Source organism: Actinophytocola oryzae, assembly GCF_004364325.1.
GTDB lineage: Bacteria > Actinomycetota > Actinomycetes > Mycobacteriales > Pseudonocardiaceae > Actinophytocola > Actinophytocola oryzae.
Genome location: NZ_SOCP01000026.1, coordinates 114,650 through 155,588 on the forward strand (window position 1 = coordinate 114,650; position 40,939 = coordinate 155,588).

37 protein-coding genes and 1 tRNA gene (1 of these 38 only partly in view) are annotated in these 40,939 nt (G+C 69.8%); 16 read left to right on the forward strand and 22 right to left on the reverse strand.

Features of this window, described 5'->3' with window-relative positions; all coding sequences use genetic code 11:
• From CLV71_RS43640 to CLV71_RS43650, 3 genes are all read right to left on the reverse strand, one after another.
• Nucleotides 1-412: the 5' end (the start) of a hypothetical protein gene (locus CLV71_RS43640; RefSeq protein WP_133908853.1), read on the reverse strand. The gene continues 1,727 nt to the left of window position 1, outside the view; only the first 412 of its 2,139 coding nucleotides appear in the window; the start codon lies at nt 410-412; the stop codon falls past the left edge of the window.
• Nucleotides 413-1,851: 1,439 nt separating this feature from the next.
• Complete coding sequence (locus CLV71_RS50840) at nt 1,852-2,085, reverse strand: DUF6228 family protein (RefSeq protein ID WP_424923960.1); 234 nt, start codon at nt 2,083-2,085, stop codon at nt 1,852-1,854.
• A gap of 106 nt (nt 2,086-2,191) precedes the next feature.
• On the reverse strand, nt 2,192-2,710 hold the full coding sequence (locus CLV71_RS43650) for a VanZ family protein (protein ID WP_133908854.1): 519 nt from the start codon (nt 2,708-2,710) through the stop codon (nt 2,192-2,194).
• 215 nt (nt 2,711-2,925) lie between these two features.
• Here CLV71_RS43650 and CLV71_RS43655 point away from each other — a divergent pair, with 215 nt between their 5' ends.
• The 3 genes from CLV71_RS43655 (at nt 2,926) to CLV71_RS43665 (ending at nt 4,624) form a co-directional block, all read left to right on the forward strand.
• On the forward strand, nt 2,926-3,411 hold the full coding sequence (locus CLV71_RS43655; RefSeq protein WP_133908855.1) for a hypothetical protein: 486 nt from the start codon (nt 2,926-2,928) through the stop codon (nt 3,409-3,411).
• Nucleotides 3,412-3,476: 65 nt separating this feature from the next.
• Nucleotides 3,477-4,226: an SDR family NAD(P)-dependent oxidoreductase gene (locus CLV71_RS43660; protein ID WP_133908856.1), complete on the forward strand. Its 750-nt coding sequence runs from the start codon at nt 3,477-3,479 to the stop codon at nt 4,224-4,226.
• The gene (locus CLV71_RS43665) at nt 4,223-4,624 is read left to right on the forward strand and encodes an acyl-CoA thioesterase (RefSeq protein ID WP_133908857.1); all 402 of its coding nucleotides are present in this window, start codon (nt 4,223-4,225) and stop codon (nt 4,622-4,624) included. Before CLV71_RS43660 ends, CLV71_RS43665 begins: the two co-directional genes overlap by 4 nt.
• Here CLV71_RS43665 and CLV71_RS43670 read toward each other — a convergent pair.
• Entirely contained in the window at nt 4,607-5,143 is a 537-nt protein-coding gene (locus CLV71_RS43670; RefSeq protein WP_166664497.1) for a GNAT family N-acetyltransferase, read from the reverse strand. The genes CLV71_RS43665 and CLV71_RS43670 overlap by 18 nt on opposite strands.
• 112 nt (nt 5,144-5,255) lie before the next feature.
• On the opposite strand from CLV71_RS43670, the gene CLV71_RS48965 reads away from it, so the two are divergent.
• On the forward strand, nt 5,256-6,083 hold the full coding sequence (locus CLV71_RS48965; protein WP_208298015.1) for a hypothetical protein: 828 nt from the start codon (nt 5,256-5,258) through the stop codon (nt 6,081-6,083).
• An 88-nt stretch (nt 6,084-6,171) separates the two neighbouring features.
• Here the strand turns inward: CLV71_RS48965 and CLV71_RS43680 are convergent, their stop codons facing one another.
• The gene (locus tag CLV71_RS43680; RefSeq protein WP_133908859.1) at nt 6,172-6,972 is read right to left on the reverse strand and encodes an Fpg/Nei family DNA glycosylase; all 801 of its coding nucleotides are present in this window, start codon (nt 6,970-6,972) and stop codon (nt 6,172-6,174) included.
• Nucleotides 6,972-7,442 (reverse strand): ribose-5-phosphate isomerase, encoded by a 471-nt coding sequence (locus CLV71_RS43685; protein ID WP_208298016.1) that lies wholly within the window; start codon nt 7,440-7,442, stop codon nt 6,972-6,974. The genes CLV71_RS43680 and CLV71_RS43685 overlap by 1 nt, the downstream gene beginning before the upstream one ends.
• A 27-nt stretch (nt 7,443-7,469) precedes the next feature.
• Between CLV71_RS43685 and CLV71_RS43690 the strand changes: the two genes are divergently transcribed.
• On the forward strand, nt 7,470-8,243 hold the full coding sequence (locus tag CLV71_RS43690; protein WP_243867375.1) for a 2-phosphosulfolactate phosphatase: 774 nt from the start codon (nt 7,470-7,472) through the stop codon (nt 8,241-8,243).
• Nucleotides 8,244-8,358: 115 nt separating this feature from the next.
• Nucleotides 8,359-9,057: an MBL fold metallo-hydrolase gene (locus CLV71_RS43695; protein WP_133908862.1), complete on the forward strand. Its 699-nt coding sequence runs from the start codon at nt 8,359-8,361 to the stop codon at nt 9,055-9,057.
• Here CLV71_RS43695 and CLV71_RS43700 read toward each other — a convergent pair.
• Both CLV71_RS43700 and CLV71_RS43705 read right to left on the reverse strand, forming a co-directional pair.
• Nucleotides 9,054-10,475 carry an aldehyde dehydrogenase family protein gene (locus CLV71_RS43700; protein ID WP_133908863.1) on the reverse strand — a complete coding sequence of 474 codons (1,422 nt, stop codon included), beginning with the start codon at nt 10,473-10,475 and terminating at the stop codon, nt 9,054-9,056. The genes CLV71_RS43695 and CLV71_RS43700 overlap by 4 nt on opposite strands.
• A 63-nt stretch (nt 10,476-10,538) precedes the next feature.
• Nucleotides 10,539-11,153, reverse strand: a complete 615-nt coding sequence (locus tag CLV71_RS43705) for a DsbA family oxidoreductase (RefSeq protein ID WP_133908864.1) — start codon at nt 11,151-11,153, stop codon at nt 10,539-10,541.
• Nucleotides 11,154-11,269: 116 nt separating this feature from the next.
• Between CLV71_RS43705 and pepN the strand changes: the two genes are divergently transcribed.
• On the forward strand, nt 11,270-13,831 hold the full coding sequence (gene pepN / locus CLV71_RS43710; protein ID WP_133908865.1) for an aminopeptidase N: 2,562 nt from the start codon (nt 11,270-11,272) through the stop codon (nt 13,829-13,831).
• A gap of 59 nt (nt 13,832-13,890) precedes the next feature.
• Here the strand turns inward: pepN and CLV71_RS43715 are convergent, their stop codons facing one another.
• Both CLV71_RS43715 and ctaJ read right to left on the reverse strand, forming a co-directional pair.
• Complete coding sequence (locus CLV71_RS43715; protein ID WP_133908866.1) at nt 13,891-14,388, reverse strand: DUF5130 family protein; 498 nt, start codon at nt 14,386-14,388, stop codon at nt 13,891-13,893.
• Nucleotides 14,375-14,617 (reverse strand): aa3-type cytochrome oxidase subunit CtaJ, encoded by a 243-nt coding sequence (ctaJ, locus tag CLV71_RS43720; RefSeq protein WP_133908867.1) that lies wholly within the window; start codon nt 14,615-14,617, stop codon nt 14,375-14,377. The genes CLV71_RS43715 and ctaJ overlap by 14 nt, the downstream gene beginning before the upstream one ends.
• Nucleotides 14,618-14,908: 291 nt before the next feature.
• Between ctaJ and CLV71_RS43725 the strand changes: the two genes are divergently transcribed.
• Complete coding sequence (locus CLV71_RS43725) at nt 14,909-15,187, forward strand: hypothetical protein (RefSeq protein ID WP_133908868.1); 279 nt, start codon at nt 14,909-14,911, stop codon at nt 15,185-15,187.
• Between the two features lie 19 nt (nt 15,188-15,206).
• Here the strand turns inward: CLV71_RS43725 and CLV71_RS43730 are convergent, their stop codons facing one another.
• Nucleotides 15,207-15,845: an HNH endonuclease gene (locus CLV71_RS43730; protein ID WP_208298017.1), complete on the reverse strand. Its 639-nt coding sequence runs from the start codon at nt 15,843-15,845 to the stop codon at nt 15,207-15,209.
• Between the two features lie 133 nt (nt 15,846-15,978).
• Entirely contained in the window at nt 15,979-16,428 is a 450-nt protein-coding gene (locus CLV71_RS43735) for a hypothetical protein (protein ID WP_208298018.1), read from the reverse strand.
• A 115-nt stretch (nt 16,429-16,543) separates the two neighbouring features.
• Here CLV71_RS43735 and CLV71_RS43740 point away from each other — a divergent pair, with 115 nt between their 5' ends.
• From CLV71_RS43740 to CLV71_RS43750, 3 genes are read left to right on the forward strand one after another with little or no spacing between them, the layout of a single operon-like run.
• Nucleotides 16,544-17,509, forward strand: coding sequence for a mechanosensitive ion channel family protein (locus tag CLV71_RS43740; protein WP_243867382.1), 966 nt, complete (start codon nt 16,544-16,546; stop codon nt 17,507-17,509).
• Nucleotides 17,510-17,516: 7 nt separating this feature from the next.
• Entirely contained in the window at nt 17,517-17,918 is a 402-nt protein-coding gene (locus CLV71_RS43745) for a globin (protein WP_133908895.1), read from the forward strand.
• A gap of 54 nt (nt 17,919-17,972) precedes the next feature.
• A complete protein-coding gene (locus CLV71_RS43750; protein WP_133908871.1) occupies nt 17,973-19,532 on the forward strand; it encodes a glycoside hydrolase family 13 protein in 1,560 nt (519 codons plus the stop codon).
• Here CLV71_RS43750 and CLV71_RS43755 read toward each other — a convergent pair.
• The 7 genes from CLV71_RS43755 to ssb all read right to left on the reverse strand — a co-directional run bounded on the left by CLV71_RS43755 (nt 19,529) and on the right by ssb (nt 32,899).
• Nucleotides 19,529-19,840: a hypothetical protein gene (locus tag CLV71_RS43755; RefSeq protein ID WP_133908872.1), complete on the reverse strand. Its 312-nt coding sequence runs from the start codon at nt 19,838-19,840 to the stop codon at nt 19,529-19,531. The two genes, CLV71_RS43750 and CLV71_RS43755, sit on opposite strands and share 4 nt — an antisense overlap.
• Nucleotides 19,841-19,947: 107 nt before the next feature.
• Nucleotides 19,948-20,580: a DUF8010 domain-containing protein gene (locus CLV71_RS43760; protein WP_133908873.1), complete on the reverse strand. Its 633-nt coding sequence runs from the start codon at nt 20,578-20,580 to the stop codon at nt 19,948-19,950.
• Nucleotides 20,573-20,956, reverse strand: a complete 384-nt coding sequence (locus CLV71_RS43765) for an acyl-CoA thioesterase (protein ID WP_243867377.1) — start codon at nt 20,954-20,956, stop codon at nt 20,573-20,575. The genes CLV71_RS43760 and CLV71_RS43765 overlap by 8 nt, the downstream gene beginning before the upstream one ends.
• A gap of 41 nt (nt 20,957-20,997) precedes the next feature.
• Nucleotides 20,998-25,974, reverse strand: a complete 4,977-nt coding sequence (locus CLV71_RS43770) for an NAD-glutamate dehydrogenase (RefSeq protein ID WP_133908875.1) — start codon at nt 25,972-25,974, stop codon at nt 20,998-21,000.
• Between the two features lie 96 nt (nt 25,975-26,070).
• Nucleotides 26,071-30,462: a hypothetical protein gene (locus CLV71_RS50320; protein ID WP_133908876.1), complete on the reverse strand. Its 4,392-nt coding sequence runs from the start codon at nt 30,460-30,462 to the stop codon at nt 26,071-26,073.
• A 96-nt stretch (nt 30,463-30,558) separates the two neighbouring features.
• Nucleotides 30,559-32,235, reverse strand: a complete 1,677-nt coding sequence (ettA, locus tag CLV71_RS43780; protein ID WP_133908877.1) for an energy-dependent translational throttle protein EttA — start codon at nt 32,233-32,235, stop codon at nt 30,559-30,561.
• 181 nt (nt 32,236-32,416) lie between these two features.
• Nucleotides 32,417-32,899, reverse strand: coding sequence for a single-stranded DNA-binding protein (ssb, locus tag CLV71_RS43785; protein WP_133908878.1), 483 nt, complete (start codon nt 32,897-32,899; stop codon nt 32,417-32,419).
• 223 nt (nt 32,900-33,122) lie between these two features.
• On the opposite strand from ssb, the gene CLV71_RS43790 reads away from it, so the two are divergent.
• Genes CLV71_RS43790 through CLV71_RS43800 form a run of 3 tightly spaced genes read left to right on the forward strand, consistent with a single transcriptional unit; the run spans nt 33,123 to nt 35,517 of the window.
• Nucleotides 33,123-33,761, forward strand: coding sequence for a TetR/AcrR family transcriptional regulator (locus tag CLV71_RS43790; protein WP_133908879.1), 639 nt, complete (start codon nt 33,123-33,125; stop codon nt 33,759-33,761).
• Nucleotides 33,758-34,696: an ATP-binding cassette domain-containing protein gene (locus tag CLV71_RS43795; RefSeq protein WP_133908880.1), complete on the forward strand. Its 939-nt coding sequence runs from the start codon at nt 33,758-33,760 to the stop codon at nt 34,694-34,696. Before CLV71_RS43790 ends, CLV71_RS43795 begins: the two co-directional genes overlap by 4 nt.
• Before the next feature lie 11 nt (nt 34,697-34,707).
• On the forward strand, nt 34,708-35,517 hold the full coding sequence (locus tag CLV71_RS43800) for an ABC transporter permease (RefSeq protein WP_133908881.1): 810 nt from the start codon (nt 34,708-34,710) through the stop codon (nt 35,515-35,517).
• On the opposite strand, the gene CLV71_RS43805 is transcribed toward CLV71_RS43800, so the two are convergent.
• On the reverse strand, nt 35,514-37,481 hold the full coding sequence (locus tag CLV71_RS43805) for a bifunctional copper resistance protein CopD/cytochrome c oxidase assembly protein (RefSeq protein WP_133908882.1): 1,968 nt from the start codon (nt 37,479-37,481) through the stop codon (nt 35,514-35,516). The two genes, CLV71_RS43800 and CLV71_RS43805, sit on opposite strands and share 4 nt — an antisense overlap.
• A 13-nt stretch (nt 37,482-37,494) precedes the next feature.
• Nucleotides 37,495-38,703 carry an MFS transporter gene (locus CLV71_RS43810; RefSeq protein ID WP_243867378.1) on the reverse strand — a complete coding sequence of 403 codons (1,209 nt, stop codon included), beginning with the start codon at nt 38,701-38,703 and terminating at the stop codon, nt 37,495-37,497.
• 96 nt (nt 38,704-38,799) lie between these two features.
• Here CLV71_RS43810 and CLV71_RS43815 point away from each other — a divergent pair, with 96 nt between their 5' ends.
• Both CLV71_RS43815 and CLV71_RS43820 read left to right on the forward strand, forming a co-directional pair.
• Complete coding sequence (locus tag CLV71_RS43815) at nt 38,800-39,879, forward strand: LacI family DNA-binding transcriptional regulator (protein ID WP_133908884.1); 1,080 nt, start codon at nt 38,800-38,802, stop codon at nt 39,877-39,879.
• Between the two features lie 87 nt (nt 39,880-39,966).
• Nucleotides 39,967-40,039: transfer RNA gene (locus CLV71_RS43820), tRNA-Arg, on the forward strand.
• A gap of 317 nt (nt 40,040-40,356) precedes the next feature.
• On the opposite strand, the gene CLV71_RS43825 is transcribed toward CLV71_RS43820, so the two are convergent.
• Nucleotides 40,357-40,737, reverse strand: a complete 381-nt coding sequence (locus CLV71_RS43825) for a VOC family protein (protein WP_166664498.1) — start codon at nt 40,735-40,737, stop codon at nt 40,357-40,359.
• Between the last annotated feature and the right edge of the window lie 202 nt (nt 40,738-40,939).

Consider the following 40,939-nt stretch of genomic DNA (forward strand, 5'->3'; position numbering starts at 1 on the left):
CGAAGTTAGTCGTTCCAGCCTTAAGGTGAGCTTCATCAAGAGCATCTACGATAACTCCCGTGCTACCTCTGGAGACCTCCGGCAGGAAGGGCGAATCAAAACCAAATGCATCTTGGATCAAGCCAGTTAGGGAATATGAGCCAACCTGCGCCTTTGCGGCGTCAACTAGTGGCCACTTCACTCTTTCTGCGAGCGCCAAAGCAGCAGCAGACTTGCCGACGGCGCCCGCCGCCTCGATGACAACTACGCTAGCGTCGACTTCTCCTTCCCATCCTCGTAGACGGGGCCAAACATACCCCTCGGGCGCACGAGGGGAGACACTGATGGCCTTGACTTCCTCGTCTGTCTTCGTAGGTTGCGCAGAAGCCGCCGACAGGACGCTAGCAAGGTCTTCCAACGTGTCAATCAACACAACTCCACTTTCTCAAGGGGCGCTACGAGCTCCGACTGATTGTCTAGCTGACCGTCATTGAGTTCACAGTCTGTCGAATTTAGCTCTATGGGATCAAGACGCGCCGCCGTCGGCGGCGCGGTTGGCCGGTCGCGTTGGTGACGTGGCCCGCATCCATCGCGGCACGGGCGGCTTCCGCTCCGCTCACGCCGCCCGGCCTGCGCGGCGCAGCCCATGCACTCGCGACGGGAGCGCCACCGGCGCCACCGGCGGCGCCGGTGATCGTTGCTCATACCGAACTCATCGTCGGTTTTAGCCCGAGTGTGTCGGTCTTATGTGGAGCTTTAGGCCCCCAGGCCAGGATTCACCCGTTTGTGTGACGGCACGAGGCCAGACCGGGACGTTTCCGCAGCAAAAGTGGACATAAACGTGACATGGATGGCGCCTCTAGAACGCATAACCAGGTGAACCGATCCTTGCTGCGCACGTACGGCTCGGGCATGGGGAAGTGAAGCCGTCGGCGTGTCGTCTGCACGGCCCTCGGATCGATCCTCAACGGCTGGTTGGCTGCCAGCTGGTCCCTGTAGTCGCCACCTGGCACCACTTCCCTGGGAAGCCGGTCGGCGGGCCTCTCGACGTGTGGCTCATCGACGGCGGGGGCGCTGCCACCCACATCACCATTCCCGCGGATTGGTGCCTGCTCGATGACGAGGGTGCGCCCGTCGACGGATACGACATGGGCGAGCATGGATTCGTCTCGGTCAGTCCGGTTGGGGACGCCACTCCTTTCGCCCGGCGCCTAGGGAGTACCAACCTCGCCGTTCGGGAGGAGCACGATCCGTAGACCGGGCGTGTGGCCACTCGAACTCGACTTCGCCGATGGCGGTATTCGCTGTGGTGGGTGGGGCGGAGACTCCCAGCTCTCCGACATCAGTCACGGTGGGCCGCCCCCTCAGCAGCCCCTGAGCGTCTAACACCGGGACACCGGCATCAAGGACGCATGCGCGCCGCTGACGCGGTGGCTTCGCCATCCTTGACACCGGCGTCCCGGCGCTAGAGATGGCCAGGGCGAGGGGTACGGCGGGGTGTAGGCGCCGAGGTAGGGTCCATTGCGCCTGGTCACGTCGCTCAGCGCGTGGTGAATTTCGTGCCCCCCGCGTGCCCCTTCTCATGGTCAATAGGGGTCAAATCAGGGGTCCCAGCGGCTAGGACCTTTGCGTTTGCGCTGGTCAGAGGGTTGCGACGTCGGGCCGGAGATCTCGTGCTGATCTTCCAAGCTGGCCATGCAGGTCAATTCTCATTACCCGCTTCAGGAGCGAAAGCCCAGGTCACACTGCATGCAGGAAGCGATACCTGGCCGCGGCCAGGGGTGCGCATCTGTTCTCCCGCCTCGATTCGTACTCTGGCCGAGGCGCTCCATTGGCCTCGCCAGCTGTGTGGGGATTAGCGCAGCGTCCAGGTCAGATCCGTGTAGCCGCCTTTGGCGTGTACTGCTCCACGCTGAGGTCGCGGGACCAGGTCTGCCACGTGCGCACGTTCTCCCACCCGGCGAAGTCTGCCGCCAGTTGGTCCAGGAATGTGCTCAGGTGCTCCCCGGCCACTCCTACCCTGAGGCCGTGGGCTGTCGCTGCAACGTCTCTTCGTCGCCGGTCAGTGTCAGCTGGACGCAGATCTGCACCGAGCCGTCCGTCCATGGGTCCACTCGGTTCCACCGTCTCACTTGTGGACCGTTCGGTTCGCCTATCATCAGCGCGATGTTTCGCTCAGGGAATCGTCGTGTGCCCAGTCCACTGGTGGAGCCTAATGGTCGTTTAGCGGTTTACTGGTCAGCTCCCTCTGCCTTCGCTTGGTTACTGTGATTGTGGCGCTCGCCAGGAGGACGGCGATGACCGCGCCCGCCGTGTTCATCGCCCAGTCGTTTGTGTCGCAGGATCTTCCTATGGCGGGGATCAGGCCCTGTACGACCTCTATCCCTGCGGACAGGAATGTTCCTGACGCCAACACCAGCAGTGGTTTTCGGGTTGCCAGTGTTGCGAAGTAGACCAGCGGCAAGAACAGTGCGACGTTGGCTAGTAGCTCTACCGCACGTGGCGATGGCATCGAGAACTGGACCACGCAGAACACGAAGCTTCGGCCCGCCGTCGGGTTCAATGTCATCACGACGACCGGCAGCAGCGACAGGCCCGCCAGCGTCCACAGGATCTGGTGGCTGTAGCGGGCGCGCACCAGCAGGTAGCCCGCGATGACACAGATGACGGCGATCAGCGCCATCACCACCGGCATCAGCGCCGGGTGCTCCAGCATGAAGGTCGCGATCATTGGAAGGTTGATCCTACCTGCCCGCAGGCAGGCATCCGAGGTTCCTCACCGCGTGGAGTTCGGCGAGTTCACCAAAGGTGCTTGTGCGCCTGGGGCTTCGCCTTGCATCTTCTTCGACTCGTTTTGATCCTTCTGGGGTCGGTGTTACATCTTTGTTCTCGAAGATGGTCCTGGACGAGTGATACGCGCTCTCGTCTACAAGCGACACCTTCACCATGAACCAGCTACCGCAAGAATTTCAGCAGTCGTTCTATCCGGAGGCTGCGCCTTCCAGGAGTCGGCGTTGGCCGTGGGTCGTCGCTATTGTTGTTGCTGTTGGGGCTGTCGTCGGGGTCACTCTTGCTTTGACCCAGCAGCGCGGCGACACGACGCCTGGGACGGTCTTCGGGGTTGCTGCCCCGCCGGTCGACAAGGGCACCGAGCTTCGGCGGGTGTTCACGGAATGTCACAGTGGTGACCTCGATGACGACGACCACACCCTCGTCATCGACAGCCTGGGCGAGGAGCCTGGGTCTGGGTCAGTTGACCTGGCCGGGCTTGCCTGTCTTCTCGACGGGCTGGACACACCCCAGTCCGTTGTCGCGAAGATGAACAACACCCGCGCCCTGGACGGGATGGTGTCCGCGTCCTGGGGTGAGTTCGACGCTTCCTGGACCTACCACCCCGACAACGGGCTTGACGTGATCATCACGCAGAGTTGACCGAAGCACTGCGTTCCGCGAGGTGGGGCGCGGTTCGGCCTGCCTGTGCCGACTACCATCCGGGCATGGAACTTCGTGGACGGCGTGTGCTCGTTACTGGGGCTACCGGGCCGCTGGGCCAGGCCGTTGTGCGGCGGTTGGCTGATGAGGGGTGCCAACTCGTGGTTACCGGCCGGCGGGGCGACGTGCTGGATGTTCTCGCTCGGGACGTCTCGGGGCACGCGATCGTTGCCGACCTGGCTGTGCGGAGTGACATCGATCGGCTTGTCGGCGAGTGTGGGGACGTTGACGTGTTCGTCGCCGGGGCTGGGGTCGCCGGGGTTGGGGAGTTGACCGATCACTCGCTCGAGCAGCTCGATCGGGTGATCGAGGTCAATCTTCGGGCGCCTCTTGCTCTTGCTCGGATGCTTGGGGAGCGGATGGTCGCTCGTGGAGGCGGGCATGTTGTGTTCGTCTCATCCCTTGTCGGCAAGAGTGCTGCTGCCGGTGCTCCCCTTGCCGACGCCACCCGGTTCGGGGTTCGTGGGTTTGCTCTTGGGCTTCGGCAGGACTGGGTTGGGCTTGGGGTTGGTGTCTCCTGTGTGAACACCGGCCCCATTGGTGAGCCTGACCTGGGTAGGGACGGGGTTGCCCTGCCTGCTGGGTTTCGGCCTCGTGTGCCTGCTGACGTTGCTGCCGCGGTCGTCAAGGCTGTGCGCAACGATCGGGCCGAAGTGGACGTTGCCGATCCCGTCATGCGGGCCGGGGTCGTGTTCGGGCAGGTTGCGCCTCAGGTGGCCGCTCGGCTCGCCCGGTTGGCCGGGGGTGAGCGGTGAGCGTCTTCGTCCATCGGTTACGGGTTCGGTACAGCGAGTGTGACCAGCAGGGAGTCGTGTTCAACGGGCACTATCTCTTCTACTACGACGTCGCCCTCAACGAGCTCTGGCGCGATCGGATCGGCGCCTACCACGAGATGGTTCAGCGTGGGGTTGACGTCGTCGTCGCCGAGGCCACCATTCGGTACCGTGCCGCCGCTCGGTTCGACGACGAGCTTGACATCGCCATGGCTGTCAAGCATCTCGGGACCACCAGCCTCGTCGTCACGCCCTCGTTCCGGGTCGGGGACCGGCTCATCGCTGACGGGGAGATCCGGCACGTCTTCGTGGATCCTGCCACGCTCGTCCCCAAGGCCATGCCGGACGACATCCGGGCTGGACTATCTGGTAGCGCGTAGGTACTCGACCTCCAGTACCGGTCTGCCGTCGCCGAAGTCGTGTTCTCGTCTTCGCTCCGTCTGTTCGAAGCCGAAGGACTCGTAGAAGTGTCTTGCTCGGTTGGCGCCTGTCATCGTCCATGCCTTCGCTCGGCGGAACCTCGCCTCGCGTAGCTGGTCCCAGGCCGCGTCCATCAGCGTCCACGCCACACCTGTGCCCCAGACGCTGGGGTGGGCGTACAGGTCGTAGATCTCCGCGTCCGGCATGCCTTCCGGATGTGGGCCGAAGTAGACGAAGGCCACGACCCGGTGGCCGCGTTCGGCCACCAGGAGCGTGTTCCTCGCGTACTGGCGTGTCTTCATCACCTCTGGCCAGCAGGTTCTTCGGTCCTCGACCAGCTTCGCCAGCCAGCGGCCGTCGACCAGGTCCCTGTGGGCCACGCGCCAGGCCTCTGCGTGGACCTCGCCCACTGCGGCAGCGTCGTCGGTCGTGGCGTCGCGTACCAGCAGTGGTGCGTCGACTCCTCTCGGCAACACCATGGTCGACACCATAGGTCAGACCACTCCTGTGCGACAGCGTTACTCCGGAACTCACGGCGTAGCGTCCCCGTTGTCCGGGTAAGTGCATTTTCTTTCGGAAGGTGTGTGTGGGATGGCCGGGACGATCATCGTCGTGGTGCTGGTGCTCGCCGTCGTGGCACTTGGCGCGACCTACATGAAGAACTCGGCCACCGCCAAGCAGCAGCGGCTCGAGGACGCCAAAGCCGACGCCCGCCGTTGGGTGGAGCGTCTCGGCGGCCAGGTCATGAACCTGGACGGCACCAACGAGGCGTCCAAGCAGGCCCTCGCCGACGCGTCCGAGCGGTACAACGCGGCAGGCTCGCAGATGGAGCAGGCGACCACGGCCGAGCAGGCTCGGCTCGTCAAGGACACCGCGATGGAGGGGCTGTACTACGTGCGCGCCGCACGGCTCGCCATGGGGCTCGACCCTGGGCCCGACCTGCCGGACGACGCCGGCCGGGAGCGTGCGGGCAAGGTCACCGAGGACCGTCGGGTCAACGTCGAGGGTCGCGACTTCCAGGCCTCGCCCAACCCGGGTGACGGCACGCCCTACTACTACCCCGGCGGTCGAGTCGCCGGGCGGCCGGTGCCGCAGGGCTGGTACAGCGAGCCGTGGTGGAAGCCCGCGCTCGTCGCCGGCGCCTGGGGGCTCGGTTCGGCGTTCCTGTTCAGCGCCATGTTCAGCGGTATGTACGGCATCCCGGACTCGCAGGCATGGGAGTCCGGATACGACGCCGGTCAGGCCGACGCCATGGACAACGGGGGCGATGGCGGCGGGGACTACGGCGATGGTGGCGGTGACGGTGGTGGCGACTACGGCGGGGATTACGGCGGCGACTACGGCGGCGGTGGCGACTGGGGCGGTGGCGGGGACTTCGGCGGCGGAGACTTCGGGGGCGGCGACTTCGGCGGCTTCTGACCGGCCGCCAACGTAATGAAGGACTCCTTCGTGACGCCCTGTGACACGAAGGAGTCCTTCATGTCACAGGGGGCGGGTCAGGGCGGGCTCAGGCTTGGCAGGTTGGGCACCAGTACAGGTTGCGGGCCGCCAGCTCCGCCTTGCGGACCGGGGTGCCGCAGATCAGGCACGGCTGGTCCGTGCGGCGGTAGACGTAGACCTCGCCGCCGTGGCGGTCCACTCGCGGGGCCCTGCCGGTCACGTGCGGCAGGTGCTCGTCGCGGACCGTGTCGATCCGGCCCTTCTTCACGCCGTCCTTCATCAGGCCCACCAGGTCGGTCCACATCGCCGACCACTGCGCCTCGGTGACCGACGTGCCCAGGGTCCGCGGGTTCACCCGGTGGCGGAACAGCAGCTCCGCCCGGTACACGTTGCCCACCCCGGCCAGCACCTTCTGCTCCATCAGCAGGGCCGCCACCGGCAGCTTCGACCTCGTGATCCTCGTGTAGGCCGCCGCCGGGTCCGCGTTGCGGCGCAACGGGTCCGGGCCGAGCCTGGCCAGCAGCTCCGCACGTTCCGCCGCGTTCAGCACCTCACAGCGGGTGGGACCCCGGAGATCGGTCCAGTGGGTCTCGCCCACCATCCGCATCCTCACCTGGCCGACCGGCAGCGTCGGCGGCAGCGGGGCGTCGGTGAACGTGCCGTACAGGCCCAGGTGCACGTGGACGATCGCGTCCGGCGCGTACACGTGGAACAGGTGCTTTCCGTACGCCTCCGCCCTCGTCAGCACCCGGCCGTCCACGAGCGCCGCCGGGAACCGGCCCTGCGGGCTCGACACCCGCACAGGACGCTTGCCGTAGTACTTCTGGTGCAGCCGCGCCAGGCGATGGAGTGTGTGTCCCTCGGGCATCAGGCAGGCAGGGCGGGCGGCGTGCCCGTGCGCTCGTAGTCGACCAGCATCCGGATACGCCTGGCGTGCCGTTCGTCGCCGGAGAACGGGGTGGCGAGGAACGTGTCCACGATCGCCGTGCCCTCCTCCAGCGTGTGCATCCGGCCGCCCACGGCCACCACCTGTGCGTCGTTGTGGGCCCGGCCCAGCTGTGCCGTCTCCAGGTTGTAGGCCAGGGCCGCCCGGATGCCGGGGACCTTGTTGGCCGCGATCTGCTCCCCGTTGCCGGAGCCGCCGATCACCACGCCGAGGCTGCCCTCGTCCGCCAGTACCCGGCGGGCTGTTTCCACGCAGTAGGGCGGGTAGTCGTCCATCGCGTCGTAGGCCGCGGGGCCCACGTCGACGACGTCGTGACCAGCCGCGGTCAGGTGCTTGACCAGATGCGCCTTCAGCTCGAAGCCGGCGTGGTCGGAACCCAGGTAGACACGCACGTCGCGCATTCTGCCAGTTCTGGAAGCATGTGCCCGGTGACGGTCTTCGAACAGGACGGATTCGACCTTCGTGTCGAGTGGGGCCTGGACGGTGTGCACGCGCTCGGTCCCCACTGCGCGGTGCTGGTCATCGTCGACGTACTGGTCTTCACCACCACCGTGGACGTGGCCGTCAGTCAGGGGGCGCGAGTACTGCCGCTGCCCTGGCGGGACGAACGCGCGGCCGAGGCGGCCGCCGCCGCGGGCGCCACGCTCACCCCGACCGGCCTGACCTACCAGGACGACGTGCCCACCGCGTCGGACACGAAGGGCTGGACGCTGCGGCCCTCCTCGCTCGACGGTCGCGTGCCTGCCGGGACCTTCCTCGGCATCACCTCGGCCAACGGCGCCCACCTCTCCGCCGCCGCGGCCGGCTCGGGCGCCACCGTGCTCGCCGGCTGCCTGCGCAACGCCTCCGCCGTGGCCGCCAGGGCTGTCGAGCTGGCCGGGGACCGTCCCATCGGGGTGATACCCGCCGGGGAACGGTGGCGGACCGACGGCCTGCCCCTGCGGCCCGCGATCGAGGACTACCTCGGCGCGGGCGCGATCGTGGCGGCGATCACCGGGCGGGTCGCGCCGTCACCGGAGGCGACGCTGGCGTCGCTCGCCTACCGGGCGGCCCCTGTCCGGGCGCTGCTGGCCGACGCCATCTCCGGGCGGGAGCTGGCGGGTGCCGGGGTGGCCACCGACGTCGCGCTCGCGTCAGTGGTGGACGTCAGCGACACTGTGCCTGTCCTGAAGGCGGGTGTATACCAAGCATGAGCGGAGCCTGCGGAGCGGATCATCGCTGTTCACGCCGCTGCGGAGCCCGCGCGGGGCGGCGGTGGAGCGGAGCCTGCGGAGCGTTCCGACGCCACGGAGCGGGTGAGGCGGCGGCATGAGTGGGCGATGGATCGAGGTCGGCGACGGCGTGTTCGCGCGCCGGTACGTCGAGCTGGACCAGACGCTCGGGCTCGTCGTGGGCGACACGCACTGCCTCGTCATCGACACCGGCACCGACGAGGTGCACGGGGCGTCGATGGCGGCAGCGGTGCGGTTCGTCACGCCGCTGCCCTGGACGGTGGTCATCACACACGCCCACTTCGACCACTTCTTCGGCACCAAGGCGTTCCTGCCCGCCTCGGTGATCGCACACGAGCGGTGCCGGGCGGAGATCCTCGCGGGCGGTGACCTGCAGCGCCGCGCGTGGGCGGCGCGGTTCCGGTCCGAGGGCAAGGCCGAGCAGGCCGAACGGCTCGCGACGGCCAAGCTCGTGGCGCCGATGGAGGTGATCACGTCGTCGGTGCAGCTCGACCTGGGCGGACGCGCGGTCACGCTCGTCCACCCGGGCCCTGCGCACACCGACCACGACGTGTTCGTGCACGTCCCGGACGTCGACGTGGTGTTCGCGGGCGACCTCGTCGAGCAGGGCGCGCCGCCGTCCGTGGGGCCCGACGCGCACGCGTCCGACTGGCCCGCTGCACTCGACGCGATCCTCGACCTGAACCCCGAGATCGTCGTGCCCGGGCATGGCGATCCCGTCGACGCCGACTTCGTGCGAAGACAGCGCGACGAGATCGCCAGGGGCGTCTTCTAGGCCTGCACCGACTTCAGCTCGGTGAACTCCTCGAGGCCGTACCGGCCGAACTCGCGGCCGTTGCCGGACTGCTTGAAGCCGCCGAACGGGGCCGCCGTGTTGAACGCGGCGCCGTTGATGTCCACCTGACCGGCCCGCAGCTTCCCGGCCACCGAACGGGCGCGGTCGACGTCCGCGCCGAAGACGGCCGCAGCCAGCCCGTACTGGGTACCGTTGGCGATGCGGATGGCGTCGGCCTCGTCCTCGTAGGGCATGACCACCAGGACCGGGCCGAAGATCTCCTCCTGCGCGATGGTCATGTCCGGCGTGACGTCGCCGAAGACGGTCGGGCGGACGAAGTAGCCGACACCGTCGACCGGCTCGGGGCCACCGGCGGCGAGCGTGGCGCCCTCCTCGACACCCTTCCTGATGTACTCCACGACCCGGTCGCGCTGCGCGGCCGAGACCGACGGGCCGATCCTGGTCGACTCCTGCGACGGGTCGCCGGGCACGTACTTCGCGGCGGCGGCCGCCGCGACCTCGACGGCCTCGTCGTGGCGGCCGACCGGGACGAGCAGCCTGGTCAGCGCACTGCACGCCTGGCCGTTGTTCATGAAGCAGTTGGCCACGGTGATCTTGACGGCGCGCGAGAGGTCGGCGTCGTCCAGCACGACCGACGCGGACTTGCCGCCAAGCTCCAGCGCGACCTTCTTGACCGTCTCGGCACCCACCGCGGCCACGCGGCGGCCCGCTCGGGTGGAGCCGGTGAACGACACCATGTCGACGAGCGGGTGCGCGGCCAGCGCCTCGCCGACGACCGGGCCCGTGCCGTGGACCATGTTGAACACGCCCGGGGGCAGGTCGGCCTCGGCGATGATCTGGGCCAGCAGGGCCGCGGTCAGCGGCGCGACCTCGCTGGGCTTGAGCACGACCGTGTTGCCCGCGACCAGCGCTGGCGTCACCTTCGCGACCATCTGCTGCAGCGGGAAGTTCCACGGCGTGATGGCCGCGACGACGCCGATCGGCTCACGCACGATCGTCGAGTTGCCGACCGTGACCGGGTCGAACGCACCGGCCTCGACCTCGGCGAGCACCCCCTCAGTGATGCCCACCGGGTTCACGACCTGCACCTTCGACGCGAACACGATGGGTGTGCCCACCTCGGCGACGATCGTCTCCGCCAGCTCGCCTGCACGCGCCTTGAGCCCGTCGTTGATCCGCCGGACCGCCGCGACGCGGTCGCCCAGCGGGGTGGCGGCCCACGCCTCGAAGGCCGACGCGGCGGCACGTACCGCCGCGTCGGCGTCCTCCGGCGTGCCTGCGGGGACCGATGCGATGACCTCCTCCGTCGCCGGGTTGACGACGTCGATGCGCTCGCCCGCATCGTCGGTGAACGTGCCGTTGACGAAGTGGGCGGTGCTGACGGTGGGGGCGGCCATCGGTCCTCCGTAGATGTGACGCGCTCGGGGAATTCGGCTCCCAGCCTGTCACATCACGAGGACTCAGTCGAAGGACAGCTCGCCGGTCCTGGTCCGCTTCAGTTCGAAGAAGTTGGAGAAGCTCGCGAGGGCGACCGTGCCGTCGAACACCTTCAGGGCGTCCTCGCCACGCGGGATCGAGTTCAGCACCGGGCCGAAGAACGCGACGCCGTCGACGTGGATGGTCGGCGTGCCGACGTCCATGCCCACCGGGTCCATGCCCTCGTGGTGGCTCTTGCGGAGGTCCTCGTCATATTCACTCGAATGGGCGGCTTCCGCCAACTCCGCGGGCAGCCCGACCTCGGCGAGGGACTCCTTGATGACCACGTCGAAGTCCTTGTTGCCCTGGTTGTGGATGCGTGTGCCCATGGCGGTGTACAGGTCGCGCAGGACGTCGGCGCCGTGCTGCTGGGCGGCGGCGATGGCCACGCGGACCGGGCCCCACGCCCTGGTCATGGCCTGCTTGTACTCCTCGGGCAGGTCGCGGCCCTCGTTGAGCACCGCGAGGCTCATCACACGGAAGTGCAGGTCCACGTCACGCTGCTTCTCGACCTCGAGGATCCACCTGGAGGTGATCCAGGCGAACGGGCACATCGGGTCGAAATAGAAGTCGATCTTCGGTTTGCTGGGAGCAGTCATATCCCTGCCAACCGAGGAGTTGTTCCCGTTCTTCCCTCCTGACGGGTCAAACCGAGCCGTTGGGTGATTGGATGCGATGAACAGGATTGTCAGTACGAACAAGCTTGAGGTGACCAGTGGCTCCGCCCAACCTGACGCGTGACGAAGCACAACAGCGCGCCGCGCTGCTCGACGTGGCGTCCTACGACGTTGAGCTCGACCTCACGGACGGCGGCGGCAAGCCCGGCGACACCACCTTCCGTTCGACGACGACCGTCCGGTTCGCCAGCCGGGAGGCCGCGGCGGACACGTGGGTCGACCTGGTCGCCGCGTCCGTGGAGAGCGCGACGTTGAACGGCACGCCGCTCGACCTGTCCGGCTACCGGGAGGACAGGGGCATCGCGCTGCCGTCGGTCGCGGAGCAGAACGAGCTGACCGTCGACGCGACCTGCCGGTACATGAACACCGGCGAGGGCCTGCACCGGTTCGTCGACCCGGTGGACGGCGGCGTCTACCTGTACACGCAGTTCGAGACGGCCGACGCGAAGCGCATGTTCACCTGCTTCGACCAGCCCGACCTCAAGGCCACCTTCCGGTTCACGGTCATCGCGCCGGAGGACTGGAAGGTCATGTCCAACGCGCCGATCGAGTCGAGCGAGCAGCTGGACTCCGGCGCGGTGCGGCACGTGTTCGAGACCACGAAGCCGATGTCGACCTACGTGACCGCGCTGGTCGCCGGGCCCTACGCGGAGTGGCTCGACGAGTACTCCGACCAGCACTCGACCATCCCGCTCGGCATCTACTGCCGCGCCTCGCTCGCCGAGCACATGGACGCCGAGCGCCTGTTCACCCAGACCAAGCAGGGCTTCGACTTCTACCACCGCAGCTTCGGGGTGCCCTACCCGTTCGGCAAGTACGACCAGTGCTTCGTGCCGGAGTTCAACGCGGGCGCCATGGAGAACGCGGGCTGCGTGACGTTCCTCGAGGACTACGTCTTCCGCAGCAGGGTCACCCGCTACGCCTACGAGCGGCGCTGCGAGACCGTGCTGCACGAGATGGCGCACATGTGGTTCGGCGACCTGGTCACCATGCGCTGGTGGAACGACCTGTGGCTGAACGAGTCGTTCGCCACGTTCGCGAGCGTGCTGGCCCAGGCAGGCGCGACCGAGTACGAGCACGCGTGGACCAGCTTCGCGAACATCGAGAAGTCGTGGGCCTACCGGCAGGACCAGCTGCCCTCGACACACCCGGTGGCCGCCGACATCCCGGACCTGCAGGCGGTCGAGGTCAACTTCGACGGCATCACCTACGCCAAGGGCGCCTCGGTGCTCAAGCAGCTCGTCGCGTACGTGGGGCAGGACCACTTCCTGTCCGGGCTGCGGGTGTACTTCGCGAAGCACGCCTGGGGCAACGCCACGCTGGCCGACCTGCTCGCCGCGCTGGAGGAGGCGTCGGGGCGGGACCTGTCGTGGTGGAGCGCGCAGTGGCTGGAGACGACCGGCCTGAACGCCCTGCGGCCCGTGTACACGGTCGGCGATGACGGCAGGTTCACGGCCTTCGCGATCACCCAGGGCGGTGCGAAGCCGGGTGCCGGTGAGCTGCGCACGCACCGGGTCGCCGTCGGCGTGTACGACGACCAGGACGGCAGGCTCGTGCGCACGCACCGCGTCGAGCTGGACGTGTCCGGCCAGGAGACGCCCGTGCCGGAGCTCGTCGGCGTGTCGCGCGGCAAGCTCGTGCTGGTCAACGACGACGACCTGAGCTACTGCACCATGCGGCTCGACCCGGACTCGCTCACGACGCTCGTGGACCGGATCGGTGACATCGACGAGCCGCTGCCCCGCACGCTGTGCTGGTCGGCGGCGTGGGAGATGACCCGCGAGGCCGAGCTGAAGGCCCGGGACTTCGTGAAGCTGGTGTGCCACGGGCTGCCTGCCGAGACCGAGGTCGGCGTCGTGCAGCGGCTGCTGCTGCAGGCACAGACGGCGATCAACTCCTACGCCGACCCCGCGTGGGTGCCCGAGGGCTGGCGGCTCCTGGCCGACCGGCTGCTCGAGCTGGCGGCGGACCCGGCGACGGAGTCCGACCAGCAGCTGGCGATGGTGAACGCGCTGACCGGTGCGGTGCTGGAGGCCGACCAGGTCGCGGTCCTGCGTGGCTGGCTGGACGGCTCGACGCCGCTCGAGGGCCTGGTCGTGGACACCGACCTGCGGTGGCGCCTGATGCAGGCGCTGGTCGCCCACGACGCCGCCACCGACGACGAGGTCGACGCGACGCTGGCGGAGGATCCGACGGCGACCGGGCGGCGGCAGGCGGAGCGGACGCGTGCGCTACGGCCCGCCGAGGAGGTCAAGGCGGAGGCGTGGCGGCGGGCCGTGCACGACGACGAGCTGCCGAACGCGATCAACGAGGCGATCATCTCGGGGTTCTCGCACCCGTCGCAGAAGGCGCTGCTGACGCCGTACGTGGCGCGTTACTTCGCGGACGTCGCCGACGTGTGGGCGCGGCGGTCGAGTGAGCGGGCCCAGCCGGTGGCGCTCGGGCTGTACCCGTCGTGGTCGGTGACCGAGGAGACCGTCGCGGCGTCGGACGAGTGGCTCGCCGACGAGTCGCACCCGCCGGCACTGCGCCGCCTGGTCACCGAGGGGCGCGCGGGCATCCTGCGTGCGCTGGCGGCACGCGCGTTCGACGGCCAGTAGGACAGACGTGGAAGCGCCGCGCTCCCGACGGGGGCGCGGCGCTTCTGGCGTCTGTGGTCCTAGTGCTTCGTGCCCGCCTGGTCGGTCAGCATGCGCAGGCCGCTCACGATGCCACCCGTCAGGTCGCCCTCCTTGAAGGACGCGACCATGCTCATGACGGCCAGGTTGCACGCGCGGTCGGGCAGGCGGCGCGACGACTCGGCACCGGTCACGATCTCGACCTTGCGCTGTCCCGGCGACACGGCGAGCAGCACCGCGGTCGCGGGGGTCTCGCCGGACTCGGCGTGGAGGGACTCGGCCGTCGCTCGGGTGTCCTCGCCCAGGTCGCCGAGGTAGACGCTGAAGCCGAGGCCCGTGGTGCGGGCGGACAGCGTCAGGGCCTCGTCGAGGCGGGCGAGCTGCACCGGGCTGAACGGCAGCTCCGGCCTGGCCCGCCGGTGCTCACTGGCGACCGAGATGCGGCCGCTCGTGGTCACCACGGCGGCGTGGCCGTGTTCGACGTCCTCGTCGATCACGTCGCCCGGCGTGCGGTGCAGTACGACCTCACCAGCTGCCACGTGCACCTCCCTTGGCCGTGCCGCGGGACTTGCCGCCGCCGGTGGGTACGGCGGAGGCGTCGGCCCCTGCCGGGTTGGCGGTCCACCAGACCGCCGGGTAGTCCCACGACTGTCCCGGCCGGTACCTCGGCGCCCGCGCGACCTTGTCCCGCAGGGTCAGCAGAGCTACCAGGCCGTAGATGGCCAGCGGGATCACCGCGTAGACGAGAATGGTCTGCACGACACTCACGGTCGACACAGTACCGAGCACCCTGCGGGTACGGACACTCGGCCAAGTGAAGATCACCTCCCGTGACCGCTACTGCGAGGCCGGTAGTCACGTTGGGCCGTGCGCGGGCGTCCGTTTCATGCGGTTGGTCGAAAACGCGGGATCGAACGGCGGTATCTCACGCACCGACATCGCATCGTCACGCTTCATGTCTTGTCGACTACAGTTTCAGGCCATAGGTTTCACCTGTACGGCCCTTGCGGTTCCCTTCCCCGGCACTCTCCGTGCCTGTATCGCCGAGGAGTTCCCGTCATGCAGACCGACACCCCGACGGTCATCACCCATTCGGACGAGCTGGCCCTACTCGGCACCCGCGTGACGCGCGGCACCCGGGTCACCGCCGGCACGCGGGTCACCCGAGGCACCAGGGTTACCAGGGGCACGCGGGTGACCGCGGGCACCCGGGTCACGCGCGGCACGAGGGTCACGAGAGGTACCCGGGTCACCGCCGGCACGCGCGTCACGCGCGGTACGCGGGTCACCCGAGGCACGCGCGTCACCGCCACCGGTACGCGGGTCACCGCGTCCTGAGTCGCGGCGAGCCGGTCGCTCAGGCGGCCGGCTCTCCAAGGTAGGGCAGCCACTGCGGGTCGGTCTCCACGACGCCGGCGAGCAGCCGCCAGTGCATCCCACGTGGCGCTCTCGGCACGACCCGCAGCCGCCAGCCCAGCTCGGACAGCAGCTTGTCGGCCTTGCGGTGGTTGCACCTCACGCAGCAGGCCACGCAGTTCTGCCAGGTGTGCTCGCCACCGCGACTGCGGGGGATGACGTGGTCGATCGTCTCGGCACGGCTGCCGCAGTACGCGCAGCGGTGCCGGTCGCGGTGCATGAGCCCGGCACGCGTGAGCGGCACCCGCGCGCGGTACGGGACGCGCACGTAGGTCGCGAGGCGGATCACCGAGGGCACCACGACGGCGTCGCTGGCGGAGTGCAGCTCGATGCCGCTCGGGTCGCCGTGCACGACCTCGGCCTTGCCACACACCACGAGCACGACGGCGCGCCGCAGCGGGAGCGCGGTCAGCGGCTCGAAGGTGGTGTTGAGCAGGAGGACCCGGCGCTTGCCCCACGGCGGGGCACCACTCGCCGGCTCGGGTGCGCCGTCATCCGATGAATCGGCTTGCGGACGCAGGCTGGTCCGCGACGCCGGCCCTCGGGCGGCGCCGATCGGAGTCGGATGTCGGTCGGGCACGCGACCACCTCCACCGGTGCTGGCAAGCCATAGCAGATCACACATCACCCCCTGAACGCACGTGTGTTGTGTAACGTGTCCGGCCACTGTGGTGGATCGGTTATCAAACTGACCACCGGCGGTCACCCTTCCTTCACCGTTGTCGCTGGGTACGGGCCCTTTCGGCGATGCGGTCCAGCCATTCGGCCATCAGCGCGCGTTCGGGCTCGGTCAGGGCGGCGGTCTCCGACAGCAGGGCACGGAGCGTGACCGCCGCGGCGGCCGGCCCCGGCTCGGGCGCGGCCGGGGCGTCCGTGGTGATGGCGGCGAGGACGGCCTCGCGGGCGGTGACCGACAGGTCCGGGTCGGCCTTCGGGTCGCCGATCAGCGTGAGGGTCACGCCGCGGCCCGCCGCGTGGAGCACCGCCATCGCGCGCTCCTCGGGCACCCGCAGCCTGCCCGCCTCCGCGACGCGGTGGATGCGCTCGGCCAGCATCGCGAAGGCCGCCTCGGCCGCCGGGCTGCGTGGCTCGGGCGGCTGCTCGACCGCCCGGCGACTCCGCTCGTGGACATTCTCACGGGGGCGGCCATGTGAGGAACGCAACTGCGTGCGTCGTCTTCGCTGCCCAGGGTTTCCTTGTGGGGTCAGGAGATTTCGATCACCGGGGGCGTTCGCGGGCGCCCTTCGCACCGCCGTTATGGTCGGGCACGTGACCGATTTGGACTCGCTGTCCATCGAGCCGCCGGCCTGTGACACGGGTGACAACTGGTGTAATGCCGTCTACAACCTGACCGGCAAACACTGGCTCGCCGCGTCCGCCGACTGGCTCGTGGCCAAGCCGCTGACGATTCTGCTCATCCTGCTCGTCGCGTTCGTCGTGCGGGCGATCATCCGACGGTTGATCGACCGGCTCTCCAGGGTCAACGGTGGGAGCAAGCTCCCTGCTCTGCTGCGGCCACTGCGGGAGCGGGCGCCGCAGACCCTCGGCACGATCCTGTCCGAACGCCGTGCGCTGCGGGCGAAGACGATCGGGTCGGTGTTCAAGTCGATCGCGTCGCTGGTCGTGTTCGGGACCGCGTTCATGATGATCCTCGCCGAGCTGGGTGTGAACCTCGCGCCCGTGCTGGCCTCGGCAGGGATCCTCGGCGTGGCCATCGGGTTCGGTGCGCAGAACGTCGTGAAGGACTTCCTGTCCGGCGTGTTCATGATGCTGGAGGACCAGTACGGCGTCGGTGACGTGGTGGACGTCGGTGAGGCGTCCGGCACGGTCGAGGCCGTCGGGTTGCGGATCACCACGATGCGGGACGTGAACGGGACCGTCTGGTACGTGCGCAACGGGGAGATCCTGCGGGTCGGCAACTCGAGCCAGGGGTTCGCGGTCGCGGTCGTGGACGTGCCGATCGGGTACGGCGCGGACGTGGAGCAGGCCACCGACATCATCGCGCGGGTCGCGAGCGACGTGACCGACAAGGAACCGGTCTCCAACGACGTGCTCGAGCCGCCGGAGGTGCTGGGCGTCGAGCGGGTGTCCGCGGCGGAGGGCATCATGTTGCGGCTCACCGTCAAGGTCAGGCCGGGGCGGCAGTGGGCCGTGCAGCGCTCGCTGCGGGCGCGGATCGTCGCTGCGTTCGAGGACGCCGGCATCCAGGGACCGCTCGTCCGCGGGTTCCCGTCCGGTGAGTGATGGCAGGATGGACGGCGTGGCGACACCTGAGGAAGTGACCAGTTTCTACGACGCCGTCGGCGGCGAGGAGAAGTTCCACCGCATCGTCGGCCGCTTCTACGAGGAGGTCGCGAAGGACGAGGTGCTGCGCCCGCTGTACCCGGAGGAGGACCTCGGCCCCGCGGAGGTGCGCCTGCGGATGTTCCTGATGCAGTACTGGGGCGGCCCGCACACCTACTCCGACCAGCGCGGGCACCCTCGGCTACGGATGCGGCACGCTCCGTTCGCCATTGGGCCGATCGAACGCGACGCCTGGCTGCGATGCATGCGAATAGCGGTAGACGAGGCCGAGTTGTCCGACGACCATCGTCGCCAACTGTGGGGGTACCTGGAGATGGCCGCCAACAGTCTGATGAACAGCTGGACGTAGTTCGCGCGGCGCCGTCTGTCAGCGCCTCGGCGAGGACAGGCAAGGCGGTCGATCGTGCGGGTAGCCGGGGAGAACTCCGACTGGTGGCGGGACGCGACCTTCTACCAGGTCTACGTGCGCTCCTTCGCCGACTCGGACGGTGACGGCGTCGGTGACCTCGACGGCATCCGTGAACGTCTCGGCTATCTGGAGCTGCTCGGCGTCGACGCGCTGTGGCTGACCCCGTTCTTCCGCTCCCCCATGGCCGACCACGGCTACGACGTGTCGGACCCGCGTGACGTCGACCCGCTGTTCGGCGACCTCGCGGCGTTCGACCGGCTCGTCGCGGAGGCGCACCACGCCGGTATCCGGGTCACGATCGACCTGGTGCCCAACCACACCAGTGACCAGCACGTCTGGTTCCAGGAGGCGCTCGCCGACCGGCTCGGCGGCTCCCGAGACCGGTACATCTTCCGGCCGGGCCGCGACGACGGACCGCCGAACAACTGGATCAGCATCTTCGGCGGGTCCGCGTGGACGCGGCTGGACGACGGCGACTGGTACCTGCACCTGTTCGACGCGCGGCAGCCGGACCTGAACTGGGCGCACCCGGACGTGCGGGCGGACTACGAGCGCACGCTGCGGTTCTGGCTGGACCGCGGTGTGGACGGGTTCCGCATCGACGTCGCGCACGGCATGGCCAAGCCGGTCGATCTGCCGGACATGGACCTGCGTGCGGGCAACCGGATCGGCCAGCACGACCTGTTCGACCCCCGCTTCGACGACGACGGCGTGCACGACATCCACCGCCTCACCCGCCGGGTCCTCGACGAGTACCCGGGCACGATGGCCGTCGGCGAGATCTGGGTGACCGACAGCGAGCGGCTGGCCCTGTACCTGCGGCCGGACGAGCTGCACCTCGGCTTCAACTTCCGCCTCACGCTGGCCCGCTACGACGCGGTCGAGCTGCGCACAGCCATCGACGCGTCGCTGGACACGGCCGCGCTGGCGGGGGTGCAGCCGACGTGGACCCTGTCCAACCACGACGTCGTCCGCGAGGCCACCCGCTACGGCGACGGCCCGCTCGGCGCGCAACGCGCCAGGGCCATGGCGCTCGTCGAGCTGGGCCTGCCCGGCGTCGTGTACCTGTACAACGGCGCCGAGCTGGGTCTCCCGAACGTCACGGTCCCCGACTGGGCCATCCAGGACCCGAAGTTCTTCCGCTCCGGCGGCCAGATCCGCGGCCGTGACGGCTGCCGCGTGCCACTGCCATGGGAGGGCGAGGAGCCCCCTTTCGGGTTCTCGCCAGGCGCGAACCCGTGGCTCCCGATGCCGCCGGAGTGGGCCAAGCTGACCGTCGAGCACCAGCTCGAGGACGCCGACTCGACGCTTTCCCTGTACCGGCAGGCCATCGAGCTGCGCAGGACCCATCCGGCCTTCACCGGCGACGAGCTGGAGTGGTACGGCGCCCCCGCTGGCTGCTTCGCCTACCGGCGCAAGGGCGGCGGCCTCATCTGCGTCCTCAACGCGTCCGACACCCCGGTCCCGCTGCCCGCGGGTGAGATCCTGCTGTCGAGCGGGCCGCTCACCGACCGCCGCCTGCCGCCGAACACGGCCGCCTGGCTGGCCCGTTAGAGGCCGCTGCCCGCCTCGCCGAAGTCACCACCCGCGTCGAAGCCACCGTCGTCGCGTGAGATGTCGGTGTCCGCGTCGTCGTCCGACAACGCGGCCCCCGCCGCGAACGCCGCGGTCGAGCCGACGCCCCACGCGACGTTGCGGAGGGCGTTCGCGCGCCGCTCCTTGGCCGTCAGGGGCGCGAGCGGGTCGGCCGGGTGCTGGACGTGCCTCGGCCGCGCCGGGCCGTCCTCCGGCTCCCTGCCGTCCCACTCGTCGTGCTTGGGCACCGTCTCGTCGAGGAAACGGCGTGCGGGGTCCTCTGTCACCCGGCCATGGAACCACAGAAACGGTGTTCGCTCCGCAAGCTCCGCTCAACAACGATGATCGCTCCGCAAGCTCCGCTCAACAACGATGATCGCTCCGCAAGCTCCGCTCAGACCAGCAACGGCAGCAAGGCGTGCCGCCTGCGCACCACCGCGCCGAACCGGGCGTCGATGCGCAGCCAGGCGTCGGTCGCCGTGACCCGGACGTGCTCGTCGGCGCCGGAGCCGAGGAAACCCATGCCCGACATGGCGAACAGGCAGCGCATCGGGATCTTCACCTCCAGCTTGTCGCCGGACACGGTCAGCACGGTCTGGTCGAGCAGCGACGCGGGCGGGTTGCCGTTCGGGCCGACGTTCTCCCGCGCCACGGCCAGGCCGCGGTCGGTCAGGTCCGTCACGACCTTCGCGGGCAGGCTCTCCACGACCTGCCAGTGCGCGAGCGGCGGCAGCGCCGACCGCCACTGCATGTCCATCGACCGGCCGGGGTCGACCGTGTCGGCCCGCGACACCGCGAGCGCGGCCAGCAGCTCGTTGCCGGACACGGTCATGTCGCCCGGCTGCAGCGACCCCCGGACCGTTCTCGTGGCGAGCACGTCGAAGGGTGTCGCGACCCACGCGTCGACCCGGCTGCCGTCCCGGTCCCGCAGCCGGACCACCGTCTGGCCGTCGAGCCGCACCGCACGCGCCACGAACGCGCCGAGGTCGTCGCGTTCGGACCGGTCGGCGAACGAAAGCTCAGGCACCGTTGCTCCTGTACGCCGCGAGGAAGTCGCGTTCCTCCTCCGTCAGCCGGCGGGGCCGGCCGTTCTCCGTGTCGTAGGGCACGAGCCGTGTCTGCGCGGTCGCGGCCACCATGTCGTCCTCGGTCGGTCCGCCGTGGACGGAGTAGTCGAGGGTGAACGACGCGGCGTGCATCTCCCGCACGGTCATCGCCACCCGCACCGAGGTCCCGTTCGCCACCAGCGGGGCGTGGTAGTCGACGACGAGCCGCGCGACCACCACGCCTCTGGTCATGCCACCGGCACCGAGCCGGGTGGCCTCGCCGAACAACAGCTCGACGCGTGCCTCCTCCAGAAGTGTCACCGTGTTGGCGTGGTTGACGTGACCGAACGCGTCCATGTCCGACCAGCGAGGACGGACATTCGCGATGAAGAGACCCACTAGCGAACCATACTGCGCACCTGTCGCGTGGCGACCGAGAGTGTCGCGAGGTCGAGCCTGCCGACGCGGCGGATCTCGTCGAGCGACTCACGCGACCGGCCGATGCGCCGCGCGTTGTTCCGCTCCCAGTTGACGATCTTCTCGTCCGCCGTGGTCCCCGGGTCGCTCTGGCGCAGCACGTCGATCGTGATCGCCCGCAGCGAGCCGTACAGGTCGTCGCGCAACGCGAGCCGCGCCAGCGCGTGCCAGCGGTTGCCCCGCTCCAGCCCGCTGATCGACGTCAGCATCGAGTCGATGTTGAGGTGGTCGGAGAGCGCGTAGTACAGCTCGGCGGTCTCCCTCGGGCTGCGCTCGGTGTCGAGCGAGTCGCGGTCGGCCAGCTCGGCCACCTCGATGACGTCCAGGAGCGGGTAGCAGTCCAGCAGGGACGCCACGCGGCGCGCCAGCTCGACCGGCACCCCACTGGACACCAGCTCGTCGGTGTCGGCCGCGAGCGACTCGGCCTCCGTGCCACGCAGCAGGTCCGGCACGACGGGCACCAGCTCCGCGATGACGTCGCGGAACCGGTTGATCTCCGCGCCGACCGCCAGTGGCTGCGGCCGGTTGGACAGCAGCCAGCGGGACGTGCGGTCGAGCAGGCGGCGGGTCTCCAGGAACATGTGGTCGGCGACCTTCGTCGGCACCACGTTGTCCAGCGCCTCGATGTCGGCGCGCACCTTCTTGAGGTCGAAGATCCAGGTGGCCGCGGTGAAGGCGCGGACGGCGTCGGTCGCGGAGGCGTTCATCTCCTCCGCCAGCCGGAACGCGTAGGACACGCCGCCGCCGTCGACGACCTCGTTGACCACCAGCGTCGTGATGATCTGGCGGCGCAGCGGGTGCTGCGGGATGGCCTCGCTGAAGCGCTCACGCAGCTGGGTCGGGAAGTACTCCGGCAGGCGGCGGGTGAACACGTCCGCGTCGGGCAGGCCCGAGGCGAGGACCTCGTGCTTGAGCCGCAGCTTCACGTGCGCGAGCAGCGTCGCCAGCTCCGGCGAGGTGAGGCCCTCCCCGCGCTTGTCCATCTCGCGGAACTGCGCCTTGGTCGGCAACGCCTCGAGCCTGCGGTCCAGGCCCGCGTCCTCCTCGAGGTCGCTGACCAGCCGGGCCAGCACGGTCAGCATGCCCTTCGCGTGGGCACGGCTGACGCCGAGCACCTCGTTCTGCGCGTAGTTGTCGGCCAGCACGAGCTGCGCGACCTCGTCGGTCATCTCGACGAGCAGCTCGTTGCGCTCGTCCTCACCGAGCCCGCCGTGGTTGACCAGCTGGTCGAGCAGGATCTTGATGTTGACCTCGTGGTCGGAGCAGTCCACGCCCGCCGAGTTGTCGAGGGCGTCGGTGTTGACCTTGCCGCCCTTCTTGGCGAACTCGATGCGGCCGCGCTGGGTCAGGCCGAGGTTGCCGCCCTCGCCGATCACCTTGACCTTGAGGTCGCCGCCGTCGACGCGGAGCGCGTCGTTGGCCTTGTCGCCGACGTCCGCGTGCGTCTCGCCCGCGGCCTTCACGTAGGTGCCGATGCCGCCGTTCCACAGCAGGTCGACCGGGGCGAGCAGGATCGCGTGCATCAGCTCCGGCGGCGACAGCTTGGTGACATCGTCGGCCAGCCCGAGCGCGGCGCGGGCCTGCTCGCTGATCGGGATCGACTTGAGGCTGCGCGGCCACACACCGCCGCCCTCGCTGATGAGCGAGCGGTCGTAGTCGTCCCAGCTGGAGCGGGGCAGCTCGAACAGGCGGCGGCGCTCGGCGAAGGAGGCCGCCGCGTCCGGGTTCGGGTCGATGAACACGTGCATGTGGTTGAACGCCGCGACGAGGCGGATGTGCTCGGAGAGCAGCATGCCGTTGCCGAACACGTCGCCTGCCATGTCGCCGACGCCCACGACCGTGAAGTCCTCGGTCTGCGTGTCCTTGCCCAGCTCGCGGAAGTGCCGCCTGACGCTCTCCCACGCGCCACGGGCGGTGATGCCCATGGCCTTGTGGTCGTAGCCGACCGAGCCGCCGGAGGCGAACGCGTCGCCGAGCCAGAAGTTGTACTGCCCGGCGACCTCGTTGGCGATGTCGGAGAACGTCGCGGTGCCCTTGTCGGCCGCGACGACCAGGTAGGTGTCGTCGCCGTCGTAGCGGACGACGTCCCTGGCCGGGACGACCTCGCCCGCGCGCAGGTTGTCGGTCAGGTCCAGCAGGCCCGAGATGAACATCCGGTAGCAGGCGATGCCCTCGGCGAGATTGGCCTCGCGGTCCTTGCCCGCGTCGCCCGTCGGGGCGGGCGGGCGCTTGACGACGAAGCCGCCCTTCGCGCCGACCGGCACGATCACCGCGTTCTTGACGGCCTGTGCCTTGACCAGGCCGAGGATCTCGGTCCGGAAGTCGGAACGGCGGTCGGACCAGCGCAGCCCGCCGCGCGCGACCGGGCCGAAGCGCAGGTGCACGCCCTCGACACGCGGCGAGTACACGAAGATCTCGAACTTCGGCCTCGGCTCCGGCAGGTCGAGGACCTGGGCCGGGTCGAGCTTGACCGCGAGGAAGTGCCGGGGGACCCCGTCCTCGCGGACGTTGTAGTTCGTGCGCAGGGTGGCCCGCACGAGCGCCAGCAGGCTGCGCAGGATGCGGTCCGCGTCGAGGCTCGTGACCTCGTCGATCATCGTGGTGATCTGCTCGACCTGCTTCTCGACCGCACGGTCGCGCACCTCGTCGGGCTTGGCCAGGTCGAAGCGGGTCTCGAAGAGCCGGACCAGCGCGGTGGCCACCTCGGTGTGGTCGAGCACCGCGTCCTCGACGTCACCCTGGTCGAACGGGACGCCTGCCTGGCGGAGGTAGCGGGAGTACGCGCGCAGCAGCGCGGCCTGCCGCCAGGACATGCCGCCGCGCAGGACGAGCGAGTTGAACCGGTCGGACTCCGCGTCCCCGCGCCAGATCGCGCCGAACGCCTCCTGGAACAGCGTGCGCTGGCGCAGCTGCTGCTCAGAGGTCTTGTCCTCGACCACGTCCGGGTCGACACGCAGGCCGAAGTCGTAGATCCACCAGTGCGTGCCGTCCTCGCGGAACAGCTCGTAGGGGCGCTCGTCGACGACCTCGACGCCCATGTGCTGCAGCACCGGCAGCATCTGCGAGAGCGTCATGCCCTCGCCTGCCAGGTAGAGCTTGAAGCGGCGCTCACCGGCCAACGCGTCGTCCGGGCGGTAGAAGCTCATGTCGAGGTCGCCGCCGGTGCGCAGTCCCTGGAGGCGGCGCAGGTCGGTGAGGGCCTCCGTCGCGGGGAAGTCCTCCTTGTACGCCTCGGGGAACACGCTCGCGAACCGCTGGCCCTGCTCGGTGGCCGACTCCGCGCCGACCGCGACGGGGTCGGCGCCCTCGCCGGTGCCGTCCTGCACACGGTGCAGGCCGCTGTCGAGCTTGTCGCGCTGCTCGGCGAACACGGCCTCGACCAGGCGGTCGTCCCACGTGCGGACGGCCTCGGTGAGGCGCTCCTGGATGCGGTTGACGTCCATGTCGACCGGCCCGGCGTCCGGGTCGGTGTGGACGGTGAAGTGGACCTGCGCGAACGCGGTCTCGCCGATGCGGACGGAGAACTCGACGCCGGTGCCGTCCAGCTCGTCGATGAGCACGTCCTGCATGGCGATGCGCGAGGTGGTCGTGTACCGGTCACGCGGGGAGAACACGAGGCAGGAGAAGAACCGCCGATAGGGGTCGCGGCGCATGAACAGGCGCAGCCTGCGGCGGTCGGCGAGCGCGATGACGCCGGTGGTCGTCTGGTAGAGCGTGTCGGCGTTGGTGGAGAACAGCTCCGAACGCGGCCAGTTCTGGATGACCTCCAGCATCTTCTGGCCGGTGTAGGAGTCCAGCGGGAACCCGGCGCGGTGGATGACGTCACGCACGCGGTGGCCGACGACCGGGATGTCCAGCACGTCCTCGTGCAGGGCGTTGATGGTGAACACCCCGAGGAAGCGGTGCTCGCCGGTGACCGTGCCGTCGGGCGCGAAGGTCTTGATGCCCACGTAGTACGGGAAGGTCGCCCGGTAGACGCTGGAGGCGGCGGAGGCCTCGGTGAGGATCAGCAGGTCGGGCGACGCGGCGTCGACGTCGGCGTCCGGGCCCGCGGTGAGGTTGCGGGTGGCGAGGCTGTCCTGGCGGAGCACGCCGAGGCCACTGGCGAGGACCGCCTTGAGGGCGCGGAGGTTGCCGTCGCGCATCAGCTGGTAGTTGCGGTAGCCGAGGAACGTGAAGTGCCCGTCGGCGAGCCAGCGCAGCAGCGCGGCGCCCTCGAGGGCCTGCACCTCGTCGACGGGCGGGTCGGCCTCGAGCTGGTCGGCGAGCGCGCGGGCGGTGCCCGTCATGCGGTCGGTGTCCTCGACGACCTCGCGGACGTCGTTGAGGACGGTCTTGAGGGTGTTGGTGATCTCCTTCTTGCGGTCCGCGTCGGTGATCAGGTCGACCTCGATCGACATCCACGACTCGGCCAGCGCGTCCGCGGGCGGGTCGTCCGGCTCGGCGCTGGTGAGGATGTCCCGCAACTCGCCCGCGACGACGTCCCGGTTGACCACGACGATCGGGTGGACCACGCGGTGGATCTGCAGCCCGTCGCGCACGAGGGCGGCGGTGACGGACTCGAGCAGGTAGGGCATGTCGTCGGTGACGATCTGGACGACCGTGCCTCCCGTGCGCCAGCCGTCGGCGTCGGCGTCCGGCTTGAACACGCGGACGGCCGGGCGGCCCGGCACCCGCGACTCGGCGAGCCTGCGGTGGCTGCGCACCATCCCGACGAGGTCCACCGGGTCGGTGTCGGTGATCTCCTCCGGTGGGATGTACCGGTAGTAGTGGCGGATGAGCTCCGCGATGTCACGCGCGGCGGAGGCGGCTTGTTCGATGAGCTCGTCCCGGCGCTGCTCGGGGTTTTCCTCCGCTCTGCTGTCGGCGTTGCGGATCCGGGTCCGGGTTGACGTCATCTTCGAGCGACTCCACACGATCTGGCGGCACGACGGTGTGCCACACGCGGCACACAGACTAGGCGACGGGGCAACGTTACGACGCGCCCTCGAAGCTCAGTCGGCCGACCGGTGCCGACCGGGGTTGGGCGGCAGACCATCGGCGGGCGAGTCGCCCCGGTCTGGGGTGTGCGCTGGTTCCTGCTGGTCATCGGTGGTGGACTGGTAGGCGGCCAGGGCCTCGGTGAGCAGGCTCGCGATGGTCGTGGCCGACCGTTCGCCCCGTCTGGGCAGGCCGTGGGGCCGAGGTCGGGGGCCTATGGGTTCGTCGTAGGTGGGCGCCGCCGAAGCGGTGGAAGGCGTCCAGCCATCGCCGGACGGCCGTCCATTCGGGCCGGACGGCACATCGTCACTGGCAGACGGCCGAGGGTCGGAGTTGGTGGACGATTTGCCGGAGTCGTCGGCCGGGGTGTTCCGCCGGTCCGACCATTCACCGACTGTTGACGAGACCTCCGTCACTCGGTGCGCCGCGACCCCGTTCGTCCCGTGTGCCGGTGGGTGCTCGGCCGAGGAGGCCTCGTTTGCCGGGTGGGCCGCGACCCAGGCGCTGAGGGCGTCCGCCGGTGCTGTGGGGGGTGCGGTCGGCTCGGGGGTCGGCGTCTGGGGGGACGGTGGCGTCGGCCCGACGGGCTCTTCGGGTGTCGGGCGGCTCACCCGCTCCCAGAGGGCGGCTCGGAGCTCGGCCATGGTCATGCGCTCTTCTGCCGGCTTCTGTGGCGCGGGGGGTTCCTTCGGGATCTCGTGTTCCTCGGGCCGCGCCGGTGGCGGGTCGCCCGCGGCGAAGTCGGCGAAGGCGGCGCCGAGGGAGGAGCGGTGGGGGGTTTCGAGGGGTTCGCCGAAGAGGTCCTCGGCCGGGGAGTCGACGACGGAGGCGGATTCCAGTGCCGACCACGAGGTCAGCGGTTCGCGGGACGGGAGTCCTGGCTCGTCGTCGAACTCGGTCCGGAAGGTCGGCCTGTCGGTGGTGTCGTCGTTGTCGCGCCGGGAGAGGACGGGTCCCATCAACGCGTCGAAGGCGGCCAGCAGTCCTGACCGCTCCTCACCCGCCGGATCCTGGGGCGGCTCGTTCGGGGGCTCCGACCGGGCCCAGGGCGCGGCCTCCTCGCCACTGCGCGGGGGCTCCGCCGCCTCAGGCAGCGGTTCCGAACGGCCCCACAGCGATTGCGGCTCATCTCGGCGCGAGGCCTCCGACGCCTCCGGCAGCCGTTCCGAGCGCTTCCGGCGCGACGGCCGGTCGTCCCCCAGTGGGGGTTCGGGCGACTCCGGCAGCGGTTCCGAGCGCGACCAGCGGGGTCGCCGGTCGTCCTCGCGGGACGGCACCTCGGGGCGCGGGTCCGATCGGGTCCAGTGTGAGCGCGGTTCGTCGCCGTGTGGGGGGTTCGGGGGTTCTGGGGTCTCGGGCTGGGAGGGTGGTTCCGGCGCGGGGTGTTCCGGTCGGAGGGGGCCCGGACCGGGCGGTGTCGGGGCGTCGGGCAGCGGGGGTGGCTCGGGGATGTCCGGAGTGCGTGGTGGCTCCGGTACCTCTTCTGGTTCGGGTGCGGTCGGGATGCTCTGGCGCGGCGCGAGGGCCTGTTGCAGCTCGGCGATGTTGAAGAGCTTGACGGCCTCGGCCCGGTCGGCGTCGCTGCCGGCCCGGGGCTCGGTGGCGCCGTCCTTCCTGCCTCGGGCGCGGAGGGCCTTGGCGTTGAGCGTCGACATCATCTGGGCTAGTTCCGCGCGGGTCTCCTCGTAGCTGGAGGGGCGCTCGGCCGGCTGCCTCTCCGCGGGCGTACGGATGAGGCGCTGGGAGACGTCCGGCTCCGCGGGCCAACCGGTTCCCGACGACGTGGTTGCCTCTTCGGTGGCACGCCGCTCCGCGCGGGTTACCCGGGGGGTCTCGTCGGGGCGGGAGGACGCGGTTCCCGGGTCGGGTTCCCCGGCGGCTCGGCGGCGCCCGCCGCTGCCGCTGGGGATGCTCAGGGAGCTGAGGATCGAGCGGCCTGTCGCGGTGTCCCCGGACTGGGTCGTGTTCAGGGGTGTGGTTCGCGGTTCCTCCGTCAGCGCGCTGGCCGGGTCCGGGCGGGACGCGTTCTGCGACGAGGGTGCTGCTTTCGGGTCGGCCGCTGAGTGCTGGGACGGGGTTGGCGTCGCCGCGGGTCTCGAGCGTTCACGACGTGGCAGTGCGGGAGGCGAGTCGACGGGTGCTGCCGCCAGCAGGTCGTAGCGCGACGAACCCATCGAGTCCGCGGACGAGGAGGTCGGGCGGTCACGACGTGGCAATGCCGGTGGCGAGTCCACGGGTGTTGCCGCCAGCAGGTCGTACCGCGACGAACCCACCGAGTCCGCCTGCGCCGCCACGCTGTCGTGCCGCGACGGCACCGGCGAGTCGGTGGAGGCCACCGCGTGGTCGTGCCCAGACGGCGCTGCCGAGTCGGCGGACGCCATCACGTGCTCGTGCCGGGACGACACCGACGAGCCGGTCGACGCCGCCGGGCGGTCGTGCCGCGACGATGGCGGCGAATCAGTCGACGCCGCAGGGCGATCCTGCCGAGATGGTGTCGGGGAATCGGTCGCTGTCAGGCGGTCCAGGCGGGAGGATCCCGACGGTTCCGCGGACGAGATCTGTCTGTCCGCTCGGAATGCCGCTGCCGAGTTGGCGAATGCCGCCAGGCGGTCGTGGCGGGAGCGGGTTGGTGTGTCGGTGGTCGGTGTGGGGCGGTCGTGGTGGGGTGGGGTCTGGGTGTCGCTGGGGGGTGTGGTCGGTGTGTCGGGTTGTGCCGGGGGGTCGGGAAGTAGGGACGTTCGCTCGCCTGGGGTGGACTGCTGCGCGGGGGTCAGGGCATCCCTTGCGGCGGTCAGCATGTTGGTGGCGTCGAGGTGGGTGTCGGCGCTGGTGGCCGGGGGGTCCGACTGCACGACGCTCGTGCTGATGCTCATGTCCTTGCCGGTGCTGTCCGACGCCCAGCCTGGCCTCGTCGCGGTTTCGCGGATCGTGGCCGCGAACTCCTCCGCCTGGTCCCTGGTCATGCCCGGCATCAGTACGGCCAGCTCGCCGCCGTCGGACCTTGCCAGTTCGGCGTTCTCCGGGGCCATGTCGCGGACCTTGTCGGCCAGGCCGACCATGATGCCCGTGTCCGGGCCTCTGTCGTCCGACGCGTTGTCGTTGTTCGCCTCGAAGCGGACCAGGGTCAGGGACACCGGGCGCTCGCCTGTGCGGACCGTGCGGAGTCTGCGGACCAGGCCCTCGCTGTTGAGCAGGCCCGTGCCCTCGTCCAGCGCGCCGGTCAGTTCGCCCGCCACCGACGGGGGCTGAGGTTCTGGCCACGTCCTGTGTGGGGGCAGTGTCGACCTCGCCGCCTGTGCCGGCGCGATCGCCACCGGCATGCCTCCCGGGTGCGCCAGCTGGCGCAACAGGCCGGCCACCGCCTGCTGTGTCGCCTCTCGCGAGCCCTGGTTCGCGCTCACCTGCAGCAGCAGGTGCCGCGCCGCTCTGGCGACCGCCCGCATGCGGCGTTGTTCGGCAGCCCTGGCCGAACGCAGTGCGTCCAGGGCTTCTTTCGTCCGGCCGGCCTGTTCGTCCAGGCGGGACAGCTCGGTCAGCGCGTCCGCCAGCACCGAGTCGAGGCCGTGGCGCTCCGCCAGCCATGCGGCCTGGTCCAACAGACCACGGCCGCGGTCCACGTCACCTGCGGGGAGGTGCACTCGGATCGCCAGCGCGAGCATCACCTGGCCGACCGACTCCGCCGACGTCGCCCGTACCGGCTCGTCGATCGTCGGGCGGGCCGCCACTCCCGCCTCGTGCAGTTCGCCCTCGTCCAGCAGCGCGCACACCAGCTCCAGCACCAGGCGCGCGTGGAGTCGGTCGCTCTCCGGACGCAGCTCGCGGCCCAGCCTGTCCAGGAGGGCCAGGCCGTCGCGGGCGGCGGTGACCGCGTCCTCGGTGTCGCCGTACCAGCGGTGGTAGGCGGCCGACCGTGCGGCCAGCCTCGCTCGCTCCATGCGGCGCACGTCGGAGCCCAGGCCGTCGTCCGCGGCGAGGAGGCGGTCGGCCTCCGACAGCGCGTCCTCGATGTCGTCCCTGCGGGCCACGTGCGCGATGCAGCCGACCAGACGCCCCAGCGCGGAGGCCCGCACCGCCGGTGGCGCCTGCGTGGCCTCCAGGACCGGGCGCAGGAGCGCACCGCCGAGCAGCGGCTCGCCGACCTCCTGCGCGCACGCCGCGAGGTCGAGCCGCAGTTCGGCCGCCAACACCAGGGCACCGCCGGACTCGGCCAGCGCGAGTGCCGCGAAGCCGGGCTCCACGGCACTCACGTGCTGGCTGGTCCGCACCAGTCCCGCCGCGAGCACCGCCTGCGCCCGCATGGACAGAGTCCTGGCCTCACCCGCGTTCGTGGTGGTCGCCGAGATGTCGGTGGCGCCGACGAGCAACGCGCGGCGGGCGAGCTGAACGCTGAGCTCCGGTGCGCTCATACGGAGCGCCTCCGCTGAGCGAACGAGTGCCGCGCACTCGTTCAGCCCACCGGTTGCCGGCACATCGTTCCAGGCCGCCGCCACCGCACCCCCAACCTAGTCCCGGGTCAACTTGCGATAGGTGACCCGATGCGGACGGGCGGCTTCCTCGCCGAGGCGTTCGATCTTGTTCTTCTCGTAGCCCTCGAAGTTGCCCTCGAACCAGAACCACTTGGCGGGGTTCTCGTCGTTGCCCTCCCACGCGAGGATATGCGTCGCGACGCGGTCGAGGAACCACCGGTCGTGAGAGATCACGACGGCGCAGCCGGGGAACTGCTCCAACGCGTTCTCCAGCGATCCGAGCGTTTCCACGTCGAGGTCGTTGGTCGGTTCGTCGAGCAGGATCAGGTTGCCGCCCTGCTTGAGGGTGAGCGCCAGGTTGAGCCGGTTGCGCTCGCCGCCGGACAGCACGCCCGCCGGTTTCTGCTGGTCGGCGCCCTTGAACCCGAACGCGCTGACGTACGCGCGGGACGGCATCTCGACCTGCCCCACATGGATGTAGTCCAGCCCTTCCGACACCACCTCCCACACGTTCTTCTTCGGGTCGATACCGCCACGTTCCTGGTCGACGTAGGACAGCTTCACCGTCTCGCCGACCTTGACCGCGCCGCTGTCCGGCTCCTCGAGACCCACGATCGTCTTGAACAGCGTCGTCTTGCCGACCCCGTTCGGACCGATCACGCCGATGATGCCGTTGCGTGGCAGGTCGAACGACAGGTCGTCGATCAGCACCCGGTCGCCGAACCCCTTCTTCAGGTGGTTCACCTCGACCACGATGCTGCCCAGCCGGGGGCCCGGCGGGATCTGGATCTCCTCGAAGTCGAGCTTGCGGGTGCGCTCGGCCTCGGCCGCCATCTCCTCGTAGCGGTCGAGACGCGACCTGGACTTGGTCTGACGCGCCTTCGCGTTGGACCGCACCCAGGCGAGCTCCTCCTTCAGCCGCTTCTGCAGCTTCTGGTCCTTCTTGCCCTGGACAGCCAGCCGCTCGGCCTTCTTCTCCAGGTAGGTGGAGTAGTTGCCCTCGTAGGGGTGCGCGCGCCCCCGGTCGAGCTCCAGGATCCACTGGGACAGGTTGTCGAGGAAGTAGCGGTCGTGTGTGACGGCCAGGACCGCACCCGGGTACTGCGCGAGGTGCTGTTCCAGCCACAGGACGCTCTCCGCGTCCAGGTGGTTGGTCGGCTCGTCGAGCAGCAGCAGGTCGGGCTTGGACAGCAGGAGCTTGCACAGGGCCACCCGGCGGCGCTCACCACCGGAGAGCACCGTGACGTCCGCGTCCGGCGGCGGGCAGCGCAGGGCGTCCATGGCCTGCTCCAGCTGCGAGTCCAGGTCCCAGGCGTCGGCGTGGTCGAGGTCCTCCTGGAGCCGGCCCATCTCCTCCATCAGCTCGTCGGAGTAGTCGGTGGCCATCTTCTCGGCGATCTCGTTGAAGCGGGTGAGCTTCTCGTGGATCTCGCCGACGCCCTCCTGGACGTTGCCCAGGACCGTCTTGTCCTCGTTCAGCGGCGGTTCCTGCTGCAGGATGCCGACCGTGTACCCGGGAGACAGGAATGCCTCGCCGTTGTTCGGCTGGTCCAGGCCCGCCATGATCTTGAGCACGCTGGACTTGCCCGCACCGTTGGGACCCACCACCCCGATCTTCGCACCGGGATAGAACTGGATGTAGACGTCATCGAGGATGACCTTGTCCCCGTGCGCCTTGCGCACCTTCTTCATGGTGTAGATGAACTCGGCCATGGCCGCGATCGTAGAGCGGTCCGTGGTTGGGCATGACCGCGGTGTGGCTGAACCACTCTCCTGGATTGCTGTCAAGCCGGGCGGCATCCTCCGGCCGGGGGACACGGACGGCGACTGTCCGGGCGATCAACTCCTTTCGGGGTCGGCGAATCATGGGGTCGGCGAAAACCATCGCTCGGCCTCAGGCGGCGCGCGTGACGTCCTCCCCGGGTGCCGGTGGGTCGTCGGGAGGCGGTTCCGAGGTCTGTCTCAGGCCCTGTGGCCCCAACAGTTCCTGTTGGCGCGGGACGACCGTCCAGTCGGGGCGGGCCACGGCCACGGTGTGGAGGGCCAGGTCCGGCCCGATGGCCCTCGCCTCCACTTCCAGGTTGGTCCGGCGTTCGCCCTTCTCCGTCGTGTACTCGCGGAGCTTCAGGCGGCCGTTGGCCACGATCTGGTCGCCCTTCCGCAGCGAGTCCGCGGCGTGTTCGGCCAGGGCACGCCAGCAGACCACCGTCAGGTACATGCGGTCGCCGTCGACCCAGGTCTCCGTCGTCCTGTCGAAGTGGCGTTCCTGGCAGGCGATGCGGAAGTTGGCGACCTTGTCGCCCGTCTGGGTAAGCCGGGTGGTGACGTCGGTGATCACTCGGCCGACGACCGTGATCGGGGTGGCGGTGATGCTCATGGCTCGTCCTCTCCGTGGAGCGCGGGTTCGCGCTGGTGAGGTCCACGATGCCCGGGATCGGGGCCGGGAGCCGGGAGTTACCGGTGAGTTGTGGACAAGGGCGCGCCTGTGGACAACTCGTGGTTCGCCGGAGCGGTTCGTCGAGGGGATGTGATACGGCTCACCACAGTGAGTGAGTTCTCACTCATTGACGTGAGTGAGAACTCACTCATACAGTGGTCCCATGGTCGAGGACGAGAAGCGGCGGCGGGCACCCGCCATGAGTCCGGAAGAGCGGCGGGCCGCCATCGTGGCGAGCACCATCCCGCTCCTGCTCGAACACGGTGGCACCGTCTCCACCAGCCAGATCGCGGCCGCGGCGGGCATCGCCGAGGGCACGGTGTTCCGCGCGTTCAAGGACAAGCAGGACCTCCTGATCGCCTGCATGCAGGCGGGCCTCAACTCCGATGCCGAGGTCCAACGCATCGCCGCCATCGGGCTCGACGAGCCGCTGCACGCCAGGCTCGCCGAGGGCGTCCGCGCGGTCAGCGGCTACCTCGACCGGATCTGGGCGATCGGGCAGGCGCTGCGCGCGGGCGGGGTCGGCCAGGAGGCCATGCAACGCCGCATGCACGGCGACGACGAGGAACAACCACCCGGGCCGCCGCCGGAGATCCTCCGGGTCTCCCAGGCCATGAAGGGGTTGTTCGACGAGCGCACCGACAACCTCCGGGTCGACACCGACGGCGCGGTCCGGATGCTGCTCAGTCTCGTGCTCAGCAACCGAATGCAGGGGGCGGGGTTCGGCGCGCCCATCGACGAGCCCGCCGTGCTCGTCGACCTGCTCCTACACGGGGTAGTCCACAGGGAGGAACCGCGATGAACGACATCATGATCGAGGCAGTCGACGTCACCATGACCTTCGGGGACGTGGTCGCACTCGACGGAGTCAGCGCGCAGGTGCCGAGAGGGTCCGTGCTCGGGCTGCTCGGGCACAACGGTGCGGGCAAGACCACGCTCGTCAACGTCCTGACCACCGTGTTGCCGCCGACCAGCGGGTCGGCGACGGTCGGCGGGTTCGACGTCGTCAGGCAGGGGGACCAGGTCCGCGGCCGGATCGGGCTCACCGGGCAGTTCGCGTCCGTCGACGAGCAGCTCTCCGGCGTCGACAACCTGGTGCTGATCGCCCGGCTGCTCGGCGCGGGCAGGCGGGAGGCGAGGGCACGGGCCGACGAGCTGCTCGACCTCTTCGACCTCACCGACGCCGCCAGGCGGACCGCCAAGACCTACTCGGGCGGCATGCGGCGGCGCCTCGACCTCGCCGCGAGCCTCGTCGGCAGGCCCGACGTGATCTTCCTCGACGAGCCGACCACCGGCCTCGACCCGGTCAGCCGCGTCGGGTTGTGGGAGATCGTCGAGGGGCTGGTCGGTGACGGCACGACCGTGCTGCTGACCACCCAGTACCTGGACGAGGCCGACCGGCTCGCCGACTCGATCACCGTGCTGGCCGAGGGCAGGGTCGTCGCCTCCGGCACGGCCGCGCAGCTGAAGGCCCAGGTCGGCAAGCGGGCCGTGCACGTGACACTCGTCAGCCCGCAGGACGCGCCTGCCGCCATCGTGTCGCTGGAACGCCACGGCCTCGCGCCGGTGCTCGACGAGCCGAGGTCGGAGCTGCGCACGCCCGTCGGCGCCTCGTCGGACCTCGCCGTCGTCGTGCGCGCGCTCGACGAGGCCCGCGTCGAGGTGGCCGAGCTGGCCCTCACCGAACCGAGCCTCGACGACGTCTACCTCACCCTCGCCAAGAACAAGGCCGCCTGAAGGAGCCACCCATGACCACCATGACTCTCCCCCGCTGGCAGGGCACCGGCGTCGCCAACCAGATCGCCATCCTCACCGGTCGCTCGCTGCGCGCGCTGGTCAGCGACCCGAAACTGGTGATCCTCAGCCTCTTACAGCCGCTGGTGATGCTGCTGTTGTTCAGCCAGGTCTTCGGCAGCATGGCCGGCTCGGGGACCTTCCCGGCCGGCGTCACCTACATCAACTACCTGATGCCCGCCATCCTCGTCACCACCGGCGTCGGCGCGGCGCTCCAGTCCGGCATCGGGCTCGTCACGGACATGAAGAACGGCGTCCTCGGGCGGCTGCGCTCGCTGCCGGTCAACAACGTCTCGGTGCTGGTCGCACGCAGTCTCGCCGACCTGGCCCGCACGGCCGTCCAGCTGCTGCTCCTGCTGGTCGCCGCCGCGGTGCTGTTCGACTTCTCCCCCGCGGGCGGGTTCCTCGGCGTCGTGCCGGCGTTCCTGCTGGCACTGGCCGTGAGCTGGTCGCTGTCGTGGGTGTTCCTCGCGGTCGGTGCCTGGGTGCGCAGCGCGGAGTCCATGCAGACGGTCGGCTTCCTCGCCATGTTCCCGCTGATGTTCGCGTCGAGCGCGTTCGTGCCGGTCGACGGCCTGCCGCTGTGGCTGCGCGTGGTCGCCACGATCAACCCGCTGACCTACGCGGTCGACGCGTCCCGCAACCTGGCGTTGGGCATGCCGGTGGGCGGTGGTGTGGTCGGGGCGCTCGCGGCCAGCGTCGGACTGCTGGTCGTCGGCGTCGTGGCGGCCATCCGGGGGTTCCGGCGACCGCTGACGGCCTAGGTCTGGTCGGACAGCTTCTTCAGCATCGCGTTGTAGGCCTCACGATCCGTGTCGCCCTCCGCGTCGGCCCGGCGGTCCTGCCGCCGGGCCTCGCGGTCGTCGGCGCGGGCCCACTGGATCAGCAGCGCGACCAGCACGATCAGCAGCGGCAGCTCACCGGCCGCCCACGCGATCCCGCCGCCGAGCCGCTGGTCGGAGAGCAGGTCGGCGGTCCACGGCAGGCCGAGGCGCTGGTAGAACTGCTCGCCGACGACCGTCTGCATGCTCATGAGGATCACGCCGAAGAACGCGTGGAACGGCAGCGACGCGAACACCATGCCGAGCCTCGCGATGTGCGGGAGCCTGCGCGGCGAGGGGTCGATGCCGATCACCGGCCAGTAGAAGATGTAGCCGACCAGCAGGAAGTGGGCGCTCATCAACAGGTGGGCCCAGTGCTTGTCCAGCGCCCAGTCGAACAGGCCGGAGAAGTACAGCAGGTAGAACGACCCGACGAACAGCACGAGCGCCACGATCGGGTTCGTCAGGAACTTCGACAGGGGCGAGCGGACCAGGGCGAGCAGCCACTCACGCGGCCCCGGCGTCCCGTTCTTGCCCGCGACGGGTAACGCACGCAGCGCCAGCGTGACCGGGCCGCCGAGCACCAGCAGCACCGGGGCCAGCATGGACAGCATCATGTGCGTTTCCATGTGCACGCTGAACATCGCGGGCGCGTACCGGCCGATGCCGGACGAGGTGGCGAACAGGATCACCGCGCAGCCCGCGAGCCACGCGACGACCCGGCCCATCGGCCACTCGTCGCCCCTGGCCATGAGCCTGCGCACGCCCATCAGGTACAGGACCGCCATGGCGATCGCGAGCGTGCCGAAGATCAGGTCGAAACGCCACGCGGTCAGCAGGCTCACCAGCGTCGGCGGGCCGTCGATCGGGTAGCCCAGCTCCAGCTCGACCTGGCCGGGCAGGTACTGCAGCGGCGGCGGTGGGGTCCTGGCGAGCGCCACCGCGATGCCGATCGTGGCGAACATGATCAGCACCTCGACGCCGGCCAGCCGCACCAGCAGGTTGCCCGTCCCGCCCGCCTCGATGGCCTTGATGCTGCGTTCGCGGTGCAGGTAGCCGAACACGCCGAGGACGAGCAGCGCGGCGATCTTCGCGACCACCAGCCAGCCGTAGGAGAAGCTGAACAGCTCGCGGACCGGCACCCGCACCCAGGCGTTGATCACACCGGACGCCGCCATGATGATCCAGCACACGAGTGCGACCGCGGAGAACCGCCTGACCGCGACCCTCAGCTCCTCGCCCCGGCCGACCCGTCTCGCGAACACCATCAGCGCGACCAGCCCACCGACCCACAGCGACGCGCCGACCAGGTGGAACACCAGGCTGTTGCTCGCGAGGTCGTGCTGGCCGCCGGACGAGGAGTGGCCGGTCATCGGCACCGGGAGCACGCCGAACACCGCGAGCACGAACAGCACGGCCGTCCAGCCCCACGACAGCACGACGAACGCGGCGATGGAGACGAACAGCGCGACACCCGCGGTGAGCAGCCACGCCTTGGCCTGCTCGAGCGCGCCGACCAGGTTGAACATGAGGTCGGGGTTGGTGACCATCGACCACGCCGACCTGCCGACCGCGTCGCCGACGAGGAACGGCACGGACGCGACCGCGGCGACACACCACAGCAGCGACGACCAGGCCGCCGCACGCAGGGCCGCGTACCCGCCTGCCGCGAGCGTGCCGTTCTTCTGCGCGCTCACCAGGAACGCGGCGAACAGCAGCGAGCCGACCGTCAGCACGGCGCCCGCGTCGGCGCCGACGCGGACCACGGCACCGATCTTGACGTCGAGGTCGGCGTCGGCCGCGGAGAAGCTCAGCAGCAGGACGGCGACCAGCGCCGCGAAGGGCGTCGCGATGATGACGAGCGGCAGGACACTCGGACCGCGCCTCGGCGGGCTCTCAACGGACACGCCTTGAGAGTAGTTACCGCGTCGCGGTGACGGTCTCCTGCCTCTCCACCTTCGCTTGAACGTCCTCCCCGCGACGTGCCGAGGCGGCCGCCAGCGCGGCAGGCGCGATCAGCATCGCGACGACCCCGGCGAACCCGATCGCGAACGTCAGGTTCGTCAGCTGGGCCACCCCGCCGATCATCGGCGGCCCGATCAGGAAGCCCGAGTAGGCGATGGTCGTGACGAAGCCGATCTCCTTCTCACCGCCGGTGCCGTCGCCCCGGCGGCCGACCGCGCCGGCCAGGTCGAGCGCGACCGGGAACGCGAACGCGAGACCCGCGCCTGCCAGCGCGAACCCGACGAAGGACAGCCCGGCGACGGGCACGACCGCGGCCAGCAGCAGGCCGACACCGGCGACGAGCGCGCCGCCGACGAGGATCCTGACCGCGCCGAGGAGACGCTCGATCTGCTCCCCGAACAGTCGGACGAGACCCATCGCGACGCAGAAGAGGGAGAACGTGAGGGCGCCCGCGGCCTCGGACATGCCGCGCTCGTGGACCGCGAACAAGGCCGACCAGTCGCCGCTCGCGCCCTCGACGATGGCCGCGAGCAGGGCGATGCCGCCGAGGAGCCACAGGACCGGCCTGCGCAGCATGCGGCGGTCGGGTGCGTGGTGCTCCCCCGTGTCCGCCACGCGCTCCTCGCGGGGGACGAACCGGATGACACCCGCGGTGATGGCCACGGCCGCGACCGCGACGAGCAGGAAGTGCGTGTCGAGCCCGAGGCCGTGCCCAGCGGCGAAGGCGGCACCCACCGAGCCCGCCAGCGCGCCGAAGCTGAAACCGGCGTGGAAGACCGGCATGAGCGGCCGTTCCGTGCGGCGGATGACGGTGACCGCGGCGACGTTCATGGAGACGTCCAGCAGGCCGACGGACGCGCCGAGCAGCACCAGCTCGAGGCCGAGCTGCGGCGGCGAGGTGACCCTGGACAGGACAGCGACGACCACCGAGGCGGCCAGCGCGGAGACCGCGACGACCGCCCGGGCGCCGAACCGGGCGCAGAGCCTGCCCGCGACGGACGCCGACGCGATCATGCCGACACTGGAGCCGAGCAGGGACAGGCCCAGCACGCCCGGGCTCGCGCCGATCTGCTCGGCAAGCGACGGCATGCGTGGTGCCCACGACCCGATGACGATGCCGTTGAGCGCGAAGACGATGAACACCGAGAGTCGCCCCGTGCGCACCTGTGCCCCCTTTCCCGTGACGTCTCGACCCATGCTACTGAAGCGCTTCAGAGATGGCTATGACTTTGCCATCGCACCAGGTCGTAGGCTTGCGCGGTGACGCAGGACCGGGCGCGCCGCCCCACGCTGGACACCATCGCGCAGCGTGTCGGCGTCTCCAGGGCGACGGTCTCCAACGCCTACAACCGGCCCGACCAGCTGTCGACCGCGTTGCGGGAGCGGATCATCGCCACCGCCAAGCAGCTCGGGTACGCGGGTCCCGACCCCGTGGCACGCAGCCTTGCCACGAAACAGGCCGGCTCGGTGGCGTTCATGTTGTGCGACGGGCTTTCCTCCGCCTTCTCCGACCCGGCGCTGTCGATCATGCTCGACGCCCTGTCGTCCACTGTGGACAACGAGGAGCGGTCCCTGCTGCTCCTGCCGGGCACCAACGACGGCGGGCCACGCGCACAGGCGGTGATGCGGGCGCAGACGGACGTCGTGGTCGCCTACTCGCTGCCGGACGACGCGCCCGCGCTCGCGGCCGTGCGGGAACGCGGGCTGCCGCTGGTCGTGGTCGACCAGCCGGAGCTGCCGGGATCGGCGCGGGTGCAGGTGGACGACGTGGGTGGCGCGGTGCTGGCGGCCCGGCACGTCGGCGCCCTCGGCCACCGGCGGGTCGCGATCCTGGCGTTCGCACTGAGCGCCGACGGCGTACGCGGCCCGGCCGACCCGCGACGGCTCGCGTCCGCCCACTTCCGGGTGTCGACAGACCGGATCGCGGGTTACCTCGAAGGACTGGCCGGACACAGTATCGTCCCAGGTGAGGTGCCTATCTGGGAGGCGCCGGGGAGCGTCAGGGAGCTGGGCAGGGAGGGCGCCAGATGGTTACTCGGACTGGATCCGAGGCCGACCGCGGTGCTGTGCATGTCCGACGAGCTGGCCCTCGGCGCGATCCGCGCGGCCAACGAGCTGGGGTTGTCGGTGCCCGCGGAGGTGTCGATCGTGGGCTTCGATGACACCCCGGCCGCCAGCTGGAGCGACCCACCGCTGACCACGGTCCGCCAGGACCTCGTCTCCAAGGGCAGACAAGCCGGGGAGCTGGCATTACGCATGCTGAACGGCGCCAGACCCGGCAAGCCGGTCACCATCGACGTGGAGCTCCAGGTACGCCGCTCGACGGCCGCTCGCGTGTGAACTGAAACCGACTTCGCCACAGCGAGAAACGCCAGAGCCCTTCCGAACGATCAGACCTCTGGGACGCCGATTCCACGTCGTCTCATTGCCCTCGTAGCTCAGCGGACAGAGCAGGAGCCTTCTAAGCTCTGGGTCGCAGGTTCGAGTCCTGCCGGGGGCGCAAGCGGGACCAGCGCGGACTCCGACAGGTGACCTTCTCGGGGCCGGTTCGACGATCATCGTGACATCACTCGTGACACGCGTTCGAGTGCTGGGGGGATGTCGCCGAACCGGCGTCAACGACGGAATATCGAGACGCTCCGTAGCGGGTGTTGTTCGGCGACCGGTCGATCGGTCATCTGGCCGGCGAGCCCAGGCCCGTCGTGGGGGGATGGTCCCCGCCTGTCCGTATTGGTAGTGTAAGGGTGCGGAAAAGTGGGTGCTAGCGCGCCTGGCGTTGGCCCCGATTGGGAAGCTCACCCACGGCAACACCCGAGGTCAGAGTGACTGCACCAGTTGGACCGGGTTGCCGTCGGGGTCGGCGGTCCACGCGATCAGCAGGCGGTCGAGCCAGCGGTGCGGGCCGGCCAGCGGGGGTGCGCCGTTCGCCACCAGGTCGGCGTACGCCGCGGCTGTGTCGTCGGTCCACAGGATGATCGCCGCGCGCTGGCCCTCGGTGACGGGGGACAGGCCGTGGTCCATGCGGCTGGACTCGCCCGAGGCGATGCCGATCTTGTAGTCGTCCAGGACGAGGTCCACGTGGATGGGCTCGCCTTCTTCGGGGACGCGGAACGTCTCGGTGAATCCCAGCCTCTTGTAGAAGCCGACGATCCGCGGGAGGTCGTCGCTGAACAGTATGACCTGTGGTGTGCGGAACATGGCGGTGATCATAAGGACTCGGGCCATGTTCAGGGCTTGTCGTTCACATCGGCGACGGCGAGCACCAACATCGATTTTTGGGGAACGATCGTTCTCGACTGATCGTTCCCCAAAAGCTAACGTCGCGGCATGGGCAGGCGAAGAGCGTTCGACGAGGACGAGGTGGTGCGCGCCGCGGTGGGGTTGTTCGGTCGCCGCGCGT

What these genes read in the sequence shown, in the direction of transcription:
- CLV71_RS50840 (WP_424923960.1), bottom strand. Translation starts at nt 2,085, where the DNA reads ATGGACGGACGGCTCGGTGCAGATCTGCGTCCAGCTGACACTGACCGG.
- CLV71_RS43650 (WP_133908854.1), bottom strand. Translation starts at nt 2,710, where the DNA reads ATGATCGCGACCTTCATGCTGGAGCACCCGGCGCTGATGCCGGTGGTG.
- CLV71_RS43655 (WP_133908855.1), top strand. Translation starts at nt 2,926, where the DNA reads ATGAACCAGCTACCGCAAGAATTTCAGCAGTCGTTCTATCCGGAGGCT.
- CLV71_RS43660 (WP_133908856.1), top strand. Translation starts at nt 3,477, where the DNA reads ATGGAACTTCGTGGACGGCGTGTGCTCGTTACTGGGGCTACCGGGCCG.
- CLV71_RS43670 (WP_166664497.1), bottom strand. Translation starts at nt 5,143, where the DNA reads ATGGTGTTGCCGAGAGGAGTCGACGCACCACTGCTGGTACGCGACGCC.
- CLV71_RS48965 (WP_208298015.1), top strand. Translation starts at nt 5,256, where the DNA reads ATGGCCGGGACGATCATCGTCGTGGTGCTGGTGCTCGCCGTCGTGGCA.
- CLV71_RS43680 (WP_133908859.1), bottom strand. Translation starts at nt 6,972, where the DNA reads ATGCCCGAGGGACACACACTCCATCGCCTGGCGCGGCTGCACCAGAAG.
- CLV71_RS43690 (WP_243867375.1), top strand. Translation starts at nt 7,470, where the DNA reads ATGTGCCCGGTGACGGTCTTCGAACAGGACGGATTCGACCTTCGTGTC.
- CLV71_RS43695 (WP_133908862.1), top strand. Translation starts at nt 8,359, where the DNA reads ATGAGTGGGCGATGGATCGAGGTCGGCGACGGCGTGTTCGCGCGCCGG.
- CLV71_RS43700 (WP_133908863.1), bottom strand. Translation starts at nt 10,475, where the DNA reads ATGGCCGCCCCCACCGTCAGCACCGCCCACTTCGTCAACGGCACGTTC.
- CLV71_RS43705 (WP_133908864.1), bottom strand. Translation starts at nt 11,153, where the DNA reads ATGACTGCTCCCAGCAAACCGAAGATCGACTTCTATTTCGACCCGATG.
- CLV71_RS43725 (WP_133908868.1), top strand. Translation starts at nt 14,909, where the DNA reads ATGCAGACCGACACCCCGACGGTCATCACCCATTCGGACGAGCTGGCC.
- CLV71_RS43745 (WP_133908895.1), top strand. Translation starts at nt 17,517, where the DNA reads ATGGACGGCGTGGCGACACCTGAGGAAGTGACCAGTTTCTACGACGCC.
- CLV71_RS43765 (WP_243867377.1), bottom strand. Translation starts at nt 20,956, where the DNA reads ATGGACGCGTTCGGTCACGTCAACCACGCCAACACGGTGACACTTCTG.
- CLV71_RS43770 (WP_133908875.1), bottom strand. Translation starts at nt 25,974, where the DNA reads ATGACGTCAACCCGGACCCGGATCCGCAACGCCGACAGCAGAGCGGAG.
- CLV71_RS50320 (WP_133908876.1), bottom strand. Translation starts at nt 30,462, where the DNA reads ATGAGCGCACCGGAGCTCAGCGTTCAGCTCGCCCGCCGCGCGTTGCTC.
- ettA (WP_133908877.1), bottom strand. Translation starts at nt 32,235, where the DNA reads ATGGCCGAGTTCATCTACACCATGAAGAAGGTGCGCAAGGCGCACGGG.
- ssb (WP_133908878.1), bottom strand. Translation starts at nt 32,899, where the DNA reads ATGAGCATCACCGCCACCCCGATCACGGTCGTCGGCCGAGTGATCACC.
- CLV71_RS43790 (WP_133908879.1), top strand. Translation starts at nt 33,123, where the DNA reads ATGGTCGAGGACGAGAAGCGGCGGCGGGCACCCGCCATGAGTCCGGAA.
- CLV71_RS43795 (WP_133908880.1), top strand. Translation starts at nt 33,758, where the DNA reads ATGAACGACATCATGATCGAGGCAGTCGACGTCACCATGACCTTCGGG.
- CLV71_RS43800 (WP_133908881.1), top strand. Translation starts at nt 34,708, where the DNA reads ATGACCACCATGACTCTCCCCCGCTGGCAGGGCACCGGCGTCGCCAAC.
- CLV71_RS43825 (WP_166664498.1), bottom strand. Translation starts at nt 40,737, where the DNA reads ATGTTCCGCACACCACAGGTCATACTGTTCAGCGACGACCTCCCGCGG.